The 55,890-nt window shown below is 70.6% G+C and carries 53 protein-coding genes and 2 tRNA genes (1 of these 55 only partly in view); 24 read left to right on the forward strand and 31 right to left on the reverse strand.

Going from position 1 to position 55,890, the window contains the following annotated elements; all coding sequences use genetic code 11:
- Window positions 1-21: 21 nt before the first annotated feature.
- Window positions 22-104 (reverse strand) — tRNA-Leu (locus ODJ79_RS31110).
- Between the two features lie 193 nt (window positions 105-297).
- On the opposite strand from ODJ79_RS31110, the gene ODJ79_RS31115 reads away from it, so the two are divergent.
- The 7 genes from ODJ79_RS31115 (at window position 298) to pknB (ending at window position 9,156) form a co-directional block, all read left to right on the forward strand.
- Window positions 298-1,086 carry an FhaA domain-containing protein gene (locus ODJ79_RS31115; RefSeq protein WP_263027298.1) on the forward strand — a complete coding sequence of 263 codons (789 nt, stop codon included), beginning with the start codon at window positions 298-300 and terminating at the stop codon, window positions 1,084-1,086.
- Window positions 1,087-1,091: 5 nt separating this feature from the next.
- Window positions 1,092-1,574 carry an FHA domain-containing protein gene (locus tag ODJ79_RS31120; protein WP_263027187.1) on the forward strand — a complete coding sequence of 161 codons (483 nt, stop codon included), beginning with the start codon at window positions 1,092-1,094 and terminating at the stop codon, window positions 1,572-1,574.
- Window positions 1,571-2,953 carry a PP2C family protein-serine/threonine phosphatase gene (locus ODJ79_RS31125; RefSeq protein ID WP_263027188.1) on the forward strand — a complete coding sequence of 461 codons (1,383 nt, stop codon included), beginning with the start codon at window positions 1,571-1,573 and terminating at the stop codon, window positions 2,951-2,953. The genes ODJ79_RS31120 and ODJ79_RS31125 overlap by 4 nt, the downstream gene beginning before the upstream one ends.
- A 76-nt stretch (window positions 2,954-3,029) precedes the next feature.
- Complete coding sequence (locus ODJ79_RS31130) at window positions 3,030-4,490, forward strand: FtsW/RodA/SpoVE family cell cycle protein (RefSeq protein ID WP_263027189.1); 1,461 nt, start codon at window positions 3,030-3,032, stop codon at window positions 4,488-4,490.
- A complete protein-coding gene (locus ODJ79_RS31135) occupies window positions 4,487-5,983 on the forward strand; it encodes a peptidoglycan D,D-transpeptidase FtsI family protein (protein WP_263027190.1) in 1,497 nt (498 codons plus the stop codon). Before ODJ79_RS31130 ends, ODJ79_RS31135 begins: the two co-directional genes overlap by 4 nt.
- A complete protein-coding gene (locus ODJ79_RS31140; protein ID WP_263027191.1) occupies window positions 5,984-7,327 on the forward strand; it encodes a serine/threonine-protein kinase in 1,344 nt (447 codons plus the stop codon).
- Complete coding sequence (gene pknB / locus ODJ79_RS31145) at window positions 7,324-9,156, forward strand: Stk1 family PASTA domain-containing Ser/Thr kinase (protein ID WP_263027192.1); 1,833 nt, start codon at window positions 7,324-7,326, stop codon at window positions 9,154-9,156. The genes ODJ79_RS31140 and pknB overlap by 4 nt, the downstream gene beginning before the upstream one ends.
- Window positions 9,157-9,159: 3 nt before the next feature.
- On the opposite strand, the gene ODJ79_RS31150 is transcribed toward pknB, so the two are convergent.
- The 4 genes from ODJ79_RS31150 to ODJ79_RS31165 all read right to left on the reverse strand — a co-directional run bounded on the left by ODJ79_RS31150 (window position 9,160) and on the right by ODJ79_RS31165 (window position 13,173).
- Window positions 9,160-9,810, reverse strand: coding sequence for an aminodeoxychorismate/anthranilate synthase component II (locus tag ODJ79_RS31150; protein ID WP_263027193.1), 651 nt, complete (start codon window positions 9,808-9,810; stop codon window positions 9,160-9,162).
- A 1-nt stretch (window position 9,811) separates the two neighbouring features.
- A complete protein-coding gene (locus ODJ79_RS31155) occupies window positions 9,812-10,138 on the reverse strand; it encodes a hypothetical protein (protein ID WP_263027194.1) in 327 nt (108 codons plus the stop codon).
- A gap of 3 nt (window positions 10,139-10,141) precedes the next feature.
- Window positions 10,142-11,962, reverse strand: a complete 1,821-nt coding sequence (locus tag ODJ79_RS31160; RefSeq protein WP_263027195.1) for a class E sortase — start codon at window positions 11,960-11,962, stop codon at window positions 10,142-10,144.
- A 404-nt stretch (window positions 11,963-12,366) separates the two neighbouring features.
- A complete protein-coding gene (locus tag ODJ79_RS31165) occupies window positions 12,367-13,173 on the reverse strand; it encodes a DUF881 domain-containing protein (RefSeq protein ID WP_263027196.1) in 807 nt (268 codons plus the stop codon).
- Window positions 13,174-13,368: 195 nt separating this feature from the next.
- On the opposite strand from ODJ79_RS31165, the gene ODJ79_RS31170 reads away from it, so the two are divergent.
- Window positions 13,369-13,632: a cell division protein CrgA gene (locus ODJ79_RS31170; protein ID WP_263027197.1), complete on the forward strand. Its 264-nt coding sequence runs from the start codon at window positions 13,369-13,371 to the stop codon at window positions 13,630-13,632.
- A 191-nt stretch (window positions 13,633-13,823) separates the two neighbouring features.
- A complete protein-coding gene (locus ODJ79_RS31175; protein ID WP_263027198.1) occupies window positions 13,824-15,953 on the forward strand; it encodes a (Fe-S)-binding protein in 2,130 nt (709 codons plus the stop codon).
- On the opposite strand, the gene ODJ79_RS31180 is transcribed toward ODJ79_RS31175, so the two are convergent.
- A complete protein-coding gene (locus tag ODJ79_RS31180; protein WP_263027199.1) occupies window positions 15,950-16,615 on the reverse strand; it encodes a GOLPH3/VPS74 family protein in 666 nt (221 codons plus the stop codon). The genes ODJ79_RS31175 and ODJ79_RS31180 overlap by 4 nt on opposite strands.
- Window positions 16,616-16,717: 102 nt before the next feature.
- Here ODJ79_RS31180 and ODJ79_RS31185 point away from each other — a divergent pair, with 102 nt between their 5' ends.
- Entirely contained in the window at window positions 16,718-18,049 is a 1,332-nt protein-coding gene (locus ODJ79_RS31185; protein ID WP_263027200.1) for a hemolysin family protein, read from the forward strand.
- Window positions 18,042-19,082 (forward strand): hemolysin family protein, encoded by a 1,041-nt coding sequence (locus ODJ79_RS31190; RefSeq protein ID WP_263027201.1) that lies wholly within the window; start codon window positions 18,042-18,044, stop codon window positions 19,080-19,082. Before ODJ79_RS31185 ends, ODJ79_RS31190 begins: the two co-directional genes overlap by 8 nt.
- Here ODJ79_RS31190 and ODJ79_RS31195 read toward each other — a convergent pair.
- The 10 genes from ODJ79_RS31195 to ODJ79_RS31240 all read right to left on the reverse strand — a co-directional run bounded on the left by ODJ79_RS31195 (window position 19,079) and on the right by ODJ79_RS31240 (window position 27,936).
- A complete protein-coding gene (locus ODJ79_RS31195) occupies window positions 19,079-19,870 on the reverse strand; it encodes an ABC transporter ATP-binding protein (protein WP_263027202.1) in 792 nt (263 codons plus the stop codon). The two genes, ODJ79_RS31190 and ODJ79_RS31195, sit on opposite strands and share 4 nt — an antisense overlap.
- A 9-nt stretch (window positions 19,871-19,879) precedes the next feature.
- On the reverse strand, window positions 19,880-20,659 hold the full coding sequence (locus ODJ79_RS31200) for an ABC transporter permease (protein WP_263027203.1): 780 nt from the start codon (window positions 20,657-20,659) through the stop codon (window positions 19,880-19,882).
- Complete coding sequence (locus ODJ79_RS31205) at window positions 20,656-21,462, reverse strand: ABC transporter permease (protein WP_263027204.1); 807 nt, start codon at window positions 21,460-21,462, stop codon at window positions 20,656-20,658. Before ODJ79_RS31205 ends, ODJ79_RS31200 begins: the two co-directional genes overlap by 4 nt.
- Window positions 21,459-22,424, reverse strand: a complete 966-nt coding sequence (locus ODJ79_RS31210; protein WP_263027205.1) for an ABC transporter substrate-binding protein — start codon at window positions 22,422-22,424, stop codon at window positions 21,459-21,461. Before ODJ79_RS31210 ends, ODJ79_RS31205 begins: the two co-directional genes overlap by 4 nt.
- Before the next feature lie 328 nt (window positions 22,425-22,752).
- On the reverse strand, window positions 22,753-23,520 hold the full coding sequence (locus ODJ79_RS31215; protein WP_263027206.1) for an NAD(P)-dependent oxidoreductase: 768 nt from the start codon (window positions 23,518-23,520) through the stop codon (window positions 22,753-22,755).
- Complete coding sequence (locus ODJ79_RS31220; protein WP_263027207.1) at window positions 23,517-24,170, reverse strand: GntR family transcriptional regulator; 654 nt, start codon at window positions 24,168-24,170, stop codon at window positions 23,517-23,519. Before ODJ79_RS31220 ends, ODJ79_RS31215 begins: the two co-directional genes overlap by 4 nt.
- Before the next feature lie 13 nt (window positions 24,171-24,183).
- Window positions 24,184-25,194 (reverse strand): amidohydrolase family protein, encoded by a 1,011-nt coding sequence (locus ODJ79_RS31225; RefSeq protein WP_263027208.1) that lies wholly within the window; start codon window positions 25,192-25,194, stop codon window positions 24,184-24,186.
- Entirely contained in the window at window positions 25,191-26,147 is a 957-nt protein-coding gene (locus ODJ79_RS31230) for a VOC family protein (protein ID WP_263027209.1), read from the reverse strand. Before ODJ79_RS31230 ends, ODJ79_RS31225 begins: the two co-directional genes overlap by 4 nt.
- A gap of 12 nt (window positions 26,148-26,159) precedes the next feature.
- The gene (locus tag ODJ79_RS31235; protein ID WP_263027210.1) at window positions 26,160-27,242 is read right to left on the reverse strand and encodes a 4-oxalomesaconate tautomerase; all 1,083 of its coding nucleotides are present in this window, start codon (window positions 27,240-27,242) and stop codon (window positions 26,160-26,162) included.
- Entirely contained in the window at window positions 27,235-27,936 is a 702-nt protein-coding gene (locus ODJ79_RS31240; protein WP_263027211.1) for a 4-carboxy-4-hydroxy-2-oxoadipate aldolase/oxaloacetate decarboxylase, read from the reverse strand. The genes ODJ79_RS31235 and ODJ79_RS31240 overlap by 8 nt, the downstream gene beginning before the upstream one ends.
- Before the next feature lie 260 nt (window positions 27,937-28,196).
- Here ODJ79_RS31240 and ODJ79_RS31245 point away from each other — a divergent pair, with 260 nt between their 5' ends.
- Both ODJ79_RS31245 and ODJ79_RS31250 read left to right on the forward strand, forming a co-directional pair.
- Window positions 28,197-29,021 (forward strand): LamG domain-containing protein, encoded by an 825-nt coding sequence (locus tag ODJ79_RS31245; RefSeq protein ID WP_263027212.1) that lies wholly within the window; start codon window positions 28,197-28,199, stop codon window positions 29,019-29,021.
- Between the two features lie 96 nt (window positions 29,022-29,117).
- The gene (locus ODJ79_RS31250) at window positions 29,118-29,618 is read left to right on the forward strand and encodes a hypothetical protein (RefSeq protein ID WP_263027213.1); all 501 of its coding nucleotides are present in this window, start codon (window positions 29,118-29,120) and stop codon (window positions 29,616-29,618) included.
- A 561-nt stretch (window positions 29,619-30,179) separates the two neighbouring features.
- On the opposite strand, the gene ODJ79_RS31255 is transcribed toward ODJ79_RS31250, so the two are convergent.
- Both ODJ79_RS31255 and ODJ79_RS31260 read right to left on the reverse strand, forming a co-directional pair.
- Window positions 30,180-30,250, reverse strand: a tRNA-Gly gene (locus ODJ79_RS31255).
- A 52-nt stretch (window positions 30,251-30,302) separates the two neighbouring features.
- Window positions 30,303-30,803 carry a pyridoxamine 5'-phosphate oxidase family protein gene (locus ODJ79_RS31260; RefSeq protein ID WP_263027214.1) on the reverse strand — a complete coding sequence of 167 codons (501 nt, stop codon included), beginning with the start codon at window positions 30,801-30,803 and terminating at the stop codon, window positions 30,303-30,305.
- Between the two features lie 75 nt (window positions 30,804-30,878).
- Between ODJ79_RS31260 and dcd the strand changes: the two genes are divergently transcribed.
- On the forward strand, window positions 30,879-31,457 hold the full coding sequence (gene dcd, locus ODJ79_RS31265; protein WP_263027215.1) for a dCTP deaminase: 579 nt from the start codon (window positions 30,879-30,881) through the stop codon (window positions 31,455-31,457).
- Window positions 31,458-31,654: 197 nt separating this feature from the next.
- Entirely contained in the window at window positions 31,655-31,876 is a 222-nt protein-coding gene (locus tag ODJ79_RS31270) for a hypothetical protein (protein WP_263027216.1), read from the forward strand.
- Here the strand turns inward: ODJ79_RS31270 and ODJ79_RS31275 are convergent.
- On the reverse strand, window positions 31,873-32,745 hold the full coding sequence (locus tag ODJ79_RS31275; protein ID WP_263027217.1) for a TIGR03620 family F420-dependent LLM class oxidoreductase: 873 nt from the start codon (window positions 32,743-32,745) through the stop codon (window positions 31,873-31,875). The genes ODJ79_RS31270 and ODJ79_RS31275 overlap by 4 nt on opposite strands.
- 60 nt (window positions 32,746-32,805) lie before the next feature.
- On the opposite strand from ODJ79_RS31275, the gene ODJ79_RS31280 reads away from it, so the two are divergent.
- A complete protein-coding gene (locus ODJ79_RS31280) occupies window positions 32,806-33,081 on the forward strand; it encodes a YciI family protein (RefSeq protein ID WP_263027218.1) in 276 nt (91 codons plus the stop codon).
- Here ODJ79_RS31280 and ODJ79_RS31285 read toward each other — a convergent pair.
- On the reverse strand, window positions 33,066-33,605 hold the full coding sequence (locus ODJ79_RS31285; protein WP_263027219.1) for a phosphoribosyltransferase: 540 nt from the start codon (window positions 33,603-33,605) through the stop codon (window positions 33,066-33,068). The genes ODJ79_RS31280 and ODJ79_RS31285 overlap by 16 nt on opposite strands.
- A gap of 112 nt (window positions 33,606-33,717) precedes the next feature.
- Between ODJ79_RS31285 and ODJ79_RS31290 the strand changes: the two genes are divergently transcribed.
- Window positions 33,718-34,845 carry a PP2C family protein-serine/threonine phosphatase gene (locus ODJ79_RS31290; protein ID WP_263027220.1) on the forward strand — a complete coding sequence of 376 codons (1,128 nt, stop codon included), beginning with the start codon at window positions 33,718-33,720 and terminating at the stop codon, window positions 34,843-34,845.
- Between the two features lie 462 nt (window positions 34,846-35,307).
- The gene (locus tag ODJ79_RS31295; protein WP_263027221.1) at window positions 35,308-37,164 is read left to right on the forward strand and encodes an acyl-CoA dehydrogenase; all 1,857 of its coding nucleotides are present in this window, start codon (window positions 35,308-35,310) and stop codon (window positions 37,162-37,164) included.
- 72 nt (window positions 37,165-37,236) lie between these two features.
- Here ODJ79_RS31295 and ODJ79_RS31300 read toward each other — a convergent pair whose 3' ends face one another.
- Window positions 37,237-37,755, reverse strand: a complete 519-nt coding sequence (locus tag ODJ79_RS31300; RefSeq protein WP_263027222.1) for a SixA phosphatase family protein — start codon at window positions 37,753-37,755, stop codon at window positions 37,237-37,239.
- An 89-nt stretch (window positions 37,756-37,844) separates the two neighbouring features.
- On the opposite strand from ODJ79_RS31300, the gene ODJ79_RS31305 reads away from it, so the two are divergent.
- The gene (locus tag ODJ79_RS31305) at window positions 37,845-38,123 is read left to right on the forward strand and encodes a DUF6458 family protein (protein ID WP_263027223.1); all 279 of its coding nucleotides are present in this window, start codon (window positions 37,845-37,847) and stop codon (window positions 38,121-38,123) included.
- A gap of 104 nt (window positions 38,124-38,227) precedes the next feature.
- Here ODJ79_RS31305 and ODJ79_RS31310 read toward each other — a convergent pair whose 3' ends face one another.
- Window positions 38,228-39,064: an SDR family oxidoreductase gene (locus tag ODJ79_RS31310; RefSeq protein WP_263027224.1), complete on the reverse strand. Its 837-nt coding sequence runs from the start codon at window positions 39,062-39,064 to the stop codon at window positions 38,228-38,230.
- Window positions 39,065-39,184: 120 nt separating this feature from the next.
- Between ODJ79_RS31310 and ODJ79_RS31315 the strand changes: the two genes are divergently transcribed.
- Window positions 39,185-39,544, forward strand: coding sequence for a winged helix-turn-helix transcriptional regulator (locus ODJ79_RS31315; protein ID WP_263027225.1), 360 nt, complete (start codon window positions 39,185-39,187; stop codon window positions 39,542-39,544).
- On the opposite strand, the gene trhA is transcribed toward ODJ79_RS31315, so the two are convergent.
- Window positions 39,523-40,212 carry a PAQR family membrane homeostasis protein TrhA gene (gene trhA, locus ODJ79_RS31320; RefSeq protein WP_263027226.1) on the reverse strand — a complete coding sequence of 230 codons (690 nt, stop codon included), beginning with the start codon at window positions 40,210-40,212 and terminating at the stop codon, window positions 39,523-39,525. The two genes, ODJ79_RS31315 and trhA, sit on opposite strands and share 22 nt — an antisense overlap.
- Window positions 40,213-40,291: 79 nt before the next feature.
- Here trhA and ODJ79_RS31325 point away from each other — a divergent pair, with 79 nt between their 5' ends.
- Genes ODJ79_RS31325 through ODJ79_RS31335 form a run of 3 tightly spaced genes read left to right on the forward strand, consistent with a single transcriptional unit; the run spans window position 40,292 to window position 42,547 of the window.
- Window positions 40,292-40,897: a 5-oxoprolinase subunit B family protein gene (locus ODJ79_RS31325; protein ID WP_263027227.1), complete on the forward strand. Its 606-nt coding sequence runs from the start codon at window positions 40,292-40,294 to the stop codon at window positions 40,895-40,897.
- The gene (locus ODJ79_RS31330) at window positions 40,894-41,802 is read left to right on the forward strand and encodes a biotin-dependent carboxyltransferase family protein (protein ID WP_263027228.1); all 909 of its coding nucleotides are present in this window, start codon (window positions 40,894-40,896) and stop codon (window positions 41,800-41,802) included. The genes ODJ79_RS31325 and ODJ79_RS31330 overlap by 4 nt, the downstream gene beginning before the upstream one ends.
- Window positions 41,798-42,547 (forward strand): LamB/YcsF family protein, encoded by a 750-nt coding sequence (locus ODJ79_RS31335; RefSeq protein ID WP_263027299.1) that lies wholly within the window; start codon window positions 41,798-41,800, stop codon window positions 42,545-42,547. The genes ODJ79_RS31330 and ODJ79_RS31335 overlap by 5 nt, the downstream gene beginning before the upstream one ends.
- A gap of 28 nt (window positions 42,548-42,575) precedes the next feature.
- Here the strand turns inward: ODJ79_RS31335 and ODJ79_RS31340 are convergent, their stop codons facing one another.
- The 6 genes from ODJ79_RS31340 to pdhA all read right to left on the reverse strand — a co-directional run bounded on the left by ODJ79_RS31340 (window position 42,576) and on the right by pdhA (window position 52,203).
- Window positions 42,576-44,363 carry an NHL domain-containing thioredoxin family protein gene (locus tag ODJ79_RS31340; RefSeq protein WP_263027229.1) on the reverse strand — a complete coding sequence of 596 codons (1,788 nt, stop codon included), beginning with the start codon at window positions 44,361-44,363 and terminating at the stop codon, window positions 42,576-42,578.
- Between the two features lie 131 nt (window positions 44,364-44,494).
- On the reverse strand, window positions 44,495-48,037 hold the full coding sequence (locus ODJ79_RS31345; RefSeq protein ID WP_263027230.1) for a hypothetical protein: 3,543 nt from the start codon (window positions 48,035-48,037) through the stop codon (window positions 44,495-44,497).
- A gap of 312 nt (window positions 48,038-48,349) precedes the next feature.
- Window positions 48,350-48,487 carry a hypothetical protein gene (locus ODJ79_RS31350; RefSeq protein ID WP_263027231.1) on the reverse strand — a complete coding sequence of 46 codons (138 nt, stop codon included), beginning with the start codon at window positions 48,485-48,487 and terminating at the stop codon, window positions 48,350-48,352.
- Window positions 48,488-48,653: 166 nt separating this feature from the next.
- Window positions 48,654-50,069, reverse strand: a complete 1,416-nt coding sequence (locus ODJ79_RS31355; RefSeq protein ID WP_263027232.1) for a dihydrolipoamide acetyltransferase family protein — start codon at window positions 50,067-50,069, stop codon at window positions 48,654-48,656.
- 5 nt (window positions 50,070-50,074) lie between these two features.
- Window positions 50,075-51,064, reverse strand: coding sequence for an alpha-ketoacid dehydrogenase subunit beta (locus tag ODJ79_RS31360; protein ID WP_263027300.1), 990 nt, complete (start codon window positions 51,062-51,064; stop codon window positions 50,075-50,077).
- Entirely contained in the window at window positions 51,061-52,203 is a 1,143-nt protein-coding gene (pdhA, locus tag ODJ79_RS31365) for a pyruvate dehydrogenase (acetyl-transferring) E1 component subunit alpha (RefSeq protein ID WP_263027233.1), read from the reverse strand. Before pdhA ends, ODJ79_RS31360 begins: the two co-directional genes overlap by 4 nt.
- 405 nt (window positions 52,204-52,608) lie before the next feature.
- Between pdhA and ODJ79_RS31370 the strand changes: the two genes are divergently transcribed.
- Window positions 52,609-53,607 (forward strand): hypothetical protein, encoded by a 999-nt coding sequence (locus ODJ79_RS31370; protein WP_263027234.1) that lies wholly within the window; start codon window positions 52,609-52,611, stop codon window positions 53,605-53,607.
- 78 nt (window positions 53,608-53,685) lie between these two features.
- On the opposite strand, the gene ODJ79_RS31375 is transcribed toward ODJ79_RS31370, so the two are convergent.
- Together ODJ79_RS31375 and ODJ79_RS31380 are read right to left on the reverse strand one after the other, a co-directional pair.
- Window positions 53,686-54,894, reverse strand: a complete 1,209-nt coding sequence (locus ODJ79_RS31375) for a hypothetical protein (RefSeq protein ID WP_263027235.1) — start codon at window positions 54,892-54,894, stop codon at window positions 53,686-53,688.
- Between the two features lie 34 nt (window positions 54,895-54,928).
- Window positions 54,929-55,890, reverse strand: partial view of a GTPase gene (locus tag ODJ79_RS31380; RefSeq protein WP_263027236.1) — the 3' portion only. Its footprint extends 721 nt past the window's final position; 962 of the gene's 1,683 nt are visible here — the last part of the coding sequence; its start codon lies beyond the right edge, outside the window; the stop codon is at window positions 54,929-54,931.

Here is a 55,890-nt window from a genome sequence, read left to right on the forward strand (position 1 = left end):
ACAAGGGCCCCCTGCACTCGGTGGGGATGGGGGGAGTTGAACCCCCACGTCCTTTCGGACACACGGACCTGAACCGTGCGCGTCTGCCATTCCGCCACATCCCCGTGGCAAAGTTGGCTGCTGGGCCAACTTCTTGTTACTGGCTGCGACAGACTACGCTGTCGCACGTCACCAAGCGAGTTGTTATCGCCCGCGACGCCAGGGAAGACTAGCACGGCGTTGACGGGGGTCATACGAGGGTCAAGTAGTGCCGGCGGCTGCGAGCTAAAGATGCGCGAGCGGCGGCCGGATACCATCATGTCCTCGGAAGCCGAGGAGGAGCCGGTGAGCGTGCTGCAGCGCTTTGAGAAGCGATTGGAAGGCCTGGTTGAAGGGGCCTTCGCCAAGGTGTTCAAGGGTGTCGTGCACCCTGTGGAGATTCTGAATGCCATGCAGCGGGAGGCCGAGGCGCACAAGGCCATCCTCGCCGGTGGCCGCACCCTGGTGCCGAACCGCTATGTGATCGACCTTTCACCCTACGACCACAGCCGGCTGGCGCCGTATGCCGCCGCGCTCGCCCAGGAGCTGGCCCAGTCACAGGCCGAGTTCATCGGGGAGCAGGCGTGGACGGTCTACGGCGATGTGATCGTCGAGATCGAGCGGGGCGAGGGCCTGGACACGGGCATGTTCCGGGTGACTGCCGAGGTGTATACGGGTGGTGAGGTCGCCCCGGTGCAGCAGCCGGCGTACGACGCCGGCCCGCAGTACCCGCCGTACGACCAGCCGCATCACGGTGGCTACCAGCAGCACGGCGGTCCGAACGGCCGCAGTGTCGGCCTGGTCTCCGGTGACGGCCGGACGTATCCGTTGCAGATGGGCTCGACCGTGATCGGCCGTGGCGACCAGGCGAATCTCCGCCTGCCCGACGTCGGCATCTCGCGGCGCCACGCCCGTCTGGACTACGACGGCAACCAGGTGGTGCTGACCGACCTCGGCTCGACGAACGGCACGATGGTGAACGGCCAGCGGGTCTCCGCCGTGGCGCTCAATCCGGGCGACATGATCCAGCTGGGCACCACGACGCTGACGTTCCGAGTGGACGGCTAGGCGCCTTGCCCGAATTCGTCCTCACCGTCGCCCGGTTCGGCTTCCTCATCCTCCTGTGGATCTTCGTGTTCACGGTGGTCGGGGTGATCCGACGGGATCTTTTCGCTGGGGTCCGGTCCAAGAGCATCGTTGCCAGCCCTCGGGGGGTGGGTGGCGCGGTGATCCAGGGCCGGCCGGCGAAGGCGAAGCGCGGTAAGGCTGCACGGCAACTCGTGGTGACGGCCGGCCAGTTGGCCGGCACGCGCATCACGCTGGGTGATATTCCGATCACTATCGGTCGGGCGGAGGACTCCACGCTCGTCATCACCGACGACTTCGCCTCGGCCCGGCATGCCCGGCTAGTGCCGCGCGACGGTCAGTGGTTCGTCGAGGATCTCGGCTCGACGAACGGCACTTACCTCGATCGCGGTAAGGTCTCCGGACCTACTCCCGTCCCCCTTGGCGTTCCGATCCGCATCGGGCGCACGTCACTCGAGTTACGGCCATGACCCTGACCCTGCGCTATGCCGCTCAGAGCGACCGCGGTCTGATCCGAGACCTGAACCAGGACTCCGTCTACGCCGGGCCGCGGCTTCTTGCTGTCGCCGACGGTATGGGCGGTATGGCAGCCGGCGACGTCGCCTCCAATATCGTCATCGCCGCGATGGCGCCGCTCGACGAGGACGTCCCCGGTGACGCCCTGGTCGACGCGCTGCGCCATGCCGTCGGCCAGGCCAACCAGCATCTGCGCGACACCGTCGACGCGAACCCGCAGCTGGAGGGCATGGGCACCACGCTGACCGCGGTGCTCTTCTCGGGCAGCAAGTTCGGCATGGTGCACATCGGCGACAGCCGGGCGTACCTCCTTCGCCGCAACGAGTTCGCCCAGATCACCAAGGACGACACGTACGTCCAGATGCTGGTCGACGAGGGCCGGGTCAGCCCGGAGGAGGCGAGCAGCCACCCGCAGCGGTCGTTGCTGACCCGCGCGCTGGACGGCCGTGACATCGACCCGGAGTACTCGGTCCGCCAGGTGCTCGCCGGCGACCGCTACCTGATCTGCAGCGACGGACTCTCCGGCGTGGTCAGTGCGGACACGATCGGGCAGACCATGCGCGAGCTCGCCGACCCGCAGGCCTGCGTCGAGCGGCTCGTCCAGCTCGCGCTGCGCGGCGGCGGTCCGGACAACATCACCGTGGTGATCGCGGACGCCATCGACACCGACATCATGGAGCAGGCGCCGATCGTGGGTGGCGCCGCCGCCATCGACCGGGGCAACACCACGGTGGCGGACTCCTCGACCTCGGCGGCCCGGGCCGCGGCGCTCCAGGCCCCGCGCCCGGCGCAGCCGGCCCAGCCAGAGAGCGACGGGTACGAGCCGGAACCGGAGCCGTCCGGCCACCCGGTGCGTACCAGCCTGCTCGTGCTGTTGCTGCTGGCGGTGCTCGGCGGCGGCCTGTGGCTGGGCTACCGCTACACCCAGGACCAGTACTACGTGGGCGCCACCGACGCCGGCCAGATCGCGATCTTCCGGGGCGTGCCCGGGCAGATCGCCGGGCTCGACCTGTCCAGCGTCAACGAGACCAGCCCGGCGCGGCTGCAAGACCTCACCGCCGTCGCGCAGGAGCGGGTCAAGCAGGGCATCCACGCGGAGAGCCGGTCCGAGGCGGCGCAGACGCTGTCCGAGCTGACCGCCGACAACCCGTCCAACCCGAACCTCAAACCGCTGTGCTCGGCGCCGTCCGCGACGCCGACCGCGCCGGTCGCCAGCGCGCCCGCCGCGCACACCTCGTCGGCGCCCAGCACCCTCGCTGGAACGCCGTCCGCTCAGGCTTCCGAGAGCGCCCCCTCCGCGGACGATGCGGACGGGTGCCGGACCGTCAACTGACCATCGCTCGACAACGTCTGGGGATGTCTTGACCGCGCCCGCCGTACCGGCCCCTTCGCCCGCCTCCACGGGCGAGATGTCGCGTATCCCGGGGATGAAGACCCACCGCAATGCCGAGCTGGGTCTACTCGCGTTCGCGATGATCCTGGTGGCGATCTACGCCGCCACCGTCGAGGCGAACCAGTTCGACACGATCCACCCCACGTTCTGGATCCCGGCGGCGCTGCTCCTCACGCTGTTCATCGGGCTGCACTTCGTGGTGCGCTTCACCGCGCCGTACGCGGATCCGGTGCTCCTCCCGGCGGTGGCGCTGATCAACGGGTTGGGCGTCAGCTTCCTGCGCCGGCTGGACATCGCCCGCGCGATCTCCCAGAAGCAGCCGATCCCGGGGGTGTTCGGCGGCACCAGCGGCCGCCAGCTGGAGTGGACGCTGGCCGCGCTGATCCTGGCCGCGGTGCTGCTGCTGGTCGTCCGGGATCACAAGGTGATCTCCCGGTACGCGTACACCCTGGGCCTGGTCGGCATCGTGCTGGTGATGCTGCCGGCGGTGCTGCCGAGCAGCCTCTCGGAGGTCAACGGCGCGAAGCTGTGGATCAAGCTGGGTGGCTTCTCGATCCAGCCCGGTGAGTTCGCGAAGCTCGCGCTGGTCTCCTTCTTCGCCTATTACCTGGTGCGCAAGCGCGAGGTGCTCTCGCTGGCCAGCCGCCGCTTCCTCGGCATCGACTTCCCGCGCGGCCGCGACCTCGGCCCGGTCGTCACGGTCTGGCTGCTCAGCCTCCTGGTTCTGGTCTTCGAGAAGGACCTGGGCACCGCGCTGCTGTACTTCGGCCTGTTCGTGGTGACGCTGTACGTGGCGACCGAGCGGGCCAGCTGGCTGATCATCGGCCTGCTGCTGTTCTTCGGCGGCGTCTACATGGCCTACCTGCTGGGCGCCTCGATCGGCGGCCCGTTCGCCAACTTCTACGACCGTGCCTCGATCTGGCTGGACCCGTTCGCGCAGGCCAACTACAACAAGGCCACCGGCGGCAGCTACCAGCTGGTGCAGGGCCTGCTGGCGTTGGGCACCGGTGGGCTGTTCGGCTCCGGCCCGGGCGCCGGCTCGCCCGGTCTGGTGCCCGAGGTGCGTACCGACTTCATCTTCGCCGGCATGGGTGAGGAGATCGGCCTGTTCGGCCTCTCCGCGCTGCTGGTCTGCTACCTCTTGATCGTCGAGCGTGGTCTGCGCGCGGCGCTGAACGTCCGGGACTCGTTCGGCAAGCTCGTCGCCGGCGGCCTCGCGTTCACCCTGGGCTTGCAGGTCTTCGTCATCCTCGGTGGCATCACCGGACTCATCCCGCTCACCGGCCAGACAACGCCGTTCCTGTCGGCGGGTGGGTCGTCACTGATGGCCAACTGGCTCCTGATCGCGATGCTGTTGCGGATCTCCAACGCGGCCCGCGGACCGGCCAACAGCGGCGGCAGCTCGGACAGACCGGGCGGCCCGAAGAAAGCACCCATCCAGCTCCACGGCGCCCCGACGGAGGTGTTCAAGCCGTGAACGCTCCCCTGCGACGGGCCGGCGTGGTCATCCTCGTCCTGTTCGGTCTGCTGTTCGCGAACCTCAACTGGGTTCAGGCGTACAAGGCGGACGACTATCGCACCAGCGACTACAACGGCCGCGTGGTGGTCGCCCAGTACGAGCGCCCCCGCGGCGTGATCGAGGCGGGCGGCATCGGCCTGGCCGAGAACAAGATCACCGACGACACGCTGAAGTACCTGCGGGTCTACCCGAAGAACGAGGTCTACGCGCCGGTGATCGGGTACCGCCCGGTGACCCTGGGCGCCGTCGGCATCGAGAACGCGGAGAACGACTTCCTCTCCGGCGAGAGCGACACGCTCTTCGCCGACCGGGTGAAGGACATGTTCACCGGCAACAACACCGGCGGCGGGAACGTTGTGCTGTCGCTGAGCACCAAGGCCCAGGAGACGGCCTGGAAGGAGCTCACCAACAACGAGCGCGGCGTCACCAAGGGTGCCGCGATCGCGATCGACCCGCGGACCGGCGCGATCCAGGCCATGGTGTCGATGCCGAGCTTCAACCCGAACCCGCTGGTCAACCACGACACCAAGGCGGCCGCGGCGGCGTACCAGAAGCTGCTCAAGGACGCCGGCCAGCCGCTGCTCAACCGGGCCACGCAGGAGACGCTGCCGCCCGGCTCCACCTTCAAGGTGATCGACTCGGCGGCGGCGCTCTCCAGCGGGTACAAGCCGGAGACCGAGATCCCGGCCGGCAGCTCGTATAAGGAGAGCGGCGCGGTCATCCACAACGCCGAGGACGAGGTCTGCCCGGGCAGCACGATCACGCTCAAGGAGGCGTTGACCGAGAGCTGCAACACCGGTTTCGCGAGGCTGGGCGTGAAGCTCGGCCGGGACGCGGTCGTCAACATGGCGAAGGGGTTCGGCTTCGAGGACGAGAAGCTGACCATCGGCAACCTCAAGGAGAACCGGGGCCTGCCGGTCGCGGCCAGCCGTACGGGTGACATCTCGAACCCGGACGGCAGCGTCGACAAGGGCGCGCTGGCGCAGTCCTCGATCGGCCAGCGGGACGTCCGGATGACCCCGGTGCAGGGTGCGCTGATGGCGGCCACGGTGGCCAACGGCGGCAAGCAGATGCGTCCCTACCTGGTGCAGAAGCTGCTCGGCCCGGACCGCCGGACGATCTACACGGCCGACCCGCAGGTCCTGCGCACGCCGATCTCGGCGAGCGTCGCCAACGACCTCAGCGACATGATGATCAGCGTCGTGGAGAACGGCACCGGCAAGAAGGCCAAGATCAAGGGCCTCACGGTCGGCGGCAAGACCGGTACCGCGCAGAACGCGGTCGGCGCCGACCCGCACGGCTGGTTCATCGGCTTCACGTACGACGACAAGGGCCAGGCGGTGTCGGCGGCCTGCGTCATGCTGGAGAACGTCCCGGGCGGGCACGCGAGCGCCGAGGCGGCCCGGATCGCCGGGCTCATCATGAAGGCCGCGGCCGGGGAAGGGGACTGAATGATCAGCCCTGGGGTGACCCTCGGCGGCCGGTACCGCCTCGACGAGCGGATCGCCGGCGGTGGGATGGGCGACGTGTGGCGCGGCACCGACGAGGTGCTGGGCCGGACCGTCGCCGTCAAGATCCTGCTCCCGGCGCTGCTGGACGAGCCGGGCTTCGCCGAGCGGTTCCGTGGCGAGGCGCGCACCATGGCCACGATCAACCACCCCGGGGTCGTCGACGTCTACGACTACGGCAGCGACCAGCAGCTCGCGTTCCTGGTCATGGAGTACGTCGAGGGCGACGCCCTGTCCCGCACGCTGAGCCGGGTGGGCCGGCTGACCCCGGCGCGCACCATGGCACTGGTCGCCCAGGCGGCCGACGCGCTGCAGGCGGCACACGCGAACGGCATCGTGCACCGGGACGTCAAACCCGGAAACCTTCTCGTACGCCCGAACGGCACGCTCGTGCTGACCGACTTCGGTATCGCCCGGTCGGCGCTGGTCGGCCAGCTCACCGTGGCCGGCTCGGTGCTCGGCACCGCCTCGTACATCTCGCCCGAGCAGGCCTCCGGCGAGGGTGCCACGCCCGCCTCCGACGTCTACGCGCTGGGCGTGGTCGCCTACCAGTGCCTCTCCGGCCACCGCCCGTTCGACGGCGCCACGCCGATCGAGATCGCGATGAAGCACGTCCGCGAGACGCCGCGGCCGTTGCCCGCCGACATTCCGCCGCCGGTACGCGCCATCGTGGACCGCGCCCTCGCGAAGAACCCGGGGGAGCGCTGGCCGTCCGCCTCGGCGATGGCCGCGGTGGCCCGGCAGGCCGCGTCCGCCCTGGCCACCGGCCAGCCGCAGCACCAGCCCGCGGCCCAGGCCGCGCGCGCCGCCGGTCCGGTCAGCCCGGCCGCCCGCCCGCCGACGGGCGCCGCGCCGGCGGTGCCCGGCTCGCCGGTGACCGGCAGCGCCCGTCCGCCCTACCCGCCGGTGCCGCGGCCCGTCTCCGGCGCCCGCGGGGCAGCCTCGGTGCCTTCCGGCGCGCCGGCGCAGCAGTACCGGGCGCCGTACGCGCCGAACCAGCCGGCGTCGACGGCCAAGCCGGAAGCCTCGGCCGGCCGTCAGGTGCTGATCGTGCTGGCCGTGGTCCTCGCCCTGTTGGTCCTGCTGTGTGCGGGTGTGATCTCGTTTCTCGTGAAGCAGGGACGACAGAACGGCATCACCGGCTCATCGAGCGGCCGACTCGCCCCCGTGTCGGTCGTCCAGACGGGCACCGCCGACAGTGAACCGTTGGCGGCGTCGTACCGTCTAACCAGACAGGCGGGCGTCATCCCCGGCTGGAATCGATACGAAGGACGACAGACGCTATGACGGCGCAGGCCCGCCTGCTCGGTGGCAGGTATCAGGTCGGCGAGCTCTTGGGCTACGGCGGCATGGCCGAGGTGCACCGCGGACGTGACCTCCGGCTGGGCCGCGACGTGGCCATCAAGATGCTGCGCACCGACCTGGCCCGCGACGCGACCTTCCAGGAGCGGTTCCGCCGCGAGGCGCAAAACTCGGCGGCTCTCAACCACCCGGCCATCGTCGCCGTCTACGACACCGGCGAGGAGATGTCCGCCACCGGTGAGCGGCTTCCGTTCATCGTGATGGAGTTCGTGAACGGGCGGACCCTCAAGGAGGTGCTCGCCCAGGAGCAGCGCATCCAGCCGCGCCGGGCCCTCGAGATGATCGCGGACATCTGCGCCGCGCTCGAGTTCAGTCACCGACACGGGATCATCCACCGGGACATCAAGCCCGGCAACGTGATGATCACCCAAAACGGGCAGGTCAAGGTCATGGACTTCGGCATCGCCCGAGCCCTGGCCAGCGGCGCGACCACGATGACGCAGACCAGCGCCGTGATCGGCACCGCGCAGTACCTCTCGCCCGAGCAGGCGCGCGGCGAGGCCGTCGACGCCCGCTCGGATGTGTACGCGGCCGGCTGTGTCCTGTTCGAGCTGCTCGTGGGGCATCCGCCGTTCGTCGGGGACAGCCCGGTCAGCGTGGCCTACCAGCACGTGCGGGAGGAACCGCGGGCGCCGAGCGAGATCAACCCCGAGGTGCCCCGGGACGTCGACGCGATCGTGCTCAAGGCGCTGGCCAAGAACCCGATGAACCGGTACCAGAGCTCCCAGGAGATGCGCGCCGACGCGCTGCGTGCCGTCGCCGGGCGCCCGGTGCTGGCCACCCCGGTGATGAGCCAGGCCGAGACGATGGCCCTGCAGAACCAGCAGGCCACCCGCTACATGCAGCCGCAGGGCGCCACCACCATGCAGCGCCCGGTCGGCGGCGGGATGCCGCCCCGGCAACCGGAGCGGCGCTCGTCCTCCTGGGTGATGGCCGTGCTCGCCGGGCTCGGCGTGCTGGTCGTCGTGGTGCTCGGGGTCGCGCTGGCCATGTCGCGGAACAACAAACACGACGGCAACAACACCCCGCAGACCGTCACTGTCGTCATGCCCGACCTCAAGGGCAAGACCGACGAGGAGGCGAAGGCGGCGCTCACCGAGAAGGGGCTGACGAACATCACGCCCCAGTCGCCGCGCACCCTGGACGGCTGCGACAGCACCGTGGTCGGTCAGAGCCCGGCGCCGAATGCCAAGGTTCCGACGACACAGCAGGTGTCGTACCAGCTGTGCGTGCCGCCGGAGCAGGTCACGGTGCCGAACAACCTGGTCGGCAGCACGAAGGACGCCGCCGACGCGGCGTTGAGGGGCATCGGGCTGGTGCCGAAGTTCAAAGAGGTGTCCAGCCAATCGCCGGCAAACACCGTGACAAACGTGGACAAGGCCGGGGAGAAGGTCGACCCGAACACCGAGATCCTGGTGAGCATCTCGAAGGGCAACCAGCTCAAGATGCCGAAGGTGACCGGCGAATCGCTGGACGCCGCCCTGGCCGTGCTGGACAACTCCGGCCCGTTCAACGTCGTCCAGAAGACCATTCCGGCCACCGACCCGTCCCAGGTGGGCACGGTCGTCGCCCAGGACCCGAAGCCGGGTGCCAAGGTGGAGAAGGGTGACAACGTCACCATCACGATCGCGGTCGACGCCAACAACCCGAGCGGCAACCCGTCGGCGACCGAAACCACGCCGCCGGGCGGCGCTGGTGGTGGCACCGGCCAGGTGATCAACCAGTCCCTGGCCGACTTCCGGCGGGAAGACTGAAGCTCAGGCAGTCGCGAACGCCGCTAGTCGCCGGGTCTCGACCTCGGCGGCCAGCGGCGGCGCCTTTTCCAGGGCCGACGGCAGGCCGCAGGACGCGAGCCAGTTCGCCAGCATGGTGTGGCCGCCCTGGGTCAGCACCGACTCGGGGTGGAACTGCACGCCCTCGATCGGCAGCGTGCGGTGGCGCATCGCCATCACCACGCCCGACTCGGTGCGGCCGGTCACCTCGATCTCGTCGGGCAGCGTCTCGGGCAGCACGGCCAGCGAGTGGTAGCGGGTCGCGGTGAACGGGTCGGGGAGACCCGCGAGGACGCCGGCGCCGCTGTGGTGGACCTCGGACGTCTTGCCGTGCAGCAGCTCGGGCGCGCGCGTCACGGTGGCACCGAAGGCGGCCCCGATCGCCTGATGACCGAGGCAAACCCCAAACATCGGGACCTTTCCGGCGTACGCCCGAATGGTCTCCATGGTGATGCCGGCGCGTTCCGGCGTGCCCGGCCCCGGCGAGAGCAGGATGCCGGCGGCGCCGAAGGTGCCCACCTCGGCCACGCTGATCTCGTCGTTCCGGCGCACCTCGCAGTCGGCGCCGAGCTGGCCGAGGTACTGCACCAGGTTGAAGACGAACGAGTCGTAGTTGTCGATCACGAGGATGCGCACGTCAGTCACCTGGGATTACGACGGGGGACGAGGACTTGGTCTTCTTGCCCGGCACGGACGCCGAGGGGTGCGGTGCGTTCGACTCGGTGCTGTACGGGATCGAGTCGGGCCCTTCGTCCGAGGACGAGGGGACCGCGTTCGGATCCTCCTGGGCCGGGCCCTGCTGGGTGTCCGCGCCGACCTGCACGTCGTCGAACGGGAGCAGCGGGGTGGCCCACGGGAACACCACGTACCAGAGCAGCGCGGTGGTGGCCGCGATCAGGCCGATCGAGCCGGTCAGTTTGCCCCAGAAGCCGAACGGGAGCTTGCGCCAGATCCAGGCGTACATCGCCTACGCCTTCGTCTTCATCTCGGCCGGCATGCCGGCGTCGGGCAGGGACTGGTTGCGCGGCACCTTCGAGGCCAGCTCGGCGTGCACGATGAGCCGCTGGTAGTTGTTGAACTTCGGGTTGCACGTGGTCAGCGTGAGCAGCGCCTTGGTCGGCTGCACGCCCGGCTTGTCGGGCACCGGGGCGACCACCTGCACGGCGCTGGGCACCACGACCTCGTGGCCGTAAACCTTGTAGACGTACCAGTAGTCGCGGGTCTCCACGCCGATCACGTCGCCCGGGGTGAGCTCGTCGAGCCGCCAGAAGATCTTGCGGATGCGGTGACCGGCCACCGAGAAGTTGCCGACCTGGCCGGGCATCGCGGTGTCCGGGTAGTGGCCGGGGGCGTACTTGATGTCCTGCGGGCGGACGCCGTTGACGACCACCCACTCCTTGTCGAGCTTCGGGATGTAGAGCCGCCCGACCAGGCTCTCGCCGGGCGCGGCCGGACCCTGCGGCGCGCTCGACGGACCCACGGTCGAGTCGTTCCACTCCTGGTTGAGCTCGTCGGTCAGCGCGTTCTGCTCGTCCTGCACCTTCGCCGAGTTGCCGAATACCTCGTAGCCGGCGAACAGCAGCACGATCAGCCCGAAGGTGATCATCAGCTCCCCGGAGACCCGGATGCCGGCGCGGATCCGCGAGCCCACCGTGGGCCGGGTGAGTTCCGAATAGACGCTCTTGTAGCCCTCGCCGGTCTGCTCGGGCCGGAGCTTGACCACCCGTTCGCCGCGTTTCGCGGACGCGTCGTCGTCTGCCTCCGCGGGCGGCGGGACGTCCTTGGGGCCGTCCGGGCGTACCGGGGGCGCGGGGGCCGCGCCGAGGACGGCATTGGGGTCGGCGGCGGCCTTCGCCTTCGCGGCCTTCGCCGCGAGCCCGGGCACCGCGGTCATCAGGGCGGTCGGGGCCTTGACCGCCGGCGGTGGCTGGGTGGTGGGTTGCGGCGGCAGAGTCGGCAGTACGCCGGTCGGGGCGTCCGGGGTGCGAATGACGGCCGTCTCGTTCGGGTCCTGACGGGCCGCCGGGTAGGCCGGGCTCACCGCCGGCGGGGTCGAGCCGACGGCCGGATAGGGGCTGGTCGGCAGGTTGGCGGTCGCCGCGGTGACCGGCGGCCCTCCCTGGCTGACCGGCGGCTGCGCGGGGCTGACCGGCGGTCGCGCGGGGCTGACTGGTGGCTGCGGTGCTGGGTAGCCAGTGGCGGGGCTGACCGGCGGTCGCGCAGGGCTGACTGGTGGCTGCGGTGCTGGGTAGCCAGTGGCGGGGCTGACCGGCGGCTGCGGCTGCGGTGCGGGGTAGCCGGCGGCGGGGCTCACTGGCGGCTGCGGTGCTGGGTAGCCGGCGGTGGGGCTAACCGGTGGTGGGCTCGGCGTCGCGGCCGGCGCCGGCGGCGTCTGCGGCAGCAGTTGGGTGGCCTGGCTGTTCACCGGGGTGGCGGTGCTCTCCCGCCGGGGCGGCTCGAGCGGCGGGAACGGCGTCGGCTCCGGTGGCCGGGGAGTGGCCTTCGGCGCGGCGTCGCCGCCGGCCGCGGCGAAGAAGTTGAAGGAACCGGCGGCCGCGGGGATCTCGGGCTGTTGAATCCCGTTCCGGCGGCGGGCGGCTGCTGCGGCGGCGTGGACGTCATCGGCCGGCGGGCGGGCGAGCCGGTCGTGGGCGGCCGCGATGCGCCGTTCTGCCTCGGCGTCGGTGCCGATCACGGCAGTCTCGGCGGCCTCGGCGGCGGAGCGGTTTGCCTGGGGCGATAGCGCGGCCTGGAGCGACGGCGACGGGACGGCCTGCGGCGCCGGCACGGCCTGGGGCTGAGGGGCGTGCGGCTGCGGGGCGTGCGGCTGAGGGATGGCCTGGATCTGTGGGACATGGTGCTGCGGGCCGGCCTGAGCTGGCGGGCTGGCCGGAGGCGCGACGGCCTGTGGTGGGCCGGCCGGAGGCGCGACGGCCTGTGGTGGGCCAGCCGGAGGCGCGACGCCCTGAGATGGGGCGACCTGAGGCGGAGCGGCCTGCGGCGGCGGGGCGGCTTGCGGCGGCGGGGTGGGCCGTGCCGGGATGCCGAGGCCGATCGGCGGCGAGAGTGGGCCGCCGGGCACGCCGTCGGGGGAGGCGTCGGTGATCCGTGGGATGTATGCCGTCTGGGCGTCACCGTCGGGCGCGCGGTGCCGACCGGAATTGCCGCTCGCCGGGTTGTCCGGGTCTGCCATTACTCGGCAACCCGAGCGGATCGGAGGTCGCTCGACCCGTCGTACGCCCGCACCGTCACGTTCCTCTCCACAGTCTCCGAGTAGCCGAGGCCGAAATCAGCGACCGCATCCTTGAATTGCTGGACTCCCTCCGCGGAATCCAACGCCTGATGCATCCGTGTGGGTTCGCCGATCGCCGTGATCTTGAAAGGTGGTGAGAAGACCTGCCCGTGTAGTAGCAGCGTGTTGCCGACACAGCGTACCGCGCTGGTGGAGATGACGCGGACATCCATGATCGACATTGCCTCGGCCCCACCGGCCCAGAGGGCGTTCACCACCGCCTGAACATCACCCTGATGGACGACGAGATCGTCATTGTCCGGTGCGTTCGGGCCGAGGTCGGCGCCCCGTCGCGACGAGTCGTTGAGCGTCACGGTGAGGCCGGGGCCCTTCAGCGCGGTGAAGCCGGCCGCGGTCCGCAGCGCTTCGGCCCTCTCCCGGGCCTCCTTGACCGGTTGGTCGACCTCGGCGAGCCGAGCGGTGTCCTGGTCGACCTCGGCGCGCAGCTTGGCGGCCTGCCTCTCCCGGTCGTCCAGCCGAACTCGCTTGTCCGAGATGAGCTGGGCGAGCTGGGGCCGCCGGTCGTCGCGCAACTGGGTGCCGTCGGCGGTCCGGGCGGAGGTGGTGAAGAGCAGGCCCGCGGCGAGGGCGATCAGCGGCACCCCGACCGTCCACCGGCTGCGCCGGGCGCCCCGGCGCGGCCGCAGCCCGCCGAGCGCGCGCCGCAGCACGAGCCGCCACGACGGCGCGCCGGTCGCGTACTCCACGTCCCCATCCCTTCCGAGGAGGTCATGGCCTCCCGAAACGCCGCGCCGGACAATTTCCTCGCCCGCGGGTGCCGGTCTGCGCGCCGACTTGACTAGGCTAGCTGTCGAACAGTATTCGCCACGGGCAGCATTGGGCACCTCCCCAGCCGCTCAGCGGTGGGTTGTTCACCACTTGTTGCCCTTCAGGAGAGCACCGTGCCGAAGTCTCAGGTCCGCAAGAAGAAGGTCTACACCCCGCCGACGGATGTCCGTCCGGCGGCGGCTGCGGCGAACAAGAAGCCGAGCCCGACCTGGTTGCCGATCACCGCCGTGACGCTCATCGTGGTGGGCATCGCCTGGCTGGTCGTCTACTACCTGTCCTCGCAGCGCTGGCCGGTGGAGTCCTGGTCGTACTGGAACCTCGCGGTCGGCTTCGGCTGCATGGTCGCCTCGCTGGGTCTCCTGTCCCGCTGGCGATAGGCCCGCCATGCCCGCTTTTGCCGGGTAATGTGATCTTCGCCCGTTTAAGCGCACCTCGCGATCGCAGCGGGGTGCGCTTTCGCGCACCGGGTCGCGCCCAGAAGATGCACTGACAGTGCAACTTTCCTGGCCATGTGCGGCCGTCTATTACTGGCGGGTAACATAGGGCAGCCGATCGAGAAGGAGCGCAGATGGGGATCGCGCAGATTGTCGCCACCGTTCTGGCCGGCGCCGTCACGATCACGGCTGTCGTGCTGGCGGTGCGTGCCGTCCTGACCATCACCGCGGTGATTCGTCAGGGTCAACCGGCCCCGGAGCGGTTCGCCGACAAGGGCACCCGGACGAAGAAGATGCTGACCGAGACGCTCGGTCACACCCGGATGCTCAAATGGGGCTACATCGGTGCGGCCCACTGGTTCGTGATGGTCTCCTTCATGATCCTGTTCCTGCTGGTGGTCGAGGCGTACTTCGAGGTCGTCGACCCGGAGAGCGGGTTGCCGATCATCGGCGGCTGGACCGTCTACGGGCTCGTCACCGAGTGGATCGGCATCCTCGGCCTGGTCGGGATCCTCTATTTGATCTTCGTGCGGCAGAGGGCGATCCGGACGAAGCGGTCCCGGTTCCTGGGCTCGACGATGTGGCAGGCCTACTTCGTCGAGGGCGTCATCCTGGGCGTGCTGGCCTGCGGGTTCCTGATCCGGGGCTTCAAGGTCGCCAACGGCACCTTCGAGTTCCCGGCCTGGGCGACCCCGCTGAGTCACGCGGTGGGCAGCGTTCTTCCCGCCGCCGAGGACGGGCCGACCTGGGTGGCGCTGGTCAAGCTGTTCATCTCGATGGGCTGGCTGATCACGATCGCGCTGAACCCGACGATGGGCGTGGCCTGGCACCGGTTCCTGGCGTTCTTCAACATCTTCTTCAAGCGCAGCCCGGAGAAGCCCGCCGGCAGCGGTCTGGGCGCGCTGCGGCCGATGATGAGCGAGGGCAAGCCGCTCGACTTCGAGGAGGCCGACCCGGAGAAGGACCAGTTCGGCGTCGCCCAGGTCGAGCAGTTCAGCTGGAAGGGCCTGCTGGACTTCTCCACGTGCACGGAGTGCGGCCGCTGCCAGTCGCAGTGCCCGGCGTGGAACACCGCGAAGCCCCTCTCGCCGAAGCTGCTGGTGCTGTCGCTGCGTGATCACGCGTACGCGAAAGCGCCTTATCTTCTGGCCGGCGGCGGCAAGGACCTCTCCGGCGAGGAGACCGGCACGGCCGAGCAGCTCGCCGGGGTGGACGTGCTGGCCATGGCCGAGGCCGAGCGGCCGCTGATCGGGACGGTCGACGAGAACGGGATCATCGACCCGGACGTGCTGTGGTCGTGCACCACCTGCGGCGCGTGCGTCGAGCAGTGCCCGGTGGACATCGAGCACATCGATCACATCGTCGACATGCGGCGGTACCAGGTGATGATCGAGTCGAGCTTCCCGTCCGAGGCCGGCGTGATGCTGCGCAACCTGGAGAACAAGGGCAACCCGTGGGGTGCCCCGCCGAACACCCGCGAGGACTGGACCAAGGGCCTCGACTTCGAGGTGCCCCGGGTCGGTGAGAAGGACGACTTCGAGTACCTCTTCTGGGTGGGCTGTGCCGGCGCGTTCGAGGACCGGGCGAAGAAGACCACCCGCGCGGTGGCGAAGCTGCTGCACGAGGCCGGCGTCGACTACGCGATCCTCGGCGAGGGCGAGACCTGCACCGGTGACCCGGCCCGGCGGATCGGCAACGAGTTCGTCTTCCAGATGCTCGCCCAGCAGAACGTCGAGACCCTGCAGGAAGCGAACGTCAAGAAGATCGTCGCGACCTGCCCGCACTGCTTCAACACCCTGGGCAACGAGTACGAGCAGCTCGGCCTCAAGGTCGAGGTGGTGCACCACACGCAGTTGCTGGCGCATCTGGTCAAGACGGGCAAGCTCACCCCGGTCGAGCCGATCGCGGGCGACGTGACCTACCACGACCCCTGCTACCTGGGCCGGCACAACCGGGTCTTCGACGCTCCGCGCGAGGTGCTCGGCGAGACCGCCAACCTTGTCGAGATGCCGCGCAACTCCGAGCGCTCCTTCTGCTGCGGCGCCGGTGGCGCCCGCATGTGGATGGAGGAGAAGATCGGCAAGCGGATCAACATCGAGCGCACCGAGGAAGCCCTGTCCACCGGCGCGAAGACGATCGCGGTCGGCTGCCCGTTCTGCTACACGATGATCGGCGACGGGGTCACCGCGAAGGCTCAGCAGGAGAACGTCGAGGTCGTCGACGTCGCCACGGTCCTGCTGCGCTCGCTGAAGCAGGAGGTCTAGGCGCTGGAGCCGGCCGTGGCCGCCGTGGTCGACGCGATGATCGCGACCATCACGGCGGCCTGGATCTCCTCGATCGTCTTGCGGACGGCGTCGGCGGCCCAGGCGCCCTCGCTGATCTCCTTGAGCCGGGGCTGGATCAGTTTGCGATCCAGCCCGGGCAGGATCTTGCGGTCCAGTTCGGTGGCGACGATCAGCGCGCACAGGGCGGCCGTCCGCGGCTCGACCGGACCTTCGCCGAGCACCGCGGCGCGGATGCGCTCCCGGGCGTCCGCCTCGACGGCCGGCGGCTCGCCGTTCGCCGACGGGTACTTCGTTCGGGGGAAAACCCAGAGCACCCTGTCCTTCTCCACGGTGAGCACGCCGTCGGCCACCAGCCTGTCGAGAATCCGGGGCCGCGCCTGCTTGGACAGCTTCGTTACCCAGTGGCCGGGTTTGCGGGGCTTGTCGGCCTCGATGCGGGCCAGGGCCTCGTCGGCGAGCGCGTCCCCGATCGGCCCGCGATCCACCACCACGACCCGCTTGTCCTCGATGTCGACCCGGCGGGCCAGCGCGAGCTCGAGCAGAATCGCCCCGCCCAGGCCGTTGTCCAGCCGGGTGCCGTCGGTGAGCGGCGTGCCGTCCTCGTCGTACGCGAGCAGCAGGAACTCCTCGGCAATGCTCATGATTCGACGGTAGCGGGTGGCGCGGCACACGTACTTCACGCCACCGTGTTCACGCACGCGAATGGCCGGTCCGGCACAATGGGGACCGAGGTGGAACCGATCATGGACGGCGTGCTCCTGACCGCGGTGCTCCCGTTGGCGGCGTTCGCGCTGCTCACGGCGGCAAACGCGTTCTTCGTGGCGGCCGAGTTCGGGCTCGTCACGGTCGACCGGGCCGAGATCGGCCGGCGCGCGAGCGAGGGGGACCGCCGGGCCCGGACGGTGCAGCGGGTCCTGCACAACCTGTCGTTCCAGCTCTCCGGCACCCAGCTCGGCATCACGCTGGCCACGGTGCTGACCGGTTACCTGGCCGAGCCGGCGCTCTCCAAGCTGTTCACCCCGCTGGTCGAGCCGATCGCGGGGGACGCGACCGACGGCATCACGCACGCGCTGGCGCTGATCGTCGCCACCCTGCTCTCCATGCTCTTCGGCGAGCTGGTGCCCAAGAACGCGGCGCTGGCCCGGCCGATGCGGGTCGCACTGATGACGGCGGCCCCCCTGCGTACCTTCTCCCGGCTCTTCAAATGGCTGATCGCGGCGCTGAACGGATCGGCCAACTGGCTCGTCCGCCGGATCGGCATCGAGCCGCAGGAGGAGCTGGCCAGCGCAAGGTCCCCGGAGGAGCTGGGCCTGCTCGCCGCGATCAGCGCCCGGGCCGGCGCGCTGCCCACCGAGACCGCGACGCTGATGCGGCGCACGATCCGCTTCGGCGAGAAGCGGGCGGCCAAGGCGATGACCCCGCGAGTCGACGTGGTCGGGCTGACCTCGACCGCGAGCGTCGCCGATCTGATCGCGATCGCCCGGGAGACCGGGCACACCCGCTTCCCGATCTACGAGAACACCATCGACGTGGTCACCGGCGTGGCCGGCGTGCCGGACGCGCTCGGGGTGCCGCTCGAGCGCCGTGCGGCGACTCGCGTCGCGACCATCGCCAAGGAGCCGGTGTACGTGCCGGAGAGCCTCGGCCTCGACAAGGTGCTCGCGGCGCTGCGGGCGGAGCACGCCGACCTGGCGATCGTCGTGGACGAGTACGGCGGCACCGACGGCGTGGTGACGGTCGAGGACCTGATCGAGGAGCTGGTCGGCGAGATCACCGACGAGTACGACACGGACATGGACGAGGCCGGCACCCAGGAGCTGACCGCGCCGGGCGGGGACAAGACGTTCCTGGTCGACGGGCTGCTGCGCGAGGACGAGCTGATGGAGCAGACCGGGTTCGTGCTGCCCGAGGGGCCGTACGAGACGCTGGCCGGTTTTCTGCTGGCCCGGCTCGGCCACATCCCGGTGGTGGGCGAGTCGCTCGAGGAGAACGGCTGGGAGTTCACCGTGATGGAGGTCGACCGGCACCGGATCGAGCAGGTCCGGGTGGTCGCGCCGGAGCCCGCCGATGACTAAGGTCCTCGTCACGATCCTGCTGCTGATCGGCAACGGCCTGTTCGTCGGCGGCGAGTTCGCGGTGATCGCCTCCCGGCGGACCGCCATCGAACCGCTGGCCGCCACCTCTAAGCGGGCCCGCTGGGCGCTCTCGGCGATGAACCAGATCCCGCTGATGATCGCCGGTGCTCAGCTCGGCATCACGATCTGCTCGCTCGGTCTCGGCGCGCTCGCCGAGCCGGCCCTCGCGCACGTGCTGGAGGGCCCGTTCGAGGCGCTGGGCGTGCCCGAGGACGCGCGGCACCCGGTGGCGTTCGTGCTGGCCCTGGTGATCGTGGTCTTCCTGCACACGGTCATCGGCGAGATGGTGCCGAAGAACATCACGCTGGCCGGGCCGGAGCGCACCGCGCTGATCCTCGGCCCGTTCATGCTGGCCTTCTGCAACGGCACCAAGCCGATCCTCAACGCGATGCGCTGGGCGTCGCGCACGGTGCTCAGGCTGTGGAAGATCGAGGCGACCGACGCGGTCAAGACCGTCTTCACCGCCGAGGAGTTGGCCGGCATGGTCACCCAGGCGCGCAGCGAGGGTCTGCTCGGCTCGGAGCAGTACGCCCGGATCCACGCCGCGCTCGGGCTCAACGACCGAACCGCCGCCGACACGCTGCGCCCCTGGTCGGGAGTGACCACGGTGGCCGACGACGTATCACCGGCGACGATCGAGGCCATCTCCACCCGCACCGGCCGCTCGCGGTTCCCGGTGGTGCAGCGGGAGACCCGGCGGGTGCTGGGCTTCGTGCACGTCAAAGACATCCTCGGGTACGCCGCGGGGCAGCGTCGCCTGCCCATTCCCGCCGAGATCGTCCGGCCGCTGGCCGTGGTCCCGCCGGAGCGCACCCTCGCCGACCTGCTGCTCACCATGCGCCGCGACCGCCTGCACATCGTGCTGGTCAGCGACGGCCGGCGGCCGCTGGGCGTGATCACGCTGGACGACGTCATCCACGCGGTGGTCGGCGAGCCGGCGCACGGATTGGCGCCGGCCCGAGCGGCGTCCTAAGAAGCGGTCTCACGCAGGGCACCGGCGCCCTTCGCCTCCTGGATCCGCGCGTAGACGTGCGAGCGGAGCTCGACGAACCGGGCGTCCGAGCGCGTCTTGAGCTGGTCGCGCTCGCTCGGCAGGTCGATGTCCAGATTTTCCAGCACGCGGGTCGGCGAGGAGGAGAGCACGACGACGCGCTCGCCGAGGTAGACCGCCTCGTCGATGTCGTGCGTGACGAACAGCATGGTCATGCCGAACCGCCTCCACACCGTACGGACCAGGTCCTCCAGGTCGGCCCTGGTCTGCGCGTCGACCGCCGCGAACGGCTCGTCCATCAGCATGACCTTGGGCTGGAACGCGATGGCCCGGGCGATCGCGACCCGCTGCTGCATGCCGCCGGAGAGCTGCCACGGGTACGCCTTGCCGGCGTCGGCCAGGCCCACCGCCTGCAGCGAATCGTCGACAAGCTGTCGCCGCTCCGCCTTGCCGAGGCCCTTGGACTTCAGCGGCAGCTCGATGTTCTCGGCGACCCGCAGCCACGGGAACAGGCTGCGCCCGTACTCCTGGAAGACGATCGCCAGCCCGTCGGGTGGCCCGGTGACCAGCCGGCCGCTCACCTTCACCTCGCCCGAGGTCGGCTCGAGCAGGCCACCGAGGCAGCGCAGCAGCGTGGTCTTGCCGCAGCCGGACGGTCCGACGACACAGACGAACTGCCCGTCGTCCACCGTCAGCGTGATGTCGCCGAGCGCCTCGACCACGCGGCCCTGACCGCCATAGGTCTTGCGCAGGGACTGGATCTCCAGCACAGCTTCCTCCTAACGACCGCTGCGCTCGGCGGCGCGCGCTCCGTGGTACCAGTTCAAGACTCGCCGCTCGACCAGCGTGAACGCCAGCGAGAGCAGCACGCCGAGCAGACCGAGCACGAACACGCCGCTCCACATCTCCGGGATCTGGAAGCCACGCTGGAACTCGACGACGGTGTAGCCCAGGCCGTCGGAGGCACCGAGCAACTCGCCGATGACCATCATGATGATGCAGATGGACAGCGCCTGACGGGCGCCGACGACGATCTGCGGGCTGGCCGCACGCAGGATGAAGGTGCGCATCCGCAGCCAGCCTTTGATCTTGTAGCTGCGGCAGGTGTCGGCGAGCACCTCGTCGACGCCGCGCACACCCTCCACCGTGTTCAGCAGGACCGGCCACACGCCGCCGACCACGATGACCAGCACCTTGGTCGGGTTGCCGATGCCGGCGATGAGAATGAGGATCGGCACGAGCACCGGCGGCGGGATCGCCCGCAGGAACTCGAGGATCGGCTCGAGCAGCGAGCGCAGCCGGCGGTTGGCGCCGATCAGCACGCCGACCCCGATGCCGACGAGCAGCGCGATGCCGTAGCCGATGAACAGCCGGATCAGGCTGGGCAGCACGTCGGACCTGAACCGGGCCGCCGTCCACGTGCTCGGGAAGACCTTGACGATCGTCTCCAGCGGCGGCTGGTAGAAGCTGGTGCTGCCGGCGGATGCGAACCACCAGGTGACCAGCAGGATCACCGGTAGGCCGACGATCAGGGCGAATCGGCCGAGGACGCGGCTCATAGCGGAAGCTCCCGTCGGACCGAGGGGTGCCAGGCGAGCACGATCCGCTCGGCGCGGCGGGTCGCCAGGTTGGCGAGCAGGCCGATCAGCCCGGCGACGACGATCAGGGCGTACATCGATGGCACCGCGATGCTGCTCTGCGCCACGTTGATCTCCTCGCCGATGCCCTTGGTGCCGCCGATCAGCAGCTCACCGGTGATGGTGAGGACCAGGGCGACCGCCGCGGCGAGGCGGATCCCGGTCATCGCGTACGGCAGGGTGGTCGGCCAGACCAGGTGGCGTGCCTGCTGCCAGCGGCCGAGCCGGTAGGACGCGGCGGTCTCCCGGGCGACCGGGTCGACGTCGGCCACCCCGTGCAGCACCTGGATCAGCACCTGCCAGAACGACGCGTACACCACCAGCAGCAGGATCGACCGGACCGGCGCGCTGAACAGCACGATCGCCAGCGGTAGCAGAGCCACCGAGGGGATCGGCCGGAGGAACTCGATGGTGGACGCGGTGGCGAGCCGCAGCGCCGGGATCGAGCCGATGATGATGCCCAGCGCGACGCCGGCCACCACCGCGATCGACAGCCCGATCAGCCAGGTCGTCACCGTGCCGGCGACCGCGCGCCAGAACCCGGCCCGCCCGAGCTCGTCGATCAGCGCGCCGATGATCCGGCTGGTGGGCGGGAAGTACTCGGCGGGCAGCACGCCCGCCCGCGGGAGGATCTCCAGCAGCGCGCCGAAGCACACGAGTCCGATCAGCCCGAGCAGGGCCGGAGAGTCTCCGACCCTGCGCCGAGCGCCTTGCGAAGTTGTCACTGCAGCAGCTTCGACGTGTCGACCGGGGCGGTGAGCAGGCCGTCCTTGACCATCAGGTTGTTCATGAGATCCACCGAGGCCTTGTCGATCTCCGGGTTGTACTTCGGCAGGGTAATGGCGGCGGCCGCGTCGGCCTTGATCGTTGTGTAGGTGGTGACGATCTGCCGCACCTCGTCGGGGTGCGCGTCGGCGTACGCCAACGACTCCTTCAGCGCCGCGGTGAAGCGCTTGGCCAGGTCGGGCTTCTCGCCCAGCAACTGCGCCGAGGTGAAGTAGTCCGCGATCATCATGTTCGGGCTGACCGCGGCGAACGAGCCGAGCTGCTTCCAGCCCTTCGACTTCACCGAGGACACGAACGGCTCGACCAGGAAGATCGCCTGGACCCGGCCACCGTCGAGCGCGGCCGCCTGGTCCGGGAAGGCGACCTCGGCGTACTTGACCTTCGACGGGTCGCCGCCGTCCTTGCGGACGAGCTCGTTCACCGAGGTGGCCACGATGTTCTTCAGCGTGTTGGCGGCAACGGTCTTGCCCTCGAGATCCTTCGGGCGGGTGATCGCCGGGTCCTTGACGAGGAGGGCGCTGAAGTCCTTGGTGGGGTCGGCCGTGGCATTGTTGCCGTTGGCGACCACTTTGATCGGTACGTTCTTGGACGCGCCGAGGAGCAGCGAGACCACGTTGCTGAAGCCGAACTGGTACTGCCCGCTGACCACGGCCGGCACGATCGCCGCGCCGCCCTGCGCCAGTTCCATGGTGAGGTCGATGTTCTGCTTCTGGAAGAAGCCCTTGGCCTTGCCGAGGTAGATCGGGGCCACGTCGACGATCGGGATGACGCCGACCTTGACCGCGTCGGGCTTGCCCGACGAGGAGTTGTCCTTCGAGGAGTCGTCCGAGCCACCGCAGGCGGCCGTGCTCGCCGCCAAGGCAGTGACGGTCAGCAGTGCGATGAGCCGTGTTCTCAGCATCGTTCTCAGCAACCTCTACGTCATCGAAGCGGGACCGGATATTTCCACTGGTCGGAATTGATTGGTACTTATGTCGAGGACGATGGATCTACCATTCGTAGGCCAATGTCCCGTCCGCCACCGACAAGTGAAGTTCTGCGGCATTCCTGGCGCGGGTGTGTCCCGTACCACTGCCAGGAACGCTAGAGCGTGGGTTACAAGATTGTCAACGATTTTGCCCAGCCGTACCCGAGCTGTTGCAAAGTACCTGATGGCGCGCCCCTGTGACCCCGAGCAGATTGTTAACAATCGTGACAACGCTGCTTGGCAGAGCCTTCTCGGTCGTGCCCTAAGGTTCGGCGCCGTCGGCCAGGTCGGCCAGCCAGTCCCGGCTCGCGCGGGTGACCCGGGCCGGCACGCCGAGCTCGTCGAGCAGGCGCCCGGCGGCCTCCATCTCGTGGATGCGGCGTACGGCGTGCGTCTTCGAGCCGCTGAGCAGGCGCTGGAGGGTGTCCGCGTCCGCCCGGACGAGCTCCTCGGTGATGTTGCCGCGCAGCCAGTCGGACAGGCCGGCGGCCCGGGCCGCGGCGGTCGCCTCCAGCACCGCCGCCGCCAGTCCCTTGTAGAACACGCTGCGGAGAAGCTTGTGCGTGGCCGCCGAGCCGACCGGGCCGTCGAGCACCTCGACCCGGGCGCCGAGCGGGCGCATCGCCGCGGCGTAGTCACCGGCCGCCGGCCCGCTCGCGGTCATCGGGGTGCCCAGGCCACGACCCGGGACCGGGGACATCAGGGCGACATCGACGACGCGTACGCGGCCGGCGGCGGCCTTTTCCAGCGCCACCTTCTCGCCCGGGGAAGCCGTGTTGAGGTCGGCCCAGAGCGTGCCGGGCGCGCACCCGGGCAGCCCCTCGGCCAGGGCATCCGGTGCGTCGGCGGCGCTGTTGACGCTCAACACCAGCGCGGCGCCCGCGCAGGCCTCGGCATCGCTGCCGCAGCGCCGCACCCCCGGCGGCGGGTCGACCCGCGGGTCGTAGCCCCGCACCTGCGCGCCCGCCTCCACCAGGCCGGCCGAGATGAGCCCGCCGGCCTCGCCGAGACCCAGGACCGCGATGATCATCGCAACTCCGTGGCGTCGATGTCGCGGAGCGCCTCGATCACGCTCGCGATGTGCTCGCGCATCGCGGACTCCGCGGCCTTGGGGTCCCGCTCCCGGATCGCCTCGATGATCCGCTCGTGCTGGGGAAGCGAGATCACCGGGCGGCCGGGGTGCAGCGAGATCATGAACTGGTGCCGGACCAGCTGGCCGCGCAGCGTCTCGATGATGCCGTCCGCCGTGCTGTGCCCGGCGATGGCCCGGATCAGCCCGTGCAGGCGCTGGTTGAGGTCGCCGTAGCGGCGGAACTCGCCGGCGCTGACCGCGCGCCGCATCAGCAGGCCGATCTCGTCGAGCTCGCTGGCCTGCGCGTCGGTGACCCGGGCCGCGGCGCGGGCGGCGACCAGGCCCTCGAGCACCATGCGTACCTCGGTGATCTCGACGGCCTCCTCGAGGGTGACCTTGCGGACGTGCGCGCCTTTGTTCCGCTCGACCTTGACCAGGCCGTCGGCCGCGAGATCCTGCAGGGCGGCCCGCACGGTGAACCGGCTGATCCCGAAGCGCTCGCACAGCTGCGCCTCGACCAGCCGTTCGCCGGGCAGGTACTCGCCGCCCAGGATCGCATCGCGCAGAGCATCCCTAGCGGCCTGGGCTTTCATGTCGTCGGCAGGCAAGGTCCGGCTCTCCTCAGACTTTGATCAGCTGTTCCAGGCGCGGATAGACGCGGCGGGCGTTGCGTTCGAAAACCCTCTCCCGATCGTCTGCCGCAAGATCCAACGCCTCGACATACCGGCGGGTGTCGTCGAAGTAGTGGCCGGTCTCCGGGTCGACGCCGCGCACGGCACCGACCATCTCCGAGCCGAACAGCAGATTGTCGATGTCGATCACCTCGAACAGCAGGTCGATGCCGGGCTGGTGGTAGACGCAGGTGTCGAAGAAGACGTTGCGCATGACGCTCTCCGCGAGCGGCGGCCGTTTCAGCATGTCGGCCAGGCCGCGGAAACGACCCCAGTGGTACGGCACCGCGCCGCCGCCGTGCGGGATGACGAGGCGCAGCTCGGGGAGGTCGCGGAACAGGTCGGCCTGGAGGAACTGCATGAATGCGGTGGTGTCGGCGTTCAGGTAGGCCGAGCCGGTGGCGTGGAAGTTGGGGTTGGTCACCGCGGACACGTGCACCATGGCCGGCACGTCCAGCTCGATCATCGCCTCGTAGAACGGATACCAGCCGCGGTCGGTCAGCGGCGCCGAGGTCCAGTGGCCGCCGCTCGGGTCGGGGTTGAGGTTGCAGCCGACGAAGCCCAGCTCCTCGACGCAACGGCGCAGCTCGGCGATCGAGTTGGCGATCGGCACGCCCGGCGACTGCGGCAGCTGGCATACGCCCGCGAAGGTGTCCGGGTAGAGCTGCGTGACCCGGTAGATCAGGTCGTTGCAGGCCTCGGCCCACCGCCGGCTCACGTCCTCGTCGCCCTCGTGGTGAGCCATCGCCGAGGCGCGCGGGGAGAAGATCGTCAGGTCGATGCCGCGCTCGCGCATCAGCCGAAGCTGGCTGCCCTCGATCGACTCGCGAAGGTCGTCGTCCGAAATGTCGGGATACTGTGGAGCGGGCGCGCCCTCCTCCCAAGCGGACAACTGATCCCTGCGCCAGGACGTGTGCGCGGCGGGAACGGTGGTGTAGTGACCGTGACAGTCGATGATCACTTGGACGCCTCCACCGGTGGGGTGCCGTGGGTGTGGAACGAGTCGATGGTCTTCAGACCCCACGCCTGGCCCTTCGCCCGCTCGGCCTCGGTCCAGTTCACCGGCTGCCAGTCGGGGGCGATCACCAGGCGCGCACCGGCGTTGCAGAGCTCGATGCGGTTGCCGCCGGGCTCGTACACGTACAGGAAGAAGGTTTGCTGAATGGCATGTTTGTGCGGCCCGGTCTCGATGAAGATGCCCTGTTCGAGGGCGATGTCGGCGGCCTTGAGGATGTCCTCGCGGGTGTCGGTGGCGAACGCGATGTGGTGCAGGCGCCCGTTCGTGCCCGTGCGGTCCCGGGTGTAGACGGCGTCGTAGCCCTTGTTGGTGAACGTCGTCCAACTGCCGGCGATGCTGCCGTCGTCGAGCACGATCTGCTCGGTGACCAGCGCGCCGAGGGTGTCCCGCAGATAGTCGCGGTTGGCCTCGACGTCGACGCCCAGGTAGTTGACGTGGTCGAGCCGGCGGACGCTGACCCCGCGGGCCGGGTACGCCTGGGCCTGATTCTTCAGCGCCGGTCGCAGCTCGCCGGTCGCGCGGAACCACTCGCTCTCGTAGTAGAGGCCCAACTCGTGGCCGTCCGGATCGGTGAAGACGTAGGTCGGGCCGTAACCGGGATCGCCGTCCTGCCAGCCGATGCCGCGGCCGGTCGCCTCGATCTCCTTGACCCGGGACTCCAGCGCCTCCGGGCTCGCGGCGCGCAGGAACGTGCGGCCGACTCCCGAGGTGGCATGCGCGGTCAATTTGACGGTGATGTTCTCGTAGTCGTCCCAGGCGCGCAGGAAGACCGAGTCGCCGGACTCGCCGTTCTGGGTCATACCGAGGTATCGGGTGAAGAACGCGACGCTCTCGTCGAGGACCGGCGTGCGGAGCTCGATGTGCGCTAGGTGCGCGATCTGGTGCAGGGGTGGCACGGTCTCTCCTCTTTACGCGCGCGGGAAGGCAATGCCGTCGAAGAGCTTGCGAGCGGTACGCACGACGCCCGACCGCACGACGCGGGGCGGATCGGTGTCGCCGTCGACGATCACGTCGACCAGCAGGTGGCCGGTGGGGTGCTCGACGTCGACCCGGGACCGGTCGGCCGGCCAGCCGCGGGTCAGCTCGTGGCCGACCGCGCCGGGCAGCAGCATGCCGGTGACCACGCTGATCGCGGCCAGCACGCCGATCGAGGTGTGCGGCTGCACCGGGATGAACGAGCGGGTGCTGACCCGGCCGCCGTCCCGGGGCGGGGCGAGCAGCACGGTCTTCGGCACCGAGGTGCCGTCCGGGTCGCCCAGGCCCATCAGCTGGCCCGCCTTGCGCCGGAACTCGTCGATCTGGCCGAGCAGCGGCTGGTCGGCGGCGAGGCGCTCGTGCGTCTCGTACCCGGTCAGGCCGAACGACTCGGCCGTCGCGAGCACCACCGGCATGCCGTTGTCGACGCAGGTCACCTCGATGCCGTCGATCTGGTCGCGGACCTGGCCGGTGGGCAGCAGGCTGCCGGTGGCCGAGCCCTCGGTGCCGGCGAACGCGAGCACCACCGGGGCCGCGCCGCCGGGCACGCCGGAGATCACGGTGTCGCCGCGGTACTCGACCCGGCCGCCGGGCGTGGCGAAGGTGGCGACCGCGACGCTGTCCGAGTTGACCATCCGGATGCGTACGCTCGTCTCGTCCGGGCCGGCCGGGACCAGCCCGCGCTCAACCGCGAACGGCCCGACGCCGGCCAGGATGTTGCCGCAGTTCTGCTGGGTGCTGACCGTCGGCTGGTCGACGCCGAGCTGCAGGAACAGGTAGTCGATGTCGGCCGTGTCGTGCGCCGCGCGGCTGACCACGGCGACCTTGCTGGTCAGCGAGGTGGAGCCGCCGAGGCCGTCGATCTGCCGCGGGTCGGGGGTGCCCATCAGGCGCAGCAGCAGGTCGTCGCGCTCGGCCGGGTCGGCCGGCAGATCGCCGGGTTCGAAGTAGAGGCCGCGGGACGTGCCGCCGCGCAGCATCATGCATCGGACGCCGGTGCTGTCGTAGTCAGTCACCTTTTGCGTACTCCGCATAGGAGATGTAATCGATGCCGAGACCGGGCAGCTTGTCGCGCAGACCGTACCGGTCCAGGCCGAGCTCGCCCTCGGCGAACGCGGCGCGGGTCGCGGCCTCCTTGTCGAGGCGGGCCTTCGCGGCGCCCAGCGCGTGCGGCACGTCGAGCCGCGGCACCACGGTGACGCCGTCGTCGTCGGCGACGATCACGTCGCCCGGGTGGATCGTCTGGCCGCCGAGCACGATCGGCACGTTGACGGCGCCGGCGGTCGCCTTCACCGAGCCCTGCGCGCTGATCGCGCGGGCCCAGACCGGAAAGCGCATTTCCCGAAGATCGGCCACATCCCGTACGCCGCTGGCCAGCACCGCGCCGCGCACGCCCCGATGCTGCAGCGCGCCGGCGAACAGCTCGCCGAACAGCCCGTCGGTGGAGGGCGAGTTGGTCGCGACGACCAGCACGTCGCCGGGCCGGCACTGCTCGACCGCGACATGGATCATCAGGTTGTCGCCGGGCCAGCAGAGCACGGTGACCGCGGTGCCGCCGACCCTCGCGCCGGCCCAGGCGGGGCGGAACTCGGGGCCGAGATAGCCGACCCGGCCGACGGCCTCGTGCACGGTGGCCACGCCGTACCCGCCCAGGGTTTCGGCGTCGTCGATATCCGCCCGCGGCGGATCGGTTACCACGACCGTCCTCATGCCCAAGCCTCCCGAATCCCGGCGGGTTGTCACCACGTAGAGCCTAGGGGTCGCGCGCAGATTGTCAACAATCGCGCCGACAAGATTCATGAGTCAGGACGCCGGTTTCTGCTGCACATTGCCGTCTTTCGAGAATTGTTGACAATCTTGGTCGCTATCGTGGCGGCGGAGTTATGCCACCTTAGGGTGGTTCATGATGCATTTGGCTGCGAGGCGGGTAGTTGCTTCGGTTTTGACCCGATGATCTGGACAATTACCGCATGTTTGGTCGTTTCGCCTGGGCGGGAGTGTCGCTTCTCGTCGCCGGGCTCGCCGTCGTCTACCGCCCGCTGACGGCGGACGCCCTGCTGAACCCGCCCCCAACAGCTGGCGTGCTGCCCAGCCTCCCCGGCCGGCGCGCTCCCCACCTGCCCCGGAACGTCGGTGTTGCCGCCGCACCGGTCAGCCTGCGCTACACATTCGACGGTGGGGTGAACCGACCGATCACCGACCTGGCCGGCGGGCACGAGCTGCTGCCGCTCGGGCAGAACGGCGGCGTGCTCCGACTCGTACCGCAAGGGAAAGGTCTTGGTTTGGCCGTTGCCTACCCCGACCGCTGCACGCTGCCGCGGCAGAGCGAATGCCCCCGAGCGATTCTCGAAGGCAGCCGCGACGACAGCCTCAACCCAGGAACACGACCTTTGCAGTACGGGGCGTCCGTGCTGATGACTCCCGCGGACCTGTCCGACGGCGCGAACGTGGTGCAGAAGGGCTATTCGGTCGGCGGCGGCAGCCAGTTCAAGCTGCAGGTCGACCACCGGTTGGGCCATCCGAGCTGCGTCATCACGGGCCGCACCGGCGGCATCTACCGAGCCGAGCCGTGGATCGACGTGGCGGACGGAACCTGGCACGACCTGACGTGCACGCGAACGGCCGGCGGGCTGACGCTGTCGGTGGACGGGTTCGAGTGCGCGTGGGTGCACGTGCCGCCCAGCCTGTCGATCGCCAATGTCGAGCCGTTACGCGTGGGCGGCAAGGGCCCGGCCCGAGGCAACGACCAGTACGCCGGCGAAATCGACAACGTCTTCCTCACCATCGGGAATTAGGCGCCACGACCGAGCAAACTGTTCAGGTAGTGCGCGAGCCGCTCCCGCCTGCCGCATCGGGTCGGTGCGGCACCACGCCGATGCGATCATGAATTGGTGACGTTTGACCTCGGCCAGATCACCGACAGCACGGCGTGGACGTCCCCGGACGCCGAGTCCTTCACCCCTCCGTACCTGACGACGTATGCGTACGACGGGCCATTCGCGGACGGCCTCCCCGCGTTCGACGTGACCCATGACGAGACATCGCTGATCTACGCCACGAACTGGGGCTTCACCTGCACCATGCTCGGTGTCGAAGTGCGCCGAGACCCAGACATCGCCGTCCCGATGGGTCACACGCAGCTGTACACCCTGGAGAAGCGTGCCGTGGTAGCTGCCGGCGGCACGCTGCTGCGGATATGGCCCGCCGCCTATCCGTCGGCCAGGAATCAGTCCTGGCGGCTCATCGTGCCGCAGACCGCCGAGCAGAGGTTCCGCAACGAGGAGGCCGACCCGGGCATCGAGGCCGCGGTCAACGACGCCGTGAACCTCTCCGTCCAGCTGGACAGCCCGGTGCTGCTGGCGCGCCAGGTCGACGAACGCTACTGGCATTGACCCGCGAAGAAAGGTAGCGAAGCCGCTCAGCAACCTAATGGCACGCGAGCCGGCTTAGTCGACTAGACCGCGCAAGCCCTGGCAGGACGTATCAGCTCTCGGAGATCACCGATGCCCTGGCGGGCCGTATTTCCTGACCAGGGCTCCGACACGTGGAGCGGCTGACAGGAAGCGGCGCGTTGCCCGACTCACGGCTGGCTCCGGCTCGCAGTGAGCGGCCGCCGCACCGCGGGGGTCTGGGGGCTCGGCCCCAGGCAGGTATGCGAGGAGTCCCCTGGTCCGCGCAGTTTGCGGACAGGGGCTCCCGACGGCTCACGGCTGGCTCCGGCTCGCAGTGGGCGGCCGCCGCACCGTGGGGGTCTGGGGGCTCGGCCCCAGGCAGGTATGCGAGGAGTCCCCTGGTCCGCGCAGTTTGCGGACAGGGGCTCCCGACGGCTCACGGCTGGCTCCGGCTCGCAGTGAGCGGCCGCCGCACCGTGGGGGTCTGGGGGCTCGGCCCCCAGGCAGACATGCGAGGAGCCCCAGGTCCGCGCAGTTTGCGGACAGGGGCTCCCGGCTCCGAGCGGGTGACGGGAATCGAACCCGCACTGTCAGCTTGGGAAGCTGATGTTCTGCCATTGAACTACACCCGCGGCGGGCCTCACTGTACCTGATTCGTGCGGCGGGTGGCGGGAGTGGCTCGCCTCAACTCGCGATGGCCAGGGGACGGGATAAGCGGGCACGCCAGGTGCGGGACATGGGGTGGGCCGGCGGGGTGGCGGCCAGGGGGAGGGCGCCGCCGGGGCCGTGGCGGCGGAGGGTGGCGGTGTCGATCTGGAGCTCGTAGAGGTGCCAGTCGACGGCGGGGGAGGCTCGCCATGCCTCGGAGAGGGTCGCTATGGCGATGGGGTCGTGGACGCGGACGGCTCGACCGGTCAGGTAGGCCTCGTCGTCGCTCTCCTCCGGTGGGTAGGAGTGGAGCGCGAAGCGGCCGTCGCGGGCCAGGTCGCCGCGTTTCGGCGAGGCGACGATGAAGCAGTAGAGGCCCTGGTCGGTGATGACCGGGGAGACCGGGTGGACCCGGGGGCCGCCGTCGGGGCGGATGGTGGCCAGGTAGGCCATGCCGGGACCGTACTGCTCGAGGAGCGCGCGGATGGCGGCGGCGAGCGATGGGTCAGCGGCGGCGAAATCGGACCAGGAAGCCATGCGGTGATTCTATCGAACATTTGTACGACGCGCCCAGGGAAACGCCTCGAAAGTGCAGCTCGGTATGGTGTTGCGATGCTGCTCTCCGACCGCGACCTCGTCAGCGAGATCAAGTCGGGCGATCTCGCCCTGGAGCCGTTCGACCCTGCGCTCATGCAACCATCCAGCATCGACGTGCGGCTGGACCGGTTCTTCCGGGTGTTCAACAACCATCTGTACACCCACATCGACCCCGCCGAGCAGCAGGACGACCTGACCGCTCAGGTCGAGGTCGCCGACGGTGAGGCGTTCGTGCTGCACCCCGGCGAGTTCGTGCTCGCCTCGACGCTCGAGGTGATCACCCTGGGCGACCAGCTGGCGGGACGCCTGGAGGGTAAGAGCAGCCTCGGTCGGCTGGGGTTGCTGACGCACTCGACGGCCGGCTTCATCGACCCGGGCTTTTCGGGGCACGTGACGCTCGAGCTGTCCAACGTGGCCAACCTGCCGATCAAGCTCTGGCCGGGCATGAAAATTGGGCAGCTGTGCATCTTCCGGCTCTCCAGCCCGGCCGAGCACCCGTACGGCTCGGCCGTCTACGGCTCGCGCTACCAGGGGCAACGTGGCCCGACGCCGTCCCGCTCGGCGCACAACTTCCGGGTCTGGCCGACCGGCTAGCGCCGCCCGAAAATACTTATCCACAGGCTCGCAGAAGCCGGTGGCGCACCCGGTAGGCCCGCTGGAACGCTTACCGCATGACGGCGATCCAAGATCCAGCAGCGGCGACCTATTCGGACAAAATCCGTATTGCTTATGACGTGGTGGCGGGCCGGGGCGCATCACCGGTCACCTGGCCCAGCTCCGCCGGTCGGTGAGTGGCATCGACCTCTCACCCGGGATGGTCGAGTTGGCCCGGCGCAGCCATCCGCGGCGGCCACGGGCACGACATCGACCTCGCCGTGTACTGGTTTCCGCCCGGCCTCGCGGTCGACCTGTTGACCGGGGCCGGCTTCGAGGAGCGTGTGCGGCTCGTGCGGGCCGCCGAGGAGGGGGAGAAACAGCCCCGGGCGTACGTCCTGGGGGTGAAACCTGGCTAGGCAGGCTTCCCCATGAGGATGGCGGCCAGGCGACGCCACTCCTCGCGCGGGAGGTGGTCGGTGGGGTCGAGCGGAAGGACCTGCACGGCTACCTGATCGGCGCCGGCGTCCAGGTGGGCGTCGAGGCCGGCCCGGATGTCGTCGTCCGAGCCCCAGATCACCGCCTGGTCGAGGAAGCGTTCGCTGCCCTCCCCGGTCAGATCCGAGGAGTCCAGGCCGAAGCGGCTCAGCGCCTTCGTGTAGTTCGGCAGGGCCAGATAGCTGCGGGCCATCCGGCGGGCCACCTGGTGCGCCTGCTCTCGGTCGGCGCCGAGGTAGACCTTCTGCTCCGGGATGAGCAGTCGGTCGGGGCCGAGGATCTCGCGGGCCTGCGCCGTGTGTGCGGGCGGCATCAGGTACGGGAGAGCGCCGGCCGTCAGGTCGCGAGCCGCGGCCAGGGTGTTCGGGCCGAGGGCGGCGATCAGGCGCTCCTGCGGGGGTACGTCGTGCAGCTTGTCGGTGAGGAAGTCCCGCAGCCGGGTGAGCGGCTTGATGTACAGCTCGCCCATCGCCTCGGCGCTGGGCGCGTGACCGGAGCCGACGCCCAGGTAGAACCGCCCGGGGAATTGCCCCCGGAGCCGGGCGTGGCTGGCCGCGAGCCGGGCGCCGTCGCTGCGCCAGATGTCGACGATGCTGGTGCCGACCTTCAGCGTCGAGGTGGCCGCGAGCAGTGACTCGGCCAGCGACAGATCGTCCGGCGGGCTGCCGCCGATCCAGACCGCGCCGAAGCCGAGCGACTCCAGCTCCTGGGCGGCCGAGGCGGTCGTGCCGGCGTCATCCGGCCAGTGCTTGCGGGAGATCCAGATTCCGTAGCGCCCGAAGTCGTCCACAGTTCGGATCGTACGATCGTGGGCGAGCCGCCGCCGAGGAGGAACGTCACCATGTACCTGATGATCTCGACTTATCTCGTCCCGCTCGACGACATCGCCAAGGTCCGCGACGAGCATCTGGCCTTTTTGGAGGGTCTGTTCGCGCAGGGCACGCTGGTCGCGGCCGGTCGGCAGGACCCGCCGGTCGGCGGCATGGTGCTGCTCGACGTGCCCGACGAGGCGGCCGCCCGTGAGGTGCTGACTCGGGACCCGTACGTGGTGCACGGTTTCGCCGAGTACGAGGCCCGGGGCTGGGCGCCGACGGTCGGGGCGTTGAAGAGCTACATCAAGTCCTGACCGGTCAACAGCCCGCGGATGCCGAGCTCTTTGCTCACCGCGGGCGGGCACTCGTCGACGATCACGGCGGTGCCCACGTACGAATGAGGAAACAGACTGCGGACCGCTCGAGCCTGCGCGCCCGTGGCCGCCCAGTCGTCCACCACCAGGACGCGGTCGGCCGGACGGACCAGCCCGTCGCGTACACCCAAATGCTGTTGATCTCCTCGGTGATCACTGAGGACCGTTGCCCAGGTCATCGGCTCCGCGATCGGACGGCGGGCGCCGGCTCGATAGGCCTCGACGAAGCCGGCACCGAGCGCCCGCGCCACCAGCGGGCCGACCAGGAAGCCGGTCACCTCCGGCGAGACCACCACGGTCGGCTCGGCGTCCCGGAAGAGGTCGCCGAGCGCCTCGCCGAGACCGGCCAGGATCCGCGGGTCGCGCCACCAGCCGGAGCGGTTGCTGACCAGATAGCCGCTGCCGTCGGCGGGGTCCGTCCACTCGAATCGGGCGCGGAGAAGATCACGAAGATCGTCTGACACGCGGACATCCTGTCACCATGACCGGCCCTTCCGACCGAGCCCGAAGAAACAGGTGGTTAGAACCGAGTCAGACTAGGGGTCAAGTTGATGCAGTGACTCGCCCTGATCGGGCATGCTGTTCCGCGTAACCATGCCGACTCTCCCACCGGGCCGTCGCCCGTTGAGCCCAGCATCCCGCGCCGGCCTCGGCGCGGCCCTCGTGCTGCTCGCAGTCGTGTCCGCGGTGGAGCTCGCGGACGGTCGGCAAGCCCACTTCGTCGGCCTGCTCGCGGCCGTCCCGTTCCTGGCCGCGGTCTTCGCCTTCTGGCAGACGGTGCTGGTCGTCGGCGCGATCGCCGCGATCACCGGGTCGGTCTTCGTTGCGGCGGACCCGTCGCAGGGCATGTCCGGCCTGGTCAACATCGTCGGCATCGTCCTGTCGACCGGCATCGCCGCGACCGTGGCCACGATCCGCCAGCGGCAGGCCGACCGGATCGCCCAGCTGCAGCGGCTCGCGGCGGTGGCCCAGCAGGCGGTGCTGCGCCCGATCGGCCCGCAGGTGGGCTCGCTCGCGGTGGCCGGCCGGTACATCTCGGCGACCGCGGCCGCGGACATCGGCGGCGACCTGTACGAGGCGCTGGACACGCCGTACGGGGTGCGGATCATCATCGGCGACGTGCGCGGCAAGGGGCTGGACGCGGTCCGCCTGGCGAGCATCGTGCTGGGGTCGTACCGTCACGTCGCGTACGAGCGGGCGGATCTGAAGGCGGTCGCCGCCGACCTGGACCGGGCCGTGGCCCGCAGCGTCGGGGACGAGGACTTCGTGACCGCCGCGCTGGTCGAGGAGCGCGGCGGCACGCTCACGATCGTCAACTGTGGACACCCGGCGCCGCTGCTGCTGCGCCGGGGCGAGGTCATTCCCCTGGAGCCCGCCGCGCCCGCGCCACCCCTGGGCTTCATGCCGGAGGTCAAGACGCGGGTGGAGCGGTTGGAGCCGGGCGACCGGCTGCTGCTGTTCACCGACGGGCTGGGCGAGGCGCGGCGGGACGGCGAGTTCTTCCCGACCGCCGACCGGGCGTGGCGGCTGCTCGGCCACGGGACAGTGGGCGACGGCCTGGCGTCGCTGGAGACTGCTCTGATCGATTGGGTGCACGGCCGTCTCGAGGACGACATCGCGCTGGTGCTGCTCGAGTACGCGGGCGCCGGCGACGGGCCGACCGTCCCGATTCCGAGCTGGGAGGTCGGCGCCGCCGGCAGCTAAACGACGGCCTTCCCGGCGGGCTCCGTGACCCCCGAGCCCGGCGCGACCACCGAGCCCGGCGCGACGACCGGGGCGGGCGAGACGGGTGCGGCAGGTGGTACCGGAACCGGTTCAGTTCGGCGGTGCCGTCCGACGTAGTGATGTGGCTGGGTCGCCTGGCGAGGCTCGGGAATCAGGCTCTTGATCGTGGCGAACATGGCGGCCCCTTGCGGCTTCGGCGAAGTCTCTAACCAAGCAACGACCCACAAGACAGCTCGATACGTCGACCGCTCCGGCGTCGACGGATATTGACTGAACGGTTATCCCGCCGACCAGCCGATCGGTGAGCCTTGATGTGCCGAATGGGTGGTTGATCTCAAAACCGCTTGCGGCTTGTCGGGCGCTACCGATCGGTAATACAGTGGTGGTTACTGACGGGTAACTCGCGTGTCACTCGCGTCGTTCGGAAGCGGGGCCAGCTCCATGACTCACTACAAGAGCAACCTTCGGGACCTCCAGTTCAATCTGTTCGAGGTCTTCGAGGCTGATCGTGCGTTCGGCCAGGCGCCGTACGAGGAGATCGACGCGGACACCGCGCGCGACGTACTCACCGAGGTCAACCGCCTCGCGACCGAGGATCTGGCGGCGAGCTACGCCGACGCCGACCGCAATCCGCCGGTCTTCGACCCGGCCACGCACACCGCGCCGCTGCCGGAGTCGTTCAAGAAGTCGTTCGCCAACTGGATGGCCGCCGAGTTCTGGCGTCTCGACCTGCCCTCCGACCTCGGCGGCACGCTGGCGCCGCGGGCCATGTGGTGGGCGCTCGCCGAGCAGATCCTGGGCGCGAACGCCCCGATCTGGATGTACTCGTCCGGTCCGTCCTTCGCGCACGTCGTGCACACCGAGGGCACCCCGGAGCAGAAGGAGTGGGCCAAGCTCTTCGTCGAGAAGCAGTGGGGCTCGACCATGGTGCTCACCGAGCCGGACGCGGGCTCGGACGTCGGCGCCGGCCGCACCCGGGCGATCCCGCAGCCGGACGGCTCGTGGCACATCGAGGGTGTGAAGCGGTTCATCACCTCGGGCGAGCACGACATGACCGACAACATCATCCACTACGTGCTGGCCCGCCCGGTCGGCGTCGAGGGCGTCGGCGGCCCGGGCACCAAGGGCCTGTCGCTGTTCATCGTGCCCAAGTACCACTTCGACCCGCAGACCGGCGAGCTCGGCGAGCGCAACGGCGTCTACGCCACCAACGTCGAGCACAAGATGGGCATCAAGGTCTCCAACACCTGCGAGATGACCTTCGGCGAGCACGGCACCCCGGCCAAGGGCTGGCTGCTCGGCGACGTGCACCAGGGCATCCGGCAGATGTTCATGATCATCGAGTACGCGCGGATGATGGTCGGCACCAAGGCGATCGCGACCCTGTCCACCGGGTACCTCAACGCGCTCGAGTACGCCAAGAACCGCGTCCAGGGCGCCGACCTGGTGCAGAACGACGACAAGGCCGCGCCGCGGGTCACGATCACCAACCACCCGGACGTACGCCGCTCGCTGATGCTGCAGAAGTCGTACGCCGAGGCCCTGCGCGCGCTGGTCATCTACACCGCGACCTGGCAGGACAAGGTCGCCATCGCGCAGGCGGCCGGCGACGAGAAGGCGGCCAAGGCGGCTGCCAAGGTGAACGACCTGCTGCTCCCGCTGGTGAAGGGCGTCGGCTCCGAGCGGGCGTACGAGCTGCTCGGCCACGAGTCGCTGCAGACCTTCGGCGGCTCCGGCTTCCTGCAGGACTACCCGCTCGAGCAGTACGTCCGGGACGCGAAGATCGACACCCTGTACGAGGGCACCACCGCGATCCAGAGCCTCGACCTGATCTTCCGCAAGATCGTGAAGGACCAGGGCCGGTCGCTCGCCACGCTCGCCACCGAGATGCAGGGCTTCATCGAGAGCGAGGCCGGCAACGGTCAGCTCAAGGAGGAGCGGCTCGCGCTCGGCAAGGCGCTCGGCGAGCTCCAGCAGATCCTGGGCGTGACGATGGGCTGGCTGGCCGCGGCCCAGGGTGGCGAGACCCGCGAGCTGTACAAGGTGGGCCTCACCTCGCGCCGCATCCTGCTCGCGCTCGGCGACGTGGTGCTCGCGTGGCTGCTGCTCCGCCAGGCCGAGGTCGCGCTCAAGGCGCTGAACGGCGAGGTCTCCGCGGCGGACAAGAACTTCTACGAGGGCAAGGTCGCCGCCGCGCGGTTCTTCTCCCGTGAGGTGCTGCCGCGCGTGGGCTCCGACCGTCGCATCATCGAGAACACCACTCTGGACATCATGGACATCTCCGAAGATTTGTTCTGATCTTTCCGGAACCAGAGCGGCCGAGGGCCGGCGGACAAGGGCGTCCGCCGGCCCTCGCGTCATTTGCGCAGGTCAGCCCCGGGCGGTGTGCCTCTCGATCAGGCGCATCGACCCGGGCGACGTCTCCGACCACCCCGCATCGGTCCGGTGCACGGCCAGTCCCGAGGTCGGCAACTCGACCTCCCGGCCGTCCCACTGATCGTCCGGAATGAGCATGATGGACACCTCGGAGACGGTCGGGTTGTGCCCGACCAGCAGCACCGTGCGTACCGTGTCCGGCACCGTACGCAAGAGATCGAAGACTTCCGTGCGGCCGCCCGAATACAGGCCCTTCTCGTAGCGGACCTCCGGCGAGACCGGACCCGGATGAGCCTGCGTCAAGGCGATCGACACCCCCTGCCAGGTCTGCCTGGTCCGCGTGGCCGGCGAACACAGCACCAGGTCGGGCCGGATGCGCTCGTCGGCGAGCCAGGCGCCGGCCGCGTCCGCGTCGGTCTCACCCCGGGCGGTCAGCCGGCGGTCGAAGTCGGGTCCTTCGCCGGGGGTCTCGGCCTTGGAGTGGCGCAGGATGACGAGCGTCCGATCGGTCATGGGAACAGCTTGCCTGATTGAGGATCGGGACGCCTGGGTAACTCCACCCTCGACGCATTGACCCCGGTTAGGACCAAGGAGGCCCGGCGATGGGCATCGGCGGAAGCATCTTCCTGCTGGCGGTGGGGGCGATCCTGGCATTCGCCGTCAACGCCCAGATCAGCGGGATCGACATCAACATCATCGGCTGGATCCTGATGGCCTGCGGGCTCGTCGGCCTGATCATCACGCTCTGGTACTGGAACAGCCGCCGCCGCACGGTGGTGACCCGGCAGACGCAGACGCCGGTCGCCGACCCGAGGTACGCGGCCGAGTACCGCGAGACCCGGCGCGAGGACGCGCCGCCGCCCCCGCCTCCGGGCTACTGATCTTCCCTACCGAACCCGCGACGCCGACCGGCAACCTATCCCCCTGGGTGCTGGTCGGCGTCGCGTCTTCTCGGTCGGGTTCGCGGTGAGGCGAAGCTGGACGGTCAGGCGAGCTGAGCCCGCACCGCATCCGCGAGCGGGGTCGCCGGGCGGCCGATCAGCGCCTCCAGATCGGTGCGCGGCACGTCGAGCGCGCCCCGCGAGGCGGCCCGGTCCGAGTCGGCGAGCACCTCGGCCACGGCCCGCGGCACGCCTACGCCGACCAGCAGGTCGACGTACTTGTCCTCGGGCAGGTCGGTGTAGGTGACCGGCTTGCCGGACTGGCGGGAGATCTCGGCGGCCAGCTCGGCGAGGGTGAACGACTCGCCGCCCAGCTCGTACACCTTGCCGGCGTGCCCCTCGCCCACCAGGACGGCCGCCGCGGCCTCGGCGTAGTCGACCCGCGGTGCACCGGCGATCCGGCCGTCGCGGGCCGCCCCGAACAGGCCGTGCTCGATCGCCTGCGGGACGTTGTAGTTCTCGGTGTACCAGCTGTTGCGCAGGATCACGTGGGGCAGGCCGGAGTCGGCCAGCAGCCGCTCGGTGGCCAGGTGCTCGGCGGCCAGCTGCATGTCGGTGGTGTCGGCCTTCGGCGCGCTGGTGTAGACGACCAGCCCGACGCCCGCCTTCTTGGCCGCCTCGACGACGTTGGTGTGCTGCTGGATGCGCTGCCCGACCTCGCTGCCGGAGATGAACAGCACCTTGTCGGCGCCGGTGAACGCGGCGGTGAGCGCGTCGACGTCGTCGTACGAGACCTGCTTCGTGGTGATCCCCAGGTCGGCGATCTTGTCGACCTGGCGGCCGAGCCCGACGATCTCGCTCGCCGGTACACCCTTCGCGAGCAGGGACTCGATGGCGAGGCGGCCGAGGTGTCCGGTGGCGCCGGTGACAACGATGGTCATGATCTTCTCCCTAGTGAGCGAAAGCCCGTCGAGGAGAGACAACGATGCTGCTCAAGACTCGCTTCCCGATAGATAGTGGGCACCTTGAAGTGCAGTACTTACCTGAGGGATAGTTAGCAGATGAGGGTTAGTGCCTACGCCTCGAACTGCCCCAGCCGGCAGATCCTCGACCGGATCGGCGACACGTGGAGCGTGCTGGTCGTGGTGATGCTCGCCGAGGGCACGCATCGATACACCGAGCTCGCGAAGCGGATCGAGGGGGTGAGCCCGAAAATGCTCACCCAGACGCTGCGCGGGCTCGAACGGGACGGGCTGATCACGCGCACCGTGCATCCGGTCGTGCCGCCCCGCGTCGACTATGCGCTCACCGAGCTCGGCCGCAGCCTTTATGGGCTGGTCGAGGGCTTGGAGAAGTGGGCCGAGTCGCACATCGACGACGTGCAGGCGGCCCGCACGGCCTACGACGCGGCCACGGCGTAAAGCGCGAAATACACGGCTATGTGGTGGCAGATCGCCGCCACCAACGTGCAGGCGTGGAAGAACTCGTGGTGCCCGAAGACGCTCGGCCACGGATTCGGCCGCCGCAGGGCGTAGAAGACCGCGCCGACCGTGTAGATCAGGCCGCCCACGGTCAACAGCACCAGGCAGGCCACGCCGCCGCGGTGCAGCACGTCGGGGAGGATCGCGATGGCGGCCCAGCCGAGCGCCACGTACAGCGGTGCGCCGGCCCAGCGCGGCAGATGTGGCCACACCACCTTCAGCGCCACGCCGCCGATCGCTCCGCCCCAGATCAGGCTCAGCATCAGCGTCGCCTTGCCGGGCGAGAGCAGTTCCACGCAGAACGGCGTGTAGGTGCCGGCGATGAAGATGAAGATCATCGAGTGATCCATCCGGCGCATGATCTGATAGCCGCGTTCGCTCCACACCCGGCGGTGGTAGAGCGCGCTGATCCCGAACAGGCCGCACACGGTGGTGCTGTAGATGAGGCAGCTCAGAAAGGGGGCGACGCCGGGTCGGCTGAGTGCGATGGAGCTGAGCACGATGCCGCAGACGAGGGCGACGAAGAACGCGTACTGGTGCAGGCGGCCGCGCAGGCGTGGTTTGCCGAGGTCGGCCGGCTTCATCCGGAGCGGGGCGGTGGTCGTCACGACTCCTAGGTTACGGCACCGTAAGTTACTGACCAGTAGTGAGGCCGCTCACCTAGGTGCGTCCGGCAAGATGTTGGTCATGAGAGTAAGGCCCGTCGGGCGTTCCGCGCTGCTGATCGAGTGCCGCGACGGCGACGAGGTCGCCGCCTGGCGGGCCGAGCTGTGGCGTCGGCGGGAGGCCGGTGAGCTGCGGTTTGTCGATATCGTGCCGGGTGCGACGACGATCCTGCTCGATGGCGTCGGGCCGGCGGCGGCCGAGCTACTGACCGAATCGCCCGCCCCACCCGCCGTTTCGGCGATGGACGGCCCGTTGGTCGAGATTCGCACCACTTTCGACGGGGAAGATCTCGCGGACGTTGCTGCCCGATGGGGCGTTTCGTCGCTTGTTGCGGTAGAGCGATTGACCGCCACGCCGCTGACCGTGGCGTTTTGCGGCTTCGCCCCGGGTTTCGCTTATATGCGCGGCCTCCCTGAGGAGTGGGCGGTCCCCCGGCTCGCCGCTCCGCGGCCTCGCGTTCCGGCCGGCGCCGTCGGCCTCGCCGGATCCTATGTGGGGATCTATCCGGCGGCCTCGCCGGGCGGCTGGCGGCTGGTAGGACAAACCACCCAAAACCTTTTCAACGTACGCGAGGATCCGCCCGCCTTCCTGCCGCCCGGGACGCGGGTCCGACTGGTGGCGGCATGATCACGGTGACTCGGCCCGGGCCGCTCACGACAATTCAGGACCGGGGTCGCCCCGGCTACGCCCATCTCGGAGTCCCCCGATCGGGCGCTCTCGACCAGGCCGCGCTCCGGCGAGCGAACGAGCTGGTCGGCAACGCCGCGGAGGCCGCCGGGTTGGAGACGACGCTGCTGGGGTGCGCGCTTCGATTCGAGGTGACCGCCCGGGTGGCGGTCGTCGGCGCCGAGGCGCTCGTGCGGGTCGACAAACAGCCGGTTTCGGTGGCGGCGGCCTTCGAGGTGCCGGCCGGCGCGGTGCTGGACATCGGCCGGGCGCTCCGGGGCGTCCGGTCGTACCTGGCGGTGGCCGGCGGCATCGACGTCGAACCGGTGCTGGGCAGCCGGTCGACCGACACACTGTCGGGCCTCGGCCCGCCCAAGCTCGCGGACGGCATGACCCTCCCGATCGGCGCCGCGTCCCCCGCGTCCCCCGCGTCCCCCGCGTCCCCCGCGTCCCCCGCGTCCCCCGCGTCCCCCGCGTCCCCCGCGTCCCCCGCGTCTTCCGGCGGCCCTGGGCTCCCGGGCGGCGCGACGGCTTCGGAACTGGAGTTGGGCGTCCGGCTCGGGCCGCGGGACGACTGGTTCGAGGCGGCGGGACTGTTCGCCGAGGCGTACACGGTCTCGCCTCTGAGCAACCGCGTCGGATGCCGGCTGGCCGGCACCTCCTTGACCCGCACCCGGGTCGGCGAGTTGCCCTCCGAAGGAGTGGTGCTCGGGGCGGTGCAGGTCCCGGCCGATGGGCAGCCGCTGATCTTCCTGGCCGATCACCCGACGACCGGCGGCTACCCGGTGATCGGCGTGGTCGAGGACGTGGCGCCGCTCGCGCAGGCGCGACCGGGGACTACGGTGCGGTTCCGTGCGATCGATTGACCTGAACGCGGACCTCGGCGAGGGCTTCGGCCGATGGACCCTCGGCGACGACGAGGCCCTTCTCGGGATCGTGACCTCGGCAAACGTGGCGTGCGGCTTCCACGCCGGCGACCCGGCGACCATGCGTCGGATCTGCCGGGTGGCGGTGGAGCGCGGCGTCGCGGTCGGTGCGCAGGTCGGCTATCGCGATCTGGCGGGCTTCGGGCGGCGGCGGATCGACTACAACCTCGACGAGTTGCGCGACGATGTTTTGTACCAAATTGGAGCGTTGGAGGCGTTCTGTCGGATCGCCGGCGAGCGGGTGCGGTACGTGAAGCCGCACGGCGCGCTCTACAACACCGCGGCGGTCGAGGAGGGGCAGGCGTCGGCGGTGGTCGCGGCGGTGCGCTCCTACGACCCCGGGTTGCCCGTGTTGTGCCAGCCCGGGTCGGTGCTGGCGCGGCTGGGTGCCGACCAGGGGCTGACCGTGGTCGGCGAGGGCTTCGCCGATCGGGGCTATCGGGCGAACGGCACGCTGGTGCCGCGCTCGGCCGAGGGTGCCCTCGTCCACGACCCGGATGCGGTCGTGGCCCGGGCGGTGCGAATGGCCGTCGACGGCGTGGTGGAGACGACGGCGGGCGAGGTGGTCCCCTGCGAGGTCGCCTCGATCTGCGTGCACGGCGACACGCCCGGCGCGGTGGAACTGGCCGGTCGAGTCCGGGAAGGTCTGCTGGCCGCGGGCCGAGCGGTCGAGCCGTTCGCCTAGGAACCAGGCTGGGCCATGCCCCGAGAACCTACGACTCGTCCATGCCTCGGAGGATCAGCGGGAGGCGGGCCGGGCCGTCCGGGGTGACGACGATCGGCACTCCCCAGTCCTGCCGGGTGAGGTGGCAGGCCGGGAACTCCTCGTCGACGTCGCAGGTAGCGGCCTGCGCCACCACCTGAAGCACGCCGGTGGCCACCGCCGGGTTGATCACCAGCGCACGGGACAGCTCGGTCGTGCTGCCCGCGCCGTCCAGCAGCAGCTCGGGCGGCGAGGCCGACACCACGAGCCGGGTGGACGGCCCGAACTGCGTGTCGAGCTTCTGCCCCGGCGCCGGGCTGAAGATCACATCCAGGGTCAACGGTCCGGGCGCCACCGGCGACGGCGGCCGCTCGGTCCGGTGCCGCTCACCGGTCACCGTCTTGAACACCCCGGGCGCCAGTCGGGTCAGCCGATGCGCCCCCGACTCGACCACGAAAACGGCGCCGGCCCGCGTCACCAGGATGTCGCTCGGCTCGGCCAACCCGGAATCCACCGTGGACACCACGTCGGTCGCCGGATCGTAGTGGCGAACCGCGCCGTTGTACGTGTCCGCGATCAGCACCGACCCGTCGGGCAGCGCGGCCACCCCCAGGGCGTGCTGGAGTAGCGCCTGTTTGGCCGGCCCGTCGATATGCCCGAAATCAAACAGCCCTTGCCCGACGACGGTGTGCATGACCCCGCCCTCGATGTAGCGCACCGCCGAGGTCTCGCTGTCCGCGATCCACAGCCGGTCGCCGCCCACCGACAGCCCGGACGGCTGGGCCATCCACACGTCCGGGATCGGGCCGTCGCGCAGGGCCTCGACGGTGGTGCCGGCGTAGACGCCGACGGTGGCCTCGGCCGGGTCGAACCACCACAGCTCGTGGATGCCGGCCATGGCGACGATGACCCGGTCGTCGAACCAGGCCAGATCCCACGGCGAGGACAGATCGGCGTCGAGAGCTGGCTGGGTGCCGTCGACCGCCGAGCGCCACGGCTTGCCCGTGCCGGCCACCAGGGTGATCTCTTCGCTGGTCAGCGACAGGCCGCGCAGCTGATGGTGAACCGTGTCGGCGACCAGAACGTCGTAACCGACCCGGGACGCGACCTCCGGCGGGAGCAGTAGGAGGCCCTGCGGCTCGCTGAACGGGGCGCCCCGCTCGCCGCTGCCGAAACGGCGTACCAGCGTTTCGCCGTCCGGGGTCAGCTCGACGATCGAGTGCCGTGCGGTGTCCGAGACCAGAAGGTTGCCGCTGGGCAGCTCGATCGCCTTGCCGGGGAAGCGCAGCAACGTGTCCGCGGGCGGCGGCGGCACGTACGGACCGTCGCCGCGATGCAGGGTGCCGTCCGCGGCGTGCTTCGCGATCAGCTCGTCGACCAGCCGGGACAGGCCCTCGGCGTGCCCCTCGCCGGCCATCGAGGCGACCAGGTAACCGGTCGGGTCGATCACGGCGAGCGTGGGCCAGGCCTTGGCCGCGTACTGCTGCCAGAGGTGCATGTCGGCGTCGTCGATCACCGGGTGGTGCACGCCGTACCGCTCGACCGCGGCGAGCAGCGCCTGGTGGTCCCGCTCGTGCTCGAACTTGGGCGAGTGCACGCCGATCAGCACGAGCGCGTCGCCGTATTTCTCCTCGAGCGGACGCAGTTCGTCCAGGACGTGCAGGCAGTTGATGCAGCCGTAGGTCCAGAAGTCCAGGATGACGATCTTGCCGCGCAGGTCGGCCAGCGTCAGATTCCTGCCACCGGTGTTCAGCCAGCCCCGGCCCCGCAGCTCGGGTGCCCGCACGCGCGCAGTCATCGCACCATCGTGCCAGTCGCGGCGGACCGGTACGGCACGAAGGTGGTCAGGATGACATCGGCACCGGCATTGGCGCGCTGACGCCGGCGTCAGCGCGCCGGCGTCAGCGCTACAGCGTCAGTTCTTCGGCGTCAGCTCTTCGGCTTCAGACAGAGGATCTGGGTCTTGCCGTCGCCGGTCGGGTTCTGCACGTACGGCTGCTTCGGGTCGTCGCACTTCGACTGTTCATCGACGATCGACACCACCGTGTACGCCGACGCGTCGCCGCAGTCCGCCTTCACCGCGGCGTTGCCGTCCCGCTTGACGCAGTCGCCGGTGCTGACGCTGATCGCCTTCGACTTGTCCCCGGCGACCAGGTAGACGATGCCGAACACGACGCCGAGCAGCAGCATCGCGCCGACCACGACCGCGATCAGGATCGGCAGCAGGCGTACCCGCGGCGCGTCGGGTTTGGCCGGGGCCGCACCCTCCGCATCCGGTTTGAACTGGTCGAAGCGGCCCTGCTCGGCAGGGCCCGGCCAGTTGGTCGTGTCGTCCGGGCTCGGCGGGGTCACGGTCGCCCGGCTCATCGCGCCGGAGAAGTCCACGGCGGCGCCGTTGAGGCCCTGTGCCGGGTAGGGCGCGGTGCCGTTCGGGTTCGGCGGGGAGTACGGGTTTTCCCGGCCCGCGATATCCGTGGTCAGCTCGCTGAACTGCTCCGGCGCGTAGCCGCTCGGACCGCTGGGCGCCGACGGGCTGATGAACTCGCCGAACGCCGGGCCCCCGGACGACGCCGGGTTTCTGGCCCCGCCGAACGACGGCATCGCGCGCGGCGGCTCGCCACCGAACGGCGGCTGCTCGCCACCGAAGGGGGGCTGCTCGCCACCGAACGGCGGCTGCTCGGCCGGGACACCCTGGCCCGGGAGAGCCGGGGCACCTGAGCCGGGGAAATCCGTGGGCGGGGCGACGCGGGCGCTCGCCGAAGCCCGCGCGGTGGCGCGAGCCGGCGACTGCGGCGCGACGCCCGGGGCGGGCTGGCCGCCGGGTCCGCTGTGGTCACCCTGACTTTGCGGGTACGCCGGGGAGCCGAACCCGCCCGAGGCGGGACGGTCGTCGAACGGCGACTCGGTGCTGCCGGCCGGCGTACTGAGGGGCTCCTCGTCCTCGGGCTCGCCCGACGGAGCCGGGCGGCCGTAGACGCGGGCCTGCGGCGCGGCGGCCGGCGGCGGGATCTCGGCGGGGTCGACCGGGGGGACCCGGCTGGCCGACGGCACCGAGGCGCTCGCGGTCACCGGGCGAGCCGAGCCGACCGCGGAGGACTGCTCGGCGGGGTCGCGAGGAGCGGGCACCGAGCCGTTGCGGCTCTCCGCAACGACCGGGGAGCTGGCCGAGCCGAGCATGGCGCCGGGCACCCGCTGCGGGTAACCGCCGGACTCCCCGGTCTCGGGACGCCGGTAGAGCGAGTGCCCGTCCTGAGCGTCGGGCATCGCGCCGTAGGGCGGCTGCTCGGCGCCGGACGGTGACCCGAACGGCGCGTCGGGACGCTGCTCGCCGAATGGCGCGTCGGAACGCTCGCCGAACGGCGCCGGCGACGCGGGCCGCTCGCCGAAGGCCGCGGCCGCGGACCCCGGACGCTCGCCGAACGGCGCCGGCGGCTCCCCGAAGGGGGAAGCCGACCCGGAAACCGGCCGCTCACCGAAGGGGGCGGCGGATCCGGGCTCGGCACGCTCGCCAAAAGGTGCGGCAGACCCTGGACGCTCACCGAACGGCGCGCCAGACCCGGGCCGCTCACCGAAGGGCGCGGCAGACCTCGGCCGTTCACCGAAGGGCGCGCCAGATCCGGGACGCTCGCTGAAGGGCGCGCCAGATCCGGGACGCTCGCCGAACGGTGCGGCAGATCCGGGACGCTCGCCGAACGGTGCGGCAGATCCGGGACGCTCACTCACGGGTCGGGCGGCGAACGGCGCAGCCTCCCCGGAGTCGCCCTGGCCGGGCGCCGAAGCCTCACCGCCGAACGGCGCCGCCGCGGGCTGGGCACCGGCGGGCTGGGCAGATCCGTAGCCGCTGGGCTGGGCGGAACCGTAGCCGGCGGGCTGGGCGGAACCGTAGGCGGCGGGCGCACCGGGCTGCTCGAACGGCGAGCCGGCCGACGTGGGCCGAGCCGACCCGAACGCGGCACCCGGCGACTGCTCGCCAGGCCCGGGACGGCCGAACTGGTCGGGCAGTCCACCCCGGCCGGCCTCGGCGGCGGGCGACTGCTCAACCCCGGGTCGACGCCCGAACGGGTCGCCCGGCTGGTCGTCGGCGGAGCGACGCCCGAATGGGTCGCCCGGCTGGTCGTCGGCGGAGCGACGCCCGAACGGGTCGCCAGGCTGGTCGTCGGCGGGACGACGCCCGAAGGGGTCGCCCGACTGGTCGTCGGCAAAGGCGGGGCGACCGTACGGATGCGCCTGCTCCTCGGCCGCCGGGGGCCGGAACGGCGCGTGCTGGCTGCGGATCGGCAGGTCGATGACGGGCGCGGGCGGCTGAGCGGCCGGCGGCTCCGACTTGGGCTCGCCCATCGCCGGCGCCGGCGGCACGGTGGCCGCGCCGCGCAGCGGGAAGCCGCCGCTGTCACCCCGTCGGGTGGGGAAGCTCGCGCCACCCGACCGAAGGGGGAAGCCGCCGTTCTCCGCGGGACGCCCCTCGTCGGGGTTACCGCCGCGCAGGGGGAAGCCGCTGCTTTCGGCGGGACGTCCCTCGTCGGGGTTACCGCCGCGCAGGGGGAAGCCGCTGCTCTCGGCGGGACGTCCCTCGTCGGGGTTACCGCCGCGCAGGGGGAAGCCGCTGCTCTCGGCCGGGCGCCCCTCGTCGGGGTTGCCGCCGCGCAGCGGGAAGCCGCCGCTCTCGCCGGTGCGCGGGCGGGCCGCGGGCGGCGCGTCGGGCAGGTCGCCGAGGGTGGCGCCGGGCACCCGGACCCGCTGGTCACCGAAGGCGGAGAGGCCGGGCGCGCGCCCGGTGGCCGGGTCGAGGTCGGGACCGGGAGCGGGAGCGGGAGCGGGCGGCGGGGGCGGCGGCGGAATCGTGCCGCGACCCGGCGAGCCGGCCGCGAAGCCGTCGAACTCGCCGATCGTGCCCGGGTCGACCGGAGCCGGGGTGCGCTGTGGCAGCGGGAGCGGGTTGCCCCCGCCGTCGGCGGGCGCGGGGACCTGCTGCGGCGCCCACGCCGAGCGCGGCGGCTCGGGGGCGTTGCCGGAGGCAGGGACAAAAGGCGAATCGGAAGAACCGGCCGGAGCGGGCGGCGCGAACGGCGAGGAGGCCGCGTTCGGCGTGGCCGACCCGTACGAGGACGCCGCGGAGCCCGGCGAGACCGAGCCGTACGGCGAGGCGGCCCGCTGCGGTTGCGAGCCGTTGTCCCCCTCGGGCTGCGGCACCCGGGCCGACCCGTACGAGGTGCCGGACGGGGCGGTGGGCCGGGCCGCGTCGGAGCCCGAGCCGAAGGTGCGGACCGCGGGCACCACGAACGGCGAGCCACCGTTCGGCGTGGCCGGCGGGGGTGGAGCGTACGAGCTGGGGAAACCGTCGGTGGGCGGCGGTGCGGTGGCCCGGCCCGCGGCGCGGCGGGCGTCGGCGTCCGGCGGGAAGTCGTCCGACGGATGACCGCCCGACGTGGCCTCGGCCGGTTGCATACCGGCGTACTGCCCCTCGGACGTCATGAGCGCCTCCTCGTCAATGCGGCCGTGCCAGCTTTGCACGGACGTGACTCACCGGCGAATCGGACCGGCGCGCCGTGCCCAGCTCTGCGGCCAGGCCGTGCGGGACCCTCGGACGACGCGGGTGCGTCAGGCCCCAGCCCCGCGCCGACCGGCCGAGCCGGCGGGAACCGTGCCCAACCGTACCGGGCCGACGCGACAGGAGGAATCCCGGTGTACGCCCGGAAGGGGATCGTGAACGGATCTTTAAGGGTGTCTTCAAGGACGGAACGGCCCGTCCGGATGGATCCGGGCGGGCCGTCGTAACGCGGTGGATCAGAAGGTCTTGCGCTGCGCGAAGATGGCGATCTCGTTGCGCATGGACTCGGTGGGCGCGGTGCGCAACGCCCGGTCGATGGCCCGGTTCTCGCGGTTGATCATTCGACGCTGGCGGAGGCGGTCGGCGATGCTCATGGTGCGTGTCACTTCCCCTTTGGCCCTCGTGAGGCCACGTCTTTGGTGCTCTGTTCGAGGCAAGTCAATGGTGACTCGTCCCGAACAGAGCAGCCAACGATTTATGGGGTGATCGTGAGCACTAGCCTAATAATCTAAGGTCAGACAAACCGCTGCCCTAACTTTCCTACGTCCAGGACAGCAGAGTCGCCTCCGGGTCGGTGAGGAACTCGCCGATGTCCCGGAGGAACTTCGAGCCCAGCTCGCCATCGATGATCCGGTGGTCGAAGGAGAGCCCGAGGGTGGTTACCTGACGGACCTTGATCTTGCCGTTGTGCACCCACGGCGTGGGCTTGACCGAGCCGAACGCCAGGATCGCGGACTCGCCCGGCGGCAGGATCGGGGTGCCGGTGTCGACCCCGAAAACGCCGACGTTGGTGATCGAGAGGGTGCCGCCGGCCATGTCCGACGGCGGGGTCTTACCCGACCTCGCCACCTGGACAAGTGTGTTCAGCGCCTCGGCCAGCTCGCGCAGGGTGAGTCGCCCGGCGTCCTTGATGTTGGGAACGATCAGGCCCCGCTCGGTCGCCGCGGCGATGCCGAGGTTCACGTACTCCTTGACCACGATCTCGCCGGTCGCACCCGACCAGGTCGAGTTGACCATCGGGTGCCGCTTGACCGCCAGCAGCACGGCCTTGGCCACCAACAGCAGTGGCGAGACGCGGACGTCCTGGAACTCGCGGCGGCCCTTGATCTTCTCGAGGGCCTTCATGGCGCGCGTCACATCGACGGTGAGGAACTCGGTGACGTGCGGCGCGCTGAACGCCGACGCCACCATGTTCTCCGCGGTCAGCTTTCGGACACCCTTGACCGGTATCCGCTGCTCGCGGGAGGCGTCGAAGACCGCGGCGGCCGGTGCCGGGGTCGCGGCGGGTGCCGCGGCCTGCGGTTGTGCCGCCGCCTTGTGTACGTCGTCCCGGGTCACCGACCCCATCGGCCCGCTTCCGGTAATCGCGGTCAGGTCGACGCCCAGGTCCCGGGCCAGCTTGCGCACCGGGGGCTTGGCCAGAACCGGCCCACCGCGGCCGAAGGCCTGCGCCGCCAGCGGAGTGGGCTCGGGCACCGGCTCGGGTTCCGGGGCCGCCGCGGGGGCGGCCACCGGGGGCTGTGCCGGCGGCGTACCCACTCGGGGTCGACGCTTGGCGGCGGTGGTCCGCGGGCCGTAACCCACCAGGACGGCGGTGCGGCCCCCCGGGGCCGGGCCGCCGATGAGGCCCGGCTCGACCGCGCCCTCGGCCGGCGCCACTTCGACGGCCGCCAGCGACTCCGCCGACGGCTCGGGCAGCGCACCGCCCGACGGGTCGGTGTCGATCGCGACGATGGGCGCGCCCACCTCGACCGTCGTGCCCGCCTCATGGAAGATCCGGGTGACGACGCCGGCCCACTTCGCCGGGATCTCCACCGCGGCCTTCGCCGTCTCCACCTCGACGATCGGCTGGTTCAGCTCGATCGTGTCGCCCACCTTGACCAGCCAGGAGAGGATCTCTCCCTCGGTCAGGCCCTCACCGAGGTCGGGCAGGGTGAACTCCTTGATCCGCGACATCGCCGTCACCAGCCGAACGAACGGTCGACGGCGTCCAACACCCGGTCGAGATCGGGGAGGTAGTCCTCCTCGACCCGGGCGGCCGGATAGGGAACGTCGTAACCGGTCACCCGCAGCACCGGCGCCTCCAGCGAGTAGAAGCACTCCTCGGTGATCCGGGCGGCCAGCTCGGCGCCCAGGCCCAGGTTGCCCGGCGCCTCGTGCACGACGACGGCCCGGCCGGTGCGCTTCACCGACTCGTAGACCGTGCCCATGTCCAGCGGGGAGAGCGAGCGCAGGTCGATGACCTCGAGGTTCCGCCCGTCCTCGGCGGCCGCGGTGGCCGCGTCCAGGCAGGTGCGGACCATCGGGCCGTACGCGAGGACCGTCGCGTCCGTGCCCGGCCGGGCCACCCGCGCCGAGTGCAGCGGGAAGGCGCCGGCGAGCGGGGCGTCCAGGTCGACCTCGCCTTTCTCCCAGTAGCGCCGCTTGGGCTCGAAGAAGACGATCGGGTCGTCCGAGGCGATCGCCTGGCGGATCATCATGTACGCGTCCGCCGGGTTCGCGCAGCTCACGACCTTGAGACCGGGGATGTGCGCGAAAAGCGCCTCGGGGGACTCGGAGTGGTGCTCGACCGCGCCGATGCCACCGCCGAACGGGATACGGATCACCATCGGCAGTTTCACGTTGCCCAGCGAGCGGTAGTACATCTTCGCGACCTGGGCCACGATCTGGTTGAACGCCGGGAACACGAAGCCGTCGAACTGGATCTCGCAGACGGGGCGGTAGCCGCGGATGGCCAGGCCGATCGCGGTGCCGACGATGCCCGACTCGGCGAGCGGGGTGTCGATCACGCGGTCCTCGCCGAAGTCCTTCTGGAGGCCGTCGGTGATCCGGAACACACCGCCGAGCTTGCCGACGTCCTCGCCCATGATGACGACCTTCGGGTCGTCCTCGAGCGAGCGGCGCAGGCCGTTGTTGAGGGCCTTGCCCAGAGTGATTGTCTCGACCATCAGTGGGCGCTCCCCTCGAACGACGCGTGGTACTGCTCGAACTCGGCCTTCTGCGCCGCGACCTCGGGCGAACCGTTCGGGTAGACGTTGTCGAACAGGGTCACCGGCTGCGGGTCGGGCATGGCCAGCACCCGCTCGCGCAGGTCGAGTGCGAGCTTCTTGGCGGCCTCGTCGACCTCGCCGAAGAACGTGTCGTCGGCGAGCTGCTGCTTGGCGAGGAACGCCTTCACCCGGGCGATCGGGTCCTTCGCCTTCCACGACTCGACCTCGCTGGCGATGCGGTAGCGGGTCGGGTCGTCCGAGCTGGTGTGCGCGCCCATCCGGTAGGTGTACGCCTCGATCAGCGTCGGACCCTGGCCGTTGCGGGCCTGGTCCAGCGCCGCCCGGGTCACCGCGTAGGTGGCCAGCACGTCGTTGCCGTCGATCCGGACACCGGGGAAGCCGTAGCCGAGCGCGCGGCGGTACAGCGGGATGCGGGTCTGCCGCTCGAGCGGCTCGGAGATCGCGTACTGGTTGTTCTGGCAGAAGAACACGATCGGCGCGTTGAACACGCCGGACCAGACGAAGGCCTCGTTGACGTCACCCTGGCTGGTGGCGCCGTCGCCGAAGTACGCGATCACGGCCTCGCCGTCGGCGTTGCCGGTCTTGCCGTCCATCGTGATGCCCATGGCGTAGCCGGTGGCGTGCAGCGTCTGTGCGCCGATGACGATGGTGTACGTGTTGAACTTGAACTCGTTCGGGTCCCAGCCGCCCTGGTCGACGCCCCGGAACAGGCCGAACGGCATGATCGGGTCGATCCCGCGGCAGTAGAGGACGCCGTGCTCGCGATAGGTGGGGAAGGCCATGTCCTGCGGGCGCAGCGCGCGACCCGAGCCGACCTGAGCCGCCTCCTGGCCGAGCAGGCTGGCCCAGATGCCGAGCTCGCCCTGGCGCTGCAGGGCGGTCGCCTCGGCGTCCAGCCGCCGTACCGTCACCAGGTCGCGGTAGAGCTCTCGATACTCGTCATCGGTGAAGTCGACGGTGTACGTCGTGCCGTCCGCGGTGGTGACGCTGTCGACGCGCTCCCCGTCGGGGGTGAGCAGTTGGACGAAGCCGCCGGCCGGAGCGTCTGCTCCCCCGACTTCGCGTTCGCCGTTCGCCATCCGTGTCTCCCTGTTCATCTCTGCGCCCGCGGCGGGGATTGCCCGTCCGCGCGGCGAACCGCTGGGTCGCCGCGCCTGACCTTGGTGAGGTTGCCGCGCGACGCTTCGGCGTGACCCGGGGCCCCGCCGTGTGTGACGGTCCCCACCTCGCCCCCGAAGAGGCGGGCCGCGGTGCCGTCGACTTCATCCTGACAGAGAACGTGAGCGCCGTTACAGGTCGGGGAGATCACAGTCGGGAAATTCACCGGTAATATCGGTGCCCTTATTTGTCCTAATAAGCGGTTTTCGTACGGTCACTACCGTACGAACGGAGGTTTTTCCCGCTCCCCGCGTTCCCATGCGTCGTTCTCCTGTTTGACCGAGACCGATCCGTGTGGATCGGTAGCCCAGGGGAGGGAACCGCTCGTGCCCGAGCAGCCAGACGAGGATCGCGTGCCGCCGCTGAAGGTCATGCGGAAGCGGCTGAACGGCGTTTACCGGGCCGATACCGGCTTCTCCGGACCGACTCGGCGGTATGTGCTCATCGTGGCTCTTCTGGTCGGGCTCGCGTCGATACCCACGCTCGCGGCGATCACCGCGGGGACGAACGAGATCGCCGGCGGGGGCACCGACACGATGGACATCCCGTTCCTGCCGCCGGCCTCGCCCGGTCCGATCCGGAGCCGGCCGGACTCCCGGGCGGGCGCGTCGCCGTTGGCGATGCCGCCCGAGGTCGCCGAGGCGGTCGCCCGGGCCGGTCGGCTGCTGGGCGAGGTCGGCCGGCGCCGGCCGTCGATCAAGGGCGACAAGCAGATCATCCGGTACGCCGGAAAGCGGTCCGCTGCTACGCCGGGCAAGCCCGGTGCGGCCCGCCCGAAAGCCCGGACGAGGACCGGCGGGTCGACCGGGACGTCGTCGACGGTCGCCTTCCCGGTCCGGTCCGCGGGTGGCCACTCCACCCGGCCCGCGCATTCCTCGTCGCATCCACGCTCGCACCCGAGCACGCCATCGGAACTGCCCTCGACGGACATCACGGATCCGTCTCAGCTCGCCCGATCAGCTTTTCCCGACATGTCGGATGACGATTCCTCGTCGCAGGAGGACGCCCCCTACTGCGCCCGCTACACCGCCAGCCACCGGTCGAGCGACCGGTACGAGCACCGTCGGAGGTCAGTCGTGCCCGAACGCCCGCACAACATCCGCGCCGCCAGCATCCTCGAACGCAGCTACGCCCAGGGCAGCCTGAACGCGCGCCGCCTGGCCTCGGAGTCACGCGCCGACGACAACCGCGGCGACGGGGCGTACCGCGGCAGCCACCGGGCCGGCAGCCCGCACCACATCGACGACGCCCCGGCCCAGTTGCGCAGCTCCCGCGTCGGCCGGCACCACGCCGAGCAGACCGACGACCTCAGCGGCCGCTGGTAGCCGGCGACCCGATCAGGTCTCGTCCGAGCGGCGCCGGTCGGCGTTTCAGGCCTCGTCCAGGCGGTGCCGGTTGGCGTTTCAGGTCTCGTCCAGGCGGTGCCGGTTGGCGTCCAGCCAGGCCTCGATCGCGTCGTGGTCGTCCGGGTCGACGCCCTCGGAGATCAGCTGGGCCACCGCGGCGGTCGCCGGGCTGCGCCGCTCGCCGGTCGCATAGAGCCGGGCGAACTCGGGAATCATCTCCTCGACCAGATCGTCGATCTGGATCGCGGCCGCCTCGGGCAGCTTGCGCCGGCGGGCCGTGTACGCCGACCAGGCGCGGGTCACCCGGGGCAGCATCGCCGCGTCGTCCATGTCCAGGACCGCCCGGCGGTGCACCCAGTCGAGCAGGAACAGCCCGGCCACCGCGGGGCTCCAGCGCAGCGGGTCGGCGCCGGGCAGCGTGGCCGCGTGGTCGAGCAGCAGGCTCAGGCAGAAGTGCAGGGACGCCAGCTCGTCGTCCCGGGTCACCCGGTCGAGCCCGAACCGGGCCGCTTCCGGGCCGGCCAGGAAGTCGCGGGCCAGGTCGGTGTTGCTCTGCTGGGGCGGCTCGGCAAGCCGTGGGGTGGTCGCCGTCGGCAGCAGCGCTATCCGGGCGGCGGCCAGCGCCCGGTCGGTGGCCAGCGAACCCTCGGAGGGCAGCGAGCCGAGCCCGTCGGTGATCGCCAGATGCCGGTCGACCTCGTCTCGCAGGCGGCCCGGGTCCTCCTCGCGGAACCAGGTCAGCTCGTCCTCGGCGCACATCTCGCGCACCTGCTGGAGGATGCGCTCGGCCGAGGCGCCGACGAACACGTCCTTGGTGATGCCGATGTTGTGGTCGACCAGGGCGACGACCGCGTGCTCCGGGCCGCCGCCGGCGTTCTCGTACGCGAAGGTGACCAGATAGGACGTCTGGTCGCCGTAGACGTCGCCGTACGCGTAGCAGCCGGTCGGGCGGACCCGCCCCAGCTCGGCCGCCCACGACGGCGCCTGCGCACCCCGGCGGACCTGAGCGGCGCCGGCCGCGTCGGGCACCAGCGCCGCGAAGACCTCGCGGATCGTGGTGGCGGCCGCCGTACGCCGGCGGTTGGTCGCGGCGAGGAACTCGCCGACGAACTCGCGGACGGCCACCGCGCGGTCGGTCTCGGCCATCGAGTAGACGCTGCCGAGCAGTGCGGTGCCCAACATCTCGGCGTCCAGCGCACAGTCGAGCTTCGCCACGTCGCGGGCCGCGTGCAGAACCGCCTCGAACGCACTCGATGAAGCCGGCATACCGCGAGCGTACCGGGGTTCGGACCGCCGGAGACTACTCCGAACGAACGGTCGTGAGCGCTTCCCGGGCCTGCGCGTACGCATTGAGCACCTCGCGGACCGGCGCCACCACGTACTCCCGGGCGACCTCGGTGACCGACGCGCGCAGCCGCTGCTCGGCCTTGGCCCGGGCATGCCGGGCGCCCACGTCGACGATCGGCTTCAGCAACAGCCAGAGCACCAGTCCCGCGACTATGCCGCCGAGCAGCAGCAGGGTCGGCAGCGGCACCTCGCCGAGCTTCGGATAGCGCAGCTCGGGCAGGCCGAGCAGGCGTACCGCGTACCCGGTGAGCAGCCAGCCGAGCCCGGCCACCGTCGCCGCGACCAGCAGCCACTGCAGCATGCCGACGCCGCGCCACCACAACGGGGTGCGGCCGGCGCCGAGCTCGGTCTTGGCGATCGCCCGGTCGAGCGCGTCCGGCAGGTCGTCCACCCGGGACCGGGCCGCGGTGGTCAGCGCGGGCTTCCAGACCTCGGGCAGCGGCGCGGCCGCGCGATCGGCGACCGCCCGCACCGAGATGCCGACCGCGGACCGCTGTGCGGCGTCCGCCTCCGGCAGCGAGGTGCGCGGCACGATGTCGGTGGAGACCGCGTCGGTGGCCGGCTTCTCGCCGAGGTGCAGCCGGCGCAGTGGGTCGGGCCGCAGGCGGCGCAGCCCGCGCAGGACCGGCCAGCCGGTGGCCGCCGTGGCCCGGTATCGGTACGACCGCGCCGTGGCGTCGGCGACCGCGCCCACCCCGGCCGACGCGGCCAGCGTCTCGGCGAGCTGGCGTACGGTGGCCCGGTCGACCTCGTCCTCGGCGGCCGGCGGTCCGATCATCGCGGTCAGCGGCTCGCCCACGGTCTGCAGGTCACCGGCGAGCCGGCGCAGCGCGGCCTGCCGGTCGGCGACCGTCTTCTCCAGCGTCTCGCGCAGCTCGTGCAGCATGCCGGGCTGTTTGGCCGAGGTGGCCAGCA

Origin of the sequence: Actinoplanes sp. KI2 (assembly GCF_025630775.1) — a bacterium.
Taxonomy (GTDB): Bacteria; Actinomycetota; Actinomycetes; order Mycobacteriales; family Micromonosporaceae; genus Actinoplanes.

What these genes read in the sequence shown, in the direction of transcription:
- ODJ79_RS31345 (WP_263027230.1), bottom strand. Translation starts at nt 48,037, where the DNA reads ATGACGTCCGAGGGGCAGTACGCCGGTATGCAACCGGCCGAGGCCACG.
- ODJ79_RS31200 (WP_263027203.1), bottom strand. Translation starts at nt 20,659, where the DNA reads ATGAGCCGCGTCCTCGGCCGATTCGCCCTGATCGTCGGCCTACCGGTG.
- ODJ79_RS31190 (WP_263027201.1), top strand. Translation starts at nt 18,042, where the DNA reads ATGACTAAGGTCCTCGTCACGATCCTGCTGCTGATCGGCAACGGCCTG.
- ODJ79_RS31300 (WP_263027222.1), bottom strand. Translation starts at nt 37,755, where the DNA reads ATGACCGATCGGACGCTCGTCATCCTGCGCCACTCCAAGGCCGAGACC.
- ODJ79_RS31125 (WP_263027188.1), top strand. Translation starts at nt 1,571, where the DNA reads ATGACCCTGACCCTGCGCTATGCCGCTCAGAGCGACCGCGGTCTGATC.
- ODJ79_RS31295 (WP_263027221.1), top strand. Translation starts at nt 35,308, where the DNA reads ATGACTCACTACAAGAGCAACCTTCGGGACCTCCAGTTCAATCTGTTC.
- ODJ79_RS31260 (WP_263027214.1), bottom strand. Translation starts at nt 30,803, where the DNA reads ATGGCTTCCTGGTCCGATTTCGCCGCCGCTGACCCATCGCTCGCCGCC.
- ODJ79_RS31215 (WP_263027206.1), bottom strand. Translation starts at nt 23,520, where the DNA reads ATGATCATCGCGGTCCTGGGTCTCGGCGAGGCCGGCGGGCTCATCTCG.
- ODJ79_RS31280 (WP_263027218.1), top strand. Translation starts at nt 32,806, where the DNA reads ATGATCTCGACTTATCTCGTCCCGCTCGACGACATCGCCAAGGTCCGC.
- ODJ79_RS31310 (WP_263027224.1), bottom strand. Translation starts at nt 39,064, where the DNA reads ATGACCATCGTTGTCACCGGCGCCACCGGACACCTCGGCCGCCTCGCC.
- ODJ79_RS31130 (WP_263027189.1), top strand. Translation starts at nt 3,030, where the DNA reads ATGTCGCGTATCCCGGGGATGAAGACCCACCGCAATGCCGAGCTGGGT.
- ODJ79_RS31375 (WP_263027235.1), bottom strand. Translation starts at nt 54,894, where the DNA reads ATGCCGGCTTCATCGAGTGCGTTCGAGGCGGTTCTGCACGCGGCCCGC.
- ODJ79_RS31330 (WP_263027228.1), top strand. Translation starts at nt 40,894, where the DNA reads ATGATCACGGTGACTCGGCCCGGGCCGCTCACGACAATTCAGGACCGG.
- ODJ79_RS31355 (WP_263027232.1), bottom strand. Translation starts at nt 50,069, where the DNA reads ATGTCGCGGATCAAGGAGTTCACCCTGCCCGACCTCGGTGAGGGCCTG.
- ODJ79_RS31115 (WP_263027298.1), top strand. Translation starts at nt 298, where the DNA reads ATGTCCTCGGAAGCCGAGGAGGAGCCGGTGAGCGTGCTGCAGCGCTTT.
- ODJ79_RS31140 (WP_263027191.1), top strand. Translation starts at nt 5,984, where the DNA reads ATGATCAGCCCTGGGGTGACCCTCGGCGGCCGGTACCGCCTCGACGAG.
- pknB (WP_263027192.1), top strand. Translation starts at nt 7,324, where the DNA reads ATGACGGCGCAGGCCCGCCTGCTCGGTGGCAGGTATCAGGTCGGCGAG.
- ODJ79_RS31210 (WP_263027205.1), bottom strand. Translation starts at nt 22,424, where the DNA reads ATGCTGAGAACACGGCTCATCGCACTGCTGACCGTCACTGCCTTGGCG.
- ODJ79_RS31325 (WP_263027227.1), top strand. Translation starts at nt 40,292, where the DNA reads ATGAGAGTAAGGCCCGTCGGGCGTTCCGCGCTGCTGATCGAGTGCCGC.
- ODJ79_RS31290 (WP_263027220.1), top strand. Translation starts at nt 33,718, where the DNA reads ATGCTGTTCCGCGTAACCATGCCGACTCTCCCACCGGGCCGTCGCCCG.
- ODJ79_RS31185 (WP_263027200.1), top strand. Translation starts at nt 16,718, where the DNA reads ATGGACGGCGTGCTCCTGACCGCGGTGCTCCCGTTGGCGGCGTTCGCG.
- ODJ79_RS31350 (WP_263027231.1), bottom strand. Translation starts at nt 48,487, where the DNA reads ATGAGCATCGCCGACCGCCTCCGCCAGCGTCGAATGATCAACCGCGAG.
- ODJ79_RS31305 (WP_263027223.1), top strand. Translation starts at nt 37,845, where the DNA reads ATGGGCATCGGCGGAAGCATCTTCCTGCTGGCGGTGGGGGCGATCCTG.
- ODJ79_RS31240 (WP_263027211.1), bottom strand. Translation starts at nt 27,936, where the DNA reads ATGAGGACGGTCGTGGTAACCGATCCGCCGCGGGCGGATATCGACGAC.
- pdhA (WP_263027233.1), bottom strand. Translation starts at nt 52,203, where the DNA reads ATGGCGAACGGCGAACGCGAAGTCGGGGGAGCAGACGCTCCGGCCGGC.
- ODJ79_RS31155 (WP_263027194.1), bottom strand. Translation starts at nt 10,138, where the DNA reads ATGTACGCCTGGATCTGGCGCAAGCTCCCGTTCGGCTTCTGGGGCAAA.
- ODJ79_RS31340 (WP_263027229.1), bottom strand. Translation starts at nt 44,363, where the DNA reads ATGACTGCGCGCGTGCGGGCACCCGAGCTGCGGGGCCGGGGCTGGCTG.
- dcd (WP_263027215.1), top strand. Translation starts at nt 30,879, where the DNA reads ATGCTGCTCTCCGACCGCGACCTCGTCAGCGAGATCAAGTCGGGCGAT.
- ODJ79_RS31245 (WP_263027212.1), top strand. Translation starts at nt 28,197, where the DNA reads ATGTTTGGTCGTTTCGCCTGGGCGGGAGTGTCGCTTCTCGTCGCCGGG.
- ODJ79_RS31180 (WP_263027199.1), bottom strand. Translation starts at nt 16,615, where the DNA reads ATGAGCATTGCCGAGGAGTTCCTGCTGCTCGCGTACGACGAGGACGGC.
- ODJ79_RS31175 (WP_263027198.1), top strand. Translation starts at nt 13,824, where the DNA reads ATGGGGATCGCGCAGATTGTCGCCACCGTTCTGGCCGGCGCCGTCACG.
- ODJ79_RS31315 (WP_263027225.1), top strand. Translation starts at nt 39,185, where the DNA reads ATGAGGGTTAGTGCCTACGCCTCGAACTGCCCCAGCCGGCAGATCCTC.